Source organism: Bacillus sp. CECT 9360 (assembly GCF_918741275.1).
GTDB lineage: Bacteria > Bacillota > Bacilli > Bacillales > DSM-1321 > Peribacillus.
The window spans coordinates 115,343-173,013 of sequence record NZ_CAKKNA010000009.1; the positions used below are offsets into that span (position 1 = coordinate 115,343).

Annotated in this window: 56 protein-coding genes and 1 other annotated feature (2 of these 57 running past the window's edge); of the genes, 48 read left to right on the plus strand and 8 right to left on the minus strand. The window is 42.8% G+C overall.

Annotated features, from left to right (window positions below; genetic code table 11):
* From LQ216_RS12690 to yihA, 16 genes are all read left to right on the plus strand, one after another.
* Nucleotides 1–337, plus strand: the 3' end of a protein-coding gene (locus LQ216_RS12690) for an FAD-dependent oxidoreductase (RefSeq protein ID WP_230129813.1). It extends 992 nt beyond the left edge of the window; the window shows 337 of its 1,329 coding nt (coding positions 993–1,329); the start codon falls outside the window, past its left edge; its stop codon occupies nt 335–337.
* A gap of 180 nt (nt 338–517) precedes the next feature.
* Nucleotides 518–757 carry a phage holin gene (locus tag LQ216_RS20520; RefSeq protein WP_354958986.1) on the plus strand — a complete coding sequence of 80 codons (240 nt, stop codon included), beginning with the start codon at nt 518–520 and terminating at the stop codon, nt 755–757.
* A gap of 285 nt (nt 758–1,042) precedes the next feature.
* Nucleotides 1,043–1,303: a binding site (T-box leader), on the plus strand.
* 98 nt (nt 1,304–1,401) lie between these two features.
* A complete protein-coding gene (gene ilvB / locus LQ216_RS12695) occupies nt 1,402–3,123 on the plus strand; it encodes an acetolactate synthase large subunit (RefSeq protein ID WP_230129814.1) in 1,722 nt (573 codons plus the stop codon).
* Nucleotides 3,120–3,635, plus strand: coding sequence for an acetolactate synthase small subunit (ilvN, locus tag LQ216_RS12700; RefSeq protein ID WP_230129816.1), 516 nt, complete (start codon nt 3,120–3,122; stop codon nt 3,633–3,635). Before ilvB ends, ilvN begins: the two co-directional genes overlap by 4 nt.
* 35 nt (nt 3,636–3,670) lie before the next feature.
* On the plus strand, nt 3,671–4,699 hold the full coding sequence (gene ilvC / locus LQ216_RS12705; protein ID WP_230129818.1) for a ketol-acid reductoisomerase: 1,029 nt from the start codon (nt 3,671–3,673) through the stop codon (nt 4,697–4,699).
* Complete coding sequence (locus LQ216_RS12710; protein WP_230129819.1) at nt 4,686–6,218, plus strand: 2-isopropylmalate synthase; 1,533 nt, start codon at nt 4,686–4,688, stop codon at nt 6,216–6,218. Before ilvC ends, LQ216_RS12710 begins: the two co-directional genes overlap by 14 nt.
* 24 nt (nt 6,219–6,242) lie before the next feature.
* Nucleotides 6,243–7,355, plus strand: coding sequence for a 3-isopropylmalate dehydrogenase (leuB, locus tag LQ216_RS12715; protein WP_230129821.1), 1,113 nt, complete (start codon nt 6,243–6,245; stop codon nt 7,353–7,355).
* Entirely contained in the window at nt 7,348–7,557 is a 210-nt protein-coding gene (locus tag LQ216_RS12720) for a hypothetical protein (RefSeq protein WP_230129822.1), read from the plus strand. Before leuB ends, LQ216_RS12720 begins: the two co-directional genes overlap by 8 nt.
* A 236-nt stretch (nt 7,558–7,793) precedes the next feature.
* Nucleotides 7,794–9,188, plus strand: a complete 1,395-nt coding sequence (gene leuC, locus LQ216_RS12725) for a 3-isopropylmalate dehydratase large subunit (protein ID WP_230129823.1) — start codon at nt 7,794–7,796, stop codon at nt 9,186–9,188.
* Nucleotides 9,189–9,213: 25 nt separating this feature from the next.
* Nucleotides 9,214–9,813, plus strand: coding sequence for a 3-isopropylmalate dehydratase small subunit (leuD, locus tag LQ216_RS12730; RefSeq protein ID WP_230129824.1), 600 nt, complete (start codon nt 9,214–9,216; stop codon nt 9,811–9,813).
* 123 nt (nt 9,814–9,936) lie between these two features.
* The gene (locus LQ216_RS12735) at nt 9,937–10,953 is read left to right on the plus strand and encodes a tetratricopeptide repeat protein (RefSeq protein ID WP_230129825.1); all 1,017 of its coding nucleotides are present in this window, start codon (nt 9,937–9,939) and stop codon (nt 10,951–10,953) included.
* A 140-nt stretch (nt 10,954–11,093) separates the two neighbouring features.
* The gene (gene tig, locus LQ216_RS12740; protein WP_230129827.1) at nt 11,094–12,386 is read left to right on the plus strand and encodes a trigger factor; all 1,293 of its coding nucleotides are present in this window, start codon (nt 11,094–11,096) and stop codon (nt 12,384–12,386) included.
* Between the two features lie 466 nt (nt 12,387–12,852).
* A complete protein-coding gene (gene clpX / locus LQ216_RS12745; RefSeq protein WP_230129829.1) occupies nt 12,853–14,121 on the plus strand; it encodes an ATP-dependent protease ATP-binding subunit ClpX in 1,269 nt (422 codons plus the stop codon).
* Between the two features lie 473 nt (nt 14,122–14,594).
* Nucleotides 14,595–16,256: an ATP-dependent protease LonB gene (gene lonB, locus LQ216_RS12750; RefSeq protein WP_230129831.1), complete on the plus strand. Its 1,662-nt coding sequence runs from the start codon at nt 14,595–14,597 to the stop codon at nt 16,254–16,256.
* A 230-nt stretch (nt 16,257–16,486) separates the two neighbouring features.
* Nucleotides 16,487–18,808 (plus strand): endopeptidase La, encoded by a 2,322-nt coding sequence (gene lon / locus LQ216_RS12755; protein WP_230129832.1) that lies wholly within the window; start codon nt 16,487–16,489, stop codon nt 18,806–18,808.
* On the plus strand, nt 18,805–19,386 hold the full coding sequence (gene yihA / locus LQ216_RS12760; protein ID WP_230129833.1) for a ribosome biogenesis GTP-binding protein YihA/YsxC: 582 nt from the start codon (nt 18,805–18,807) through the stop codon (nt 19,384–19,386). Before lon ends, yihA begins: the two co-directional genes overlap by 4 nt.
* A gap of 164 nt (nt 19,387–19,550) precedes the next feature.
* Here yihA and LQ216_RS12765 read toward each other — a convergent pair whose 3' ends face one another.
* From LQ216_RS12765 to LQ216_RS12780, 4 genes are all read right to left on the minus strand, one after another.
* Complete coding sequence (locus LQ216_RS12765; RefSeq protein ID WP_230129834.1) at nt 19,551–20,420, minus strand: permease prefix domain 1-containing protein; 870 nt, start codon at nt 20,418–20,420, stop codon at nt 19,551–19,553.
* Between the two features lie 2 nt (nt 20,421–20,422).
* Nucleotides 20,423–20,758: a PadR family transcriptional regulator gene (locus LQ216_RS12770; RefSeq protein ID WP_230129835.1), complete on the minus strand. Its 336-nt coding sequence runs from the start codon at nt 20,756–20,758 to the stop codon at nt 20,423–20,425.
* A 108-nt stretch (nt 20,759–20,866) separates the two neighbouring features.
* On the minus strand, nt 20,867–21,388 hold the full coding sequence (locus LQ216_RS12775) for a hypothetical protein (protein ID WP_230129836.1): 522 nt from the start codon (nt 21,386–21,388) through the stop codon (nt 20,867–20,869).
* Nucleotides 21,389–21,482: 94 nt separating this feature from the next.
* The gene (locus LQ216_RS12780; protein ID WP_230129837.1) at nt 21,483–21,989 is read right to left on the minus strand and encodes a hypothetical protein; all 507 of its coding nucleotides are present in this window, start codon (nt 21,987–21,989) and stop codon (nt 21,483–21,485) included.
* Between the two features lie 307 nt (nt 21,990–22,296).
* On the opposite strand from LQ216_RS12780, the gene LQ216_RS12785 reads away from it, so the two are divergent.
* Entirely contained in the window at nt 22,297–22,737 is a 441-nt protein-coding gene (locus LQ216_RS12785) for an SRPBCC family protein (protein ID WP_230129838.1), read from the plus strand.
* A gap of 124 nt (nt 22,738–22,861) precedes the next feature.
* Nucleotides 22,862–23,599, plus strand: coding sequence for an NAD-dependent protein deacylase (locus LQ216_RS12790; RefSeq protein ID WP_230129840.1), 738 nt, complete (start codon nt 22,862–22,864; stop codon nt 23,597–23,599).
* 32 nt (nt 23,600–23,631) lie between these two features.
* On the opposite strand, the gene LQ216_RS12795 is transcribed toward LQ216_RS12790, so the two are convergent.
* Nucleotides 23,632–24,105, minus strand: a complete 474-nt coding sequence (locus LQ216_RS12795) for a DUF5668 domain-containing protein (protein WP_230129842.1) — start codon at nt 24,103–24,105, stop codon at nt 23,632–23,634.
* A gap of 209 nt (nt 24,106–24,314) precedes the next feature.
* Here LQ216_RS12795 and hemA point away from each other — a divergent pair, with 209 nt between their 5' ends.
* From hemA to ysxE, 8 genes are all read left to right on the plus strand, one after another.
* Nucleotides 24,315–25,658, plus strand: coding sequence for a glutamyl-tRNA reductase (hemA, locus tag LQ216_RS12800; protein ID WP_230129844.1), 1,344 nt, complete (start codon nt 24,315–24,317; stop codon nt 25,656–25,658).
* 8 nt (nt 25,659–25,666) lie between these two features.
* Complete coding sequence (locus tag LQ216_RS12805; protein ID WP_117307867.1) at nt 25,667–26,500, plus strand: cytochrome c biogenesis protein; 834 nt, start codon at nt 25,667–25,669, stop codon at nt 26,498–26,500.
* Nucleotides 26,501–26,509: 9 nt separating this feature from the next.
* Complete coding sequence (gene hemC / locus LQ216_RS12810) at nt 26,510–27,442, plus strand: hydroxymethylbilane synthase (RefSeq protein ID WP_230129850.1); 933 nt, start codon at nt 26,510–26,512, stop codon at nt 27,440–27,442.
* On the plus strand, nt 27,442–28,236 hold the full coding sequence (locus LQ216_RS12815; RefSeq protein WP_230129851.1) for a uroporphyrinogen-III synthase: 795 nt from the start codon (nt 27,442–27,444) through the stop codon (nt 28,234–28,236). Before hemC ends, LQ216_RS12815 begins: the two co-directional genes overlap by 1 nt.
* Nucleotides 28,233–29,213, plus strand: a complete 981-nt coding sequence (gene hemB / locus LQ216_RS12820) for a porphobilinogen synthase (RefSeq protein ID WP_230129852.1) — start codon at nt 28,233–28,235, stop codon at nt 29,211–29,213. Before LQ216_RS12815 ends, hemB begins: the two co-directional genes overlap by 4 nt.
* 155 nt (nt 29,214–29,368) lie before the next feature.
* Entirely contained in the window at nt 29,369–30,658 is a 1,290-nt protein-coding gene (gene hemL, locus LQ216_RS12825) for a glutamate-1-semialdehyde 2,1-aminomutase (protein ID WP_230129853.1), read from the plus strand.
* A 283-nt stretch (nt 30,659–30,941) separates the two neighbouring features.
* On the plus strand, nt 30,942–32,216 hold the full coding sequence (gene spoVID, locus LQ216_RS12830) for a stage VI sporulation protein D (RefSeq protein ID WP_230129855.1): 1,275 nt from the start codon (nt 30,942–30,944) through the stop codon (nt 32,214–32,216).
* A 72-nt stretch (nt 32,217–32,288) separates the two neighbouring features.
* The gene (gene ysxE / locus LQ216_RS12835; RefSeq protein ID WP_230129857.1) at nt 32,289–33,332 is read left to right on the plus strand and encodes a spore coat protein YsxE; all 1,044 of its coding nucleotides are present in this window, start codon (nt 32,289–32,291) and stop codon (nt 33,330–33,332) included.
* Between the two features lie 4 nt (nt 33,333–33,336).
* Here ysxE and LQ216_RS12840 read toward each other — a convergent pair whose 3' ends face one another.
* A complete protein-coding gene (locus LQ216_RS12840; protein WP_230129859.1) occupies nt 33,337–33,528 on the minus strand; it encodes a hypothetical protein in 192 nt (63 codons plus the stop codon).
* Nucleotides 33,529–33,880: 352 nt separating this feature from the next.
* On the opposite strand from LQ216_RS12840, the gene LQ216_RS12845 reads away from it, so the two are divergent.
* Nucleotides 33,881–34,027, plus strand: a complete 147-nt coding sequence (locus tag LQ216_RS12845; protein WP_230129861.1) for a hypothetical protein — start codon at nt 33,881–33,883, stop codon at nt 34,025–34,027.
* A gap of 200 nt (nt 34,028–34,227) precedes the next feature.
* Complete coding sequence (locus LQ216_RS12850; RefSeq protein ID WP_230129865.1) at nt 34,228–36,876, plus strand: valine--tRNA ligase; 2,649 nt, start codon at nt 34,228–34,230, stop codon at nt 36,874–36,876.
* A 456-nt stretch (nt 36,877–37,332) separates the two neighbouring features.
* Here LQ216_RS12850 and LQ216_RS12855 read toward each other — a convergent pair whose 3' ends face one another.
* A complete protein-coding gene (locus LQ216_RS12855) occupies nt 37,333–38,202 on the minus strand; it encodes an ATP-grasp domain-containing protein (protein WP_230129866.1) in 870 nt (289 codons plus the stop codon).
* The gene (locus LQ216_RS12860; RefSeq protein WP_230129867.1) at nt 38,195–39,097 is read right to left on the minus strand and encodes a RimK family alpha-L-glutamate ligase; all 903 of its coding nucleotides are present in this window, start codon (nt 39,095–39,097) and stop codon (nt 38,195–38,197) included. The genes LQ216_RS12855 and LQ216_RS12860 overlap by 8 nt, the downstream gene beginning before the upstream one ends.
* 97 nt (nt 39,098–39,194) lie before the next feature.
* On the opposite strand from LQ216_RS12860, the gene LQ216_RS12865 reads away from it, so the two are divergent.
* The 20 genes from LQ216_RS12865 to obgE form a co-directional block, all read left to right on the plus strand.
* Nucleotides 39,195–40,496 carry a folylpolyglutamate synthase/dihydrofolate synthase family protein gene (locus tag LQ216_RS12865; RefSeq protein ID WP_230129868.1) on the plus strand — a complete coding sequence of 434 codons (1,302 nt, stop codon included), beginning with the start codon at nt 39,195–39,197 and terminating at the stop codon, nt 40,494–40,496.
* 124 nt (nt 40,497–40,620) lie between these two features.
* Entirely contained in the window at nt 40,621–42,333 is a 1,713-nt protein-coding gene (locus tag LQ216_RS12870) for a sensor domain-containing diguanylate cyclase (RefSeq protein WP_230129869.1), read from the plus strand.
* Nucleotides 42,334–42,453: 120 nt separating this feature from the next.
* Nucleotides 42,454–43,200: an A24 family peptidase gene (locus LQ216_RS12875; protein WP_230129870.1), complete on the plus strand. Its 747-nt coding sequence runs from the start codon at nt 42,454–42,456 to the stop codon at nt 43,198–43,200.
* Nucleotides 43,201–43,343: 143 nt separating this feature from the next.
* Nucleotides 43,344–44,315 carry an SPOR domain-containing protein gene (locus LQ216_RS12880; protein ID WP_230129871.1) on the plus strand — a complete coding sequence of 324 codons (972 nt, stop codon included), beginning with the start codon at nt 43,344–43,346 and terminating at the stop codon, nt 44,313–44,315.
* A 211-nt stretch (nt 44,316–44,526) separates the two neighbouring features.
* Nucleotides 44,527–45,087: a Maf family protein gene (locus LQ216_RS12885; protein WP_230129872.1), complete on the plus strand. Its 561-nt coding sequence runs from the start codon at nt 44,527–44,529 to the stop codon at nt 45,085–45,087.
* A 59-nt stretch (nt 45,088–45,146) separates the two neighbouring features.
* Nucleotides 45,147–45,821 carry a DNA repair protein RadC gene (radC, locus tag LQ216_RS12890; RefSeq protein WP_230129873.1) on the plus strand — a complete coding sequence of 225 codons (675 nt, stop codon included), beginning with the start codon at nt 45,147–45,149 and terminating at the stop codon, nt 45,819–45,821.
* Nucleotides 45,822–45,967: 146 nt separating this feature from the next.
* Nucleotides 45,968–46,981, plus strand: coding sequence for a rod shape-determining protein (locus tag LQ216_RS12895; RefSeq protein ID WP_230129874.1), 1,014 nt, complete (start codon nt 45,968–45,970; stop codon nt 46,979–46,981).
* Between the two features lie 93 nt (nt 46,982–47,074).
* The gene (gene mreC, locus LQ216_RS12900) at nt 47,075–47,977 is read left to right on the plus strand and encodes a rod shape-determining protein MreC (protein ID WP_230129875.1); all 903 of its coding nucleotides are present in this window, start codon (nt 47,075–47,077) and stop codon (nt 47,975–47,977) included.
* A complete protein-coding gene (gene mreD, locus LQ216_RS12905) occupies nt 47,974–48,480 on the plus strand; it encodes a rod shape-determining protein MreD (protein ID WP_230129876.1) in 507 nt (168 codons plus the stop codon). Before mreC ends, mreD begins: the two co-directional genes overlap by 4 nt.
* 96 nt (nt 48,481–48,576) lie before the next feature.
* On the plus strand, nt 48,577–49,260 hold the full coding sequence (gene minC, locus LQ216_RS12910; RefSeq protein WP_230129877.1) for a septum site-determining protein MinC: 684 nt from the start codon (nt 48,577–48,579) through the stop codon (nt 49,258–49,260).
* Between the two features lie 2 nt (nt 49,261–49,262).
* Nucleotides 49,263–50,066, plus strand: coding sequence for a septum site-determining protein MinD (gene minD, locus LQ216_RS12915; RefSeq protein ID WP_230129878.1), 804 nt, complete (start codon nt 49,263–49,265; stop codon nt 50,064–50,066).
* Nucleotides 50,067–50,269: 203 nt separating this feature from the next.
* Complete coding sequence (locus tag LQ216_RS12920; protein ID WP_230129879.1) at nt 50,270–51,238, plus strand: nuclease-related domain-containing protein; 969 nt, start codon at nt 50,270–50,272, stop codon at nt 51,236–51,238.
* A 663-nt stretch (nt 51,239–51,901) separates the two neighbouring features.
* Nucleotides 51,902–52,642, plus strand: coding sequence for a M23 family metallopeptidase (locus LQ216_RS12925; RefSeq protein WP_230129880.1), 741 nt, complete (start codon nt 51,902–51,904; stop codon nt 52,640–52,642).
* Complete coding sequence (locus LQ216_RS12930) at nt 52,635–53,501, plus strand: M50 family metallopeptidase (protein ID WP_230129881.1); 867 nt, start codon at nt 52,635–52,637, stop codon at nt 53,499–53,501. The genes LQ216_RS12925 and LQ216_RS12930 overlap by 8 nt, the downstream gene beginning before the upstream one ends.
* A gap of 41 nt (nt 53,502–53,542) precedes the next feature.
* The gene (locus LQ216_RS12935; RefSeq protein WP_230129882.1) at nt 53,543–54,997 is read left to right on the plus strand and encodes an Rne/Rng family ribonuclease; all 1,455 of its coding nucleotides are present in this window, start codon (nt 53,543–53,545) and stop codon (nt 54,995–54,997) included.
* A 143-nt stretch (nt 54,998–55,140) separates the two neighbouring features.
* Nucleotides 55,141–55,449 carry a 50S ribosomal protein L21 gene (gene rplU / locus LQ216_RS12940; protein ID WP_230129883.1) on the plus strand — a complete coding sequence of 103 codons (309 nt, stop codon included), beginning with the start codon at nt 55,141–55,143 and terminating at the stop codon, nt 55,447–55,449.
* The gene (locus tag LQ216_RS12945; protein ID WP_230129884.1) at nt 55,446–55,781 is read left to right on the plus strand and encodes a ribosomal-processing cysteine protease Prp; all 336 of its coding nucleotides are present in this window, start codon (nt 55,446–55,448) and stop codon (nt 55,779–55,781) included. The genes rplU and LQ216_RS12945 overlap by 4 nt, the downstream gene beginning before the upstream one ends.
* A gap of 12 nt (nt 55,782–55,793) precedes the next feature.
* Nucleotides 55,794–56,084 (plus strand): 50S ribosomal protein L27, encoded by a 291-nt coding sequence (gene rpmA / locus LQ216_RS12950; protein WP_230129886.1) that lies wholly within the window; start codon nt 55,794–55,796, stop codon nt 56,082–56,084.
* Nucleotides 56,085–56,398: 314 nt separating this feature from the next.
* A complete protein-coding gene (locus LQ216_RS12955; protein WP_230129888.1) occupies nt 56,399–56,944 on the plus strand; it encodes a Spo0B C-terminal domain-containing protein in 546 nt (181 codons plus the stop codon).
* A gap of 46 nt (nt 56,945–56,990) precedes the next feature.
* Nucleotides 56,991–57,671 carry the 5' portion of a GTPase ObgE gene (obgE, locus tag LQ216_RS12960; RefSeq protein ID WP_230129889.1) on the plus strand. Its footprint extends 612 nt past the window's final position, so only the first 681 of its 1,293 coding nucleotides appear in the window; it begins with the start codon at nt 56,991–56,993; its stop codon lies off the right edge, out of view.

Here is a 57,671-nt window from a genome sequence, read left to right on the forward strand (position 1 = left end):
TGATAATAATATTGCGACAACGGGGCTTACTGAAGCATCCGCCGAAAGCATGGGTATGAATGTGAAAAGTGTAACAATCACAGACAACTACCGTCCAGAATTTATGCCGGATTTCGAGCAGGTTACCTTAAAGGTAGTGTATGAAGAAGAAACAGACAGAATTCTTGGAGCTCAGATTATGTCAAAAGCTGATCTTACACAATCCATAAATACCTTATCTGTCTGCATCCAGAATAAGATGACCATCGAGCAGCTGGGATTCGTCGACTTCTTCTTCCAGCCGCATTATAACAAACCATGGAATTTCTTGAATCAGGCAGGTTTACAGGCCCTGTGATGGAAAAACAGTAGAACGATAGTAAAAACGCTTGGATGTCAGGCGTTTTTACTATCTTTTTTTGAATAATGATCTCAGCCGAAAAAAGTGGGATCATATCTTGTCCGGCCTGCATACTTTAAAAGAAGGATAATCTTTTAAAAAAGATTAATAGAGACATGCCTATAAAAAGGAGGACACATGAAAAGTGATATTCTAATATTATTGTGCGGGTTTCTAAGCTCATTACTTTTATTTCTCGGAAGTATTGGCATAACTTTTGAATGGTTTGAGAGTTTAAACGCTTTTTTTATTCTTATTTCAGCGGCCTCAGCTTTGATCTTGAATTTGTATGCGGTTTATAAAAATACGTATGTCTTAACCAAGAAGGCTCGGAAGCAAAAAGAATCCTTAAAGAAACAAGGATTGATAAAGAAGTGAAACGCCCGTTTTTTGAAACGTCAAAAAAATTTTGTATTTAAAAAACCTTATAACCATGCACGTGTAAGCGTATACAATTTCTGCGACTAATTTGAATAGTCAAATAATTCTAAAAAAAATGTTGACGTGCAAATGAAATGAGCGTAATATAATCCACAAATAACAGGAAAATATTCAACTTCAGAATTGTTCAACACATTCATAACGCTGAAGTGAGGACTGTATCGCAGACAATTACTTTAGCCTTTTAAAGCTTTTTATCATTAAAGAAAAATAAGTGAATAGGTAATCGCATTGATGAGGATAAGTAGTTTTTTGTAAACCGCATTCACAGAGAGCCGGGTAGCTGAGAACCGGCAGTGCCACAAAAAACGAACTCCCCTCGGAGCTTCAGCTTGAACGTCAACCAGTAAAGCTGAACGGGTGTACCAGTACCCGTTATCAAAAACAGAATGGCGACAGTCATTCAAAAGTGCGCGCAGGATCGGTCCAGCGCGAATAAGGGTGGTACCGTGGATAGGCCGTTAAAACCTTTTCACCCCTTAGCTTGCTAATAGCGGGCTTATTTGGGTGGAGAGGTTTTTTGTTGTTGTTAAAAGAGTCCTTGAGAGTGATTTAGGTTATGAGAGGAGGAATTTTTCATTATGACTGATAAGGCAGTAGTGGCGGAAAGAAAAGGTGAAAAAGTGAAGAAAAGCGGTGCGGAGTTTTTAATTGACGCATTAAAAAGACAAAATGTTGAAGTCATTTTTGGATATCCGGGAGGCGCTGTACTCCCTATTTACGACACGCTGTATGATTCAGGTGTATTTCATGTATTGTCAAGACATGAACAGGGATCCATCCACGCGGCGGAAGGATATGCGAGGATAACAGGAAAACCGGGAGTGGTAATCGCAACTTCGGGGCCTGGGGCAACCAACATCGTAACCGGACTCACGGACGCAATGATTGATTCTATCCCGCTCGTTGTGCTTACTGGCCAGGTTGCTACAAGTGTAATTGGCTCAGACGCTTTTCAGGAAGCCGATATACTTGGGATCACAACCCCGATTACCAAGCATAATTATCAGGTAAGAAAGCCGGAAGATCTTCCAAGAATTATAAAAGAAGCATTCTATATTGCTTCGACTGGACGACCTGGACCGGTTTTGATAGATATTCCGAAGGACGTGGCTGTGCTGTCTGGAGAAGCAGAGGAAGATCCGGCGATGGATTTACCAGGCTACCAGCCTACGATGCAGCCGAATTACCTCCAGATCAGAAAGCTGGTTGAAGCAGTAAGTGGCGCGAAGAAACCGGTGATTTTAGCAGGAGCCGGTGTCCTTCATGCAAAGGCATCTGAAGAGTTAAGGAAATATGCAGAACAGCAGGAAATCCCGGTCGTTCATACCCTTCTCGGTCTTGGCGGTTTTCCGGCTGACCATCCATTGTTTGTTGGGATGGGGGGCATGCATGGGGTATATGCAGCGAATATGGCCTTGCACGAATGTGATTTATTAATCAATGTCGGCGCAAGATTTGACGACCGACTTACAGGGAATCTTGCCTCATTTGCTCCTGATGCTACCGTTGCCCATATCGATATTGACCCTGCTGAAATCGGCAAAAATATACCAACGAAAATTCCGGTAGTAGGAGATGCCAAAGAAGCACTGAATCAATTAATCTCCCAAAATGGGAAGCTTCCTGAAGCAGCCGCTTGGAACCAAAAGGTAAATGACTGGAAGGGAAATTATCCTTTATTTTATGAAGATAACAGCAGTGAGTTGAAGCCACAGAAAGTGGTTGAAATGCTTCATAAAAAAACAAATGGTGACGCGATTGTCGTGACCGATGTCGGACAGCATCAAATGTGGGCAGCGCAATATTACACATTTAACAAACCTCACGCCTGGGTAACGTCGGGCGGACTCGGGACGATGGGCTTTTGCGTTCCGGCGGCAATCGGTGCACAACTCGCTGAACCTGATGCGACAGTGGCAGCGATTGTAGGAGATGGCGGCTTTCAAATGACCAGCCAGGAGCTGGGTGTTATCGCCGAATTGAATCTTCCTATCAAGATCATCATTTTAAATAACCATTCTCTTGGAATGGTTAGACAATGGCAGGAGATTTTTTATAAAGGCCGGTACTCTCACAGCTTACTCCAGAATCAGCCATCATTTGTAAAATTGGCAGAGGCGTATGGCATCCAAGCATACAAAGTCACAACACTCGAGGAAGCCGAAGAGAAAATGAATGAAGCTTTGTCGATGAATGGACCGATTTTACTCGATATGCATGTAACTCCAGGAGAAAACGTCTATCCGATGATTGCTCCGGGCAAAGGGCATCATGAAATGGAAGGGGTAGTAAAGAAATGAAAGGAATCCTTACGCTGACGGTAAACAACAGGCCGGGAGTTCTTAACAGAATCACCAACCTGTTTTCGAAAAGGAATTATAATATCGAAAGCATTACAGTTGGACATTCAGAGCAAGAAGGGGTTTCTAGAATTACTGTAGTCGTTCAGGTGGACGATGAAAAAGTAATCGAACAAATGACGAAACAGCTAAATAAGCAGATCGATGTATTAAAGGTGATGGATATCAGCAATCAATCCATTGTAGCCAGGGAACTTGCCTTAATAAAAGTGTTAACCACATCTCAAAACCGGGCTGAAATCTATGGTTTGATAGAACCTTTCCGGGCTTCTGTCATTGATGTCAGCAAGGATAGTCTAACGATTCAGATCACTGGTGAATCAGATAAAATTGAAGCTTTTATCGAATTATTAAATCCTTACGGAATTAAGGAACTGGCTAGAACAGGTACAACCGCATTCCCGCGCGGAACCCAGCGCAGCGGCGGCAGTAAAAGTCTATTAATCGTGTAAGTAATCTAATTTATATACTAGGGAGATGCAAAACTATGACAAAGGTTTATTACAATGCAGATGGAAACGAAGCTTATTTTGAAAACAAAACGGTAGCAGTAGTCGGGTATGGCTCCCAAGGCCACGCTCATGCACAAAACCTCCGGGACAGCGGCGTTAGAGTGATTGTTGGTTTAAGAAAAGGTAAGTCCTGGGATAATGCTGAGCAAGATGGTTTCGAGGTATATCCAGTACGCGCAGCTGCTGACCAAGCAGACGTCATCATGATTTTATTGCCGGATGAAATGCAGCCGAAAGTATATAAAGAAGAAATCGAGCCTGTCTTAAGATCCGGCCAAGCATTAATGTTTGCCCATGGTTTTAATGTCCATTTCCATCAAATTGTTCCGCCGGCAGATGTGGATGTCCTTCTCGTAGCGCCTAAGGGTCCTGGTCATCTCGTGCGCAGGACATATGAACAAGGTGCGGGTGTACCGGCACTATTTGCCATCCAGCAGGACGTAACCGGTGGAGCTCAGGAACTGGCTTTGTCATATGCAAAAGGAATCGGCGCGTTACGCGCAGGTGCATTGGAAACAACCTTCAAGGAAGAAACTGAAACAGATTTATTCGGAGAGCAGGCTGTTCTATGCGGAGGATTGACTTCCCTTGTGAAAGCCGGTTTTGAAACCTTAACAGAAGCAGGATACAAGCCAGAGGTTGCCTACTTTGAATGCTTGCACGAATTGAAACTAATCGTTGACCTTATGTATGAAGGCGGTCTTGAAGGGATGCGCTATTCAATTTCAGATACAGCGCAATGGGGAGATTTTGTATCGGGCCCGCGTATTGTAAATGAAAATGTAAAAGATGAGATGAAAAAGGTATTAAAAGATATTCAAGATGGTGAATTCGCTAAAGGATGGATTCTTGAAAATCAAGCGAACCGCCCGGTATTTAACGCAATCAACGAAAAAGAAAAAGAACATCCAATCGAAACGGTTGGCCGCGAACTAAGAAAAATGATGCCTTTCGTACAACAACAACAAAAGAAGAAAGAAGTGGTGGCAGTTGCGAAAGATTAATATTTTCGATACTACGCTGAGAGATGGAGAACAATCGGCTGGCATCAATCTTAATTTTTCCGAAAAATTAGAAATCGCGTATCAGCTGGAAAGACTGGGTGTTGATATTATCGAAGCGGGTTTTCCGGCTGCGTCAAAGGGTGATTCAAATTCCGTCCGGGAAATTGCCACTAAGATTCGAAACAGTTCGGTTACAGGGCTGGCGCGTTGTATTCAAAGTGATATGGATGCGGCCTGGGAAGCTTTAAAGGTAGGGGCGGAACCAAGAATTCATATCTTTCTGGCAACATCGCCGATCCATCGGGAATATAAGCTTAAGCTTTCAAAAGAACAAGTGATCGAAAAAGCAGTTGCATCTGTTAAATATGTGGCTGAGCGCTTTCCAATCGTGCAATGGTCAGCGGAAGACGCAAGCCGTACTGAACTGGACTATCTGGCTGAAATTGTAGAAGCAGTGATTCGAGCGGGAGCGAAAGTCATTAATATCCCTGACACGGTAGGTTACGGAACGCCGGTTGAATACGGCAGCATTTTTAAATATTTAAGAGAACATGTTCCTTCTATTGATAAGGTTCATCTTTCCGCTCATTGCCACGATGACCTAGGTATGGCAACGGCCAATTCCCTGGCGGCAATCGAAGCGGGCGCCACGCAAATTGAAGGAACAATCAATGGCATCGGTGAAAGAGCAGGCAATGTCGCTCTTGAAGAGGTGGCCATCGCTCTTCATACACGAGCAGACTTTTATCATGCGGAAACTAGATTGCAGTTAAATGAAATTAAGAGAACGAGTGACTTGATCAGTAAGTTAACCGGTGTTTCCGTACCGCCAAATAAAGCAGTCGTCGGACAAAATGCTTTTGCCCATGAATCAGGGATTCACCAGGATGGCGTGTTAAAGGAAAAAACCACTTATGAAATCATTTCTCCTGAGCTTGTCGGCATTTCGACCAATGCCATGGTTCTGGGAAAACATTCAGGACGCCACGCGTTTAAAAGCAGGCTCGAGGCGCTCAATTTAGATGTGACAGATGAAGAAATGAACCGTTTGTTCGTTCAATTTAAAGAGTTGGCTGATAAGAAAAAAGAAATGACGGATGATGATTTGGCTGCCCTTGTCTTAGAAGAGAAGCTGTCAAAAGACAACCATTTCTTTGAATTGTTATCGATGCAAATTTCCTATGGAACAAACCAGGTCCCAACAGCAACCGTTACATTAAAGGGAAGCGAGAATGAAACGATCCAGGAAGCGGCAACCGGAGCCGGCAGCATTGAAGCCCTCTATAACACTCTTGAAAGATGTGTCGGGGACAAAGTGAATCTCTTGGATTACCGGATTCAATCTGTCGGCGCCGGCAGAGACGCGCTGGCCCAGGTTTTCGTGAAAATGAAGTACCGAGACACGGAAACAAGCGGACGCGGACTTGCGCAGGATGTGCTTGAAGCATCAGCTAAAGCCTATTTAAATGCTGTGAATCGGGTCGTTTATTTGAGTGATAAAACAACCGTTTTACAATAACTAAAATGAAAGGAGAAGATTCATATGAGAAGGACAATTACTGTCTTGCCCGGTGACGGCATTGGAAAAGAAGTAACAAGGGGTGCGGTTGAGATTCTGGAAGCTATCTCGGAAAGATATGGCCATCAATTCCAATTTCAATATGGAGAAATTGGCGGTGGAGCCATTGACAATACAGGTTCACCGCTTCCGGATCAAACGGTAGAAATTTGCAAGAGCGGTGATGCGGTCCTCCTTGGTGCTGTTGGAGGTCCAAAATGGGATAACCAGCCTTCTCATTTAAGGCCGGAAAGAGGTCTGCTTAAGATTCGCAAGGAATTGAACCTTTACGCTAATCTGCGGCCTATCAGTTATTATTCCAGTCTTTCCGAGTCTTCTCCGTTAAGAAAAGAAATCATTGAAGAAGTAGATTTTGTGATTGTAAGGGAACTGACTGGCGGCTTGTATTTTGGCAAGCCAAGCGAAAGAACGACGCACGAAGGAAAAGAAGCGGTAGTCGATACGTTGTTTTATCAAAAAGATGAAATGAAAAGAATTATCGAATGTGCTTTTGAGCTAGCTAGTAAACGAAGAAAGAAAGTAACATCGGTTGATAAAGCCAATGTGCTGGAATCAAGCAGGCTATGGCGCGAGACAGCGGAAGAAATAGCGAAACAGTATCCTGATATTGAGCTTGAGCATATGCTTGTAGACAATGCAGCGATGCAGCTGATCCGCAATCCTAAACAGTTCGATGTAATGGTCACTGAAAATATGTTCGGCGACATCCTAAGCGATGAAGCATCAGTTCTAACCGGGTCTCTGGGAATGTTACCTTCAGCCTCCCTTTCGATTGAAGGCCCGAATCTTTATGAACCAATTCATGGATCAGCTCCTGATATTGCGGGCAAAAACATTGCGAACCCTATTGCGATGATTCTATCGGCGGCTTCGATGCTCCGCCTATCCTTTGGATTAGAAGTAGAAGCCGACGCAATTGAAAGAGCGGTAAATGACACATTGGATACCGGTGCCCGAACAAGCGATATCGCGGGGGACCAGACAAGAAATCTTTCAACTAAAGAAATGATTGCCGAGATTAAGGAGGCAATCCTGGATCAGGGTGCTATCTCTCATATTATGGGGGCCTATGCTTAATCACACTTTAAAGCAAGCACGGCCTAATCAGTTAGGCCGTGCTTTTTTACAATTGGCTCTGTTAAACGATAATGTTGTTTTTGGGAAGGGAATCTGCGAGACTCCTGCGGAAAAACGGGCTGGCAAGACCCCGCAGCGAGGTACGAGTGAGGAGGCTTGCCAGTTCGTCCGCGGAAAGCGAGTAGATTCCATGACCATTTGAAAATCAACAATGGAATTTAACAGAGCCTTACAATTAAAGAAAGTATAACTTTTTTAATTTTATAAAATGTCCAGTTGCGTGTGATTTATTATCCAAACTCGAGATTTAATATCCAAATCCAAATTTTATTATCCGAACTCAGAATTACGTTTGCCACAGGACGTGGTCGATTTTAGTCGAAGTTCCTTATTTACAAAGGCATTGCGCTTTTCTTAACTAAAGGGGGCACGAGAACCGTGAAGAAGTCAATCATCGAAAAATTATGGGATCGCCATGTTGTCGTTCAAGAAGAAAATAAACCCGACTTGTTATATATAGATTTACATTATATTCATGAGGTAACCTCACCGCAGGCCTTTGAAGGATTACGCCTAAAGGGGCGAAAAGTAAGAAGGCCCGATAAAACATTTGCGACGATGGATCATAATGTACCGACAATCAACCGCTACTTTATTAGTGACCCGATTGCCAAGAAGCAATTAAACGCACTAGAGCAGAACTGCAAGGAATTCAATATTTCATTGGCTGACCTTGATAGCCCGGATCAAGGAATCGTGCATGTCATCGGTCCTGAGTTAGGCTTGACAAAACCAGGGATGACAATCGTCTGTGGAGACAGCCATACTTCCACTCACGGGGCTTTTGGTACCATAGCTTTTGGGATTGGAACAAGTGAAGTCGAGCATGTTTTTGCGACACAAACACTATGGCAAACAAAACCGAAAACGCTCAAGCTCGAGATAAATGGAGAGCTAGGCACCGGGGTCACTGCCAAAGACGTGATCCTTTATGTGATTTCGAAGTACGGAGTCAACTTCGGGAGTGGCCATATCGTTGAATATTGCGGTGACGTTATCCGGAATATGTCAATGGAGGAAAGAATGACAGTGTGCAATATGTCCATTGAAGGCGGAGCCCGGGCTGGTCTTGTCAGTCCTGATGAAACCACCTATTCCTATTTAAAAGGAAGAAAACATGCGCCTGCACCGGATGAATTCGAGAAATATGTTGAAGATTGGAACAGCCTGGTCAGCGATGAAGGGGCTGTCTATGATAAAGAGATCGTGATTGACGGAAGCGAAATTTCTCCGATGGTCAGCTGGGGGACAAACCCTGGAATGGCGAGCCCGGTCGATGGAAATGTACCGCAGCAAGGTGCAGCAGACAGGTCTTTACAAAGGGCTCTTGAATATATGGGATTGACGGGAGGGATGGCGATTACCAATATCCCCGTGCAACATGTGTTCATCGGTTCTTGTACGAATTCCCGGATAGAAGATCTAAGGCAGGCTGCCGGTATCGTAAAGGGAAAAAAGGTATTTGATGGAGTCAAGGCAATGGTAGTCCCCGGCTCGCAAAACGTTAAAAAGAAAGCCGAGGAAGAAGGGCTGGACAAGGTGTTTATCGAAGCGGGGTTCGAATGGAGGGAATCAGGCTGTAGTGCCTGCCTGGGTATGAATCCTGATATTGTACCGGCGGGTGAGCATTGTGCATCCACATCAAACCGGAATTTCGAAGGCAGACAGGGGAGCGGAGCACGAACACATCTTGTGAGTCCAATGATGGCCGCCGCCGCCGCATTGCACGGCAAATTTGTCGATATTCGTGAAAAGGTCGAACTAGCTTATTAAACGAGATTAGGAGGTGCTGATACACATGAAACCTATTTCAGTGTATAAAGGTAAAGCGGCAGTATTGGACAGAGATAATGTAGATACAGACCAAATTATCCCAAAGCAATTTTTAAAGCGGATTGAACGGACTGGTTTCGGTGAGTTTTTGTTTTATGATTGGCGCTTTGATGAGGCAGGGAATGAACGGAAAGATTTTGAACTGAACCAGCCCCAAAATAAAGGGGCGGGAATAATGCTTGCGGGTGAAAATTTCGGCTGTGGTTCGTCAAGGGAGCATGCCCCATGGTCGCTTCAGGACTATGGATTTGATATTGTCATAGCCCCTTCATTCGCTGACATTTTTCAAAATAATTGCTTGAAGAATGGGATGCTTCCCGTTGCTTTAGAGAAGGATCAAGTTTCTTATTTAATGGAGAAAGCAGCTAATCCGGGATATGAATTAACAATCGACCTGCCTAAACAGACGGTAAGTGACAACGAAGATTTTACAGCTTCCTTCAATATTCACCCTTATTGGAAGGAAATGCTCATCAACGGTTGGGATGAAATCTCGATCACGCTTCAATATGACTCCCAGATCGCTGAGTTTGAAAATAAAGAAAACCCCGTTTCTACTATATAAAAGGTGACAGAATACAGACTGCACAATTATGTGCAGTCTGTTTTAATGTTAATTTTGTATTTCCACCCATTACATGCTAAACTGATTTTCATTAAAAAGGAAAAAAATGAGGCGGAGTTACCGATGAGCGGAAAAGACAAACCAACTAATAAAGATAATATCATCCTTTTTCCGAATCTTGCTGGACGGCTGGTGGATAAAGGATTGGATCAGCTTGCGAAAAAGGATTTTAGACAGGCGGCTGATTTGTTTACCCAAGCAAGAGAGCTTGAGCCGGAAGATCCGGATTTGAACGTCGGGCTGGTCGTTTCTCTTGTGGAATTGGGTTATTATTCAGAAGCAAAGGAGTTGTGCAAGGAGCTGCTGAATAAAGGGATAGGTGATTATTTCCAGGTTGTAAATATATATTTGATGGTACTTCTTCAATTAAATGAGCATGACGAAATGGCTTCAACAATCAAGGTGCTACTTGAAGATAACCACATTCCCTTTGACAAGGTCGAACATTTTGAAAAAATGCTTCAATTCAGCCAGCGTGTTACTGAAGAAAAACAAAACCAAGAAATAATCAGGGAAGAAAAAATCCACCATGATATTGAGAAAGACGGCTTGTTTGAGGACAAAACGGAGAGTGAGATTTTAGTAACGATTACAAGGCTTACTGAAGCTAATATCCGGCCGTATGTACCCGATATCAAGCGATTCCTGCTTGATGAACAAGCGAATCCATTTTACAAGACACTGCTGATTAATATTTTGAAAGAGCAGGAATACGAAAAGGAAATAGATGTCTTCAAGTTTGATGAAACGGTAAAGTTAATCCCTACCGATCTTGGCGATGTGCTTGAAAGCAAATTCATAGTCGGAGTCACGAAACTTGTCGAGGAGCGCCTTGGACAGAAAAACCCAACTCTATTTGAGATGGTTAAAAGCTTGATTGAAAGACATAATTTTATCTTGTATCCGAATGATCCCACAAAAGGTCGTTTTGAAGAATGGGCAGCTGCTTACCAAATGCTTGCGGAAGAATACCAGGGCATCAATCCAGATGAAGAGGATAATCAAGCGGACGCCGATTCAGTCAGGCAGATTGTCGTCTTTTTAAAGCGGATTGATCAAATTTCTTTCCCGATAATTTAAGGTATTGTTATTGAAACGAAGGAAACCTGTGTTATAATGGAATGGCTGTAAAATATACAATTTAATCGGGTATAATTGAAGGATGACTTGTTTTAGATTTTTCATCCTCATGAAGTATATAGATTTTTGGAGGGAAACACATGTCTGTAAAATGGGAAAAGTTAGAAGGGAACCAAGGGGTTCTTACAGTTGAAGTAGAAGCGGCTAAAGTAAGCGAAGGCTTGGACGCTGCATTTAAAAAGGTTGTTAAACAGGTAAATGTACCTGGTTTCCGTAAAGGCAAAATGCCGCGCCAAATGTTCGAGAAACGATTCGGTGTGGAATCTTTATATCAGGACGCTCTTGATATCATGCTTCCAGATGCGTATGCAAATGCTGTAGAAGAAGCAGGAATCAACCCGGTTGATAACCCGGAAATCGATGTTGAGCAAATGGAAAAAGGACAGGACCTAATTTTCAAGGCGACTGTTACGGTGAAGCCGGAAGTTAAATTAGGCGAGTACAAAGGTCTCGAAGTTGAGAAATTCGAGGCTGAAGTTACAGACGAAGATGTAGAAAACGAATTGAAAAGTCAGCAGGAGCGTCATGCTGAGCTTGTAATTAGAGAAGAAGGAACGGCTGAAAATGGCGATACAGTCGTAATTGATTTCGAAGGATCCGTTGATGGGGAACTATTCGAAGGCGGAACGGCTGAAAACCATTCCCTTGATCTTGGTTCAAACTCTTTCATCCCTGGTTTCGAAGAACAATTAGTTGGTCTTGAAACAGGAGCGGAAAAGGATGTTGAAGTAACATTCCCTGAAGAATATCATGCTGCTGAGCTTGCTGGTAAAAACGCGGTATTCAAAGTGAAGATTCACGAAATCAAAACGAAACAGCTTCCTGAATTGGATGATGAGTTCGCGAAAGATGTCGATGAAGAAGTAGAGACACTTGCTGAACTTAGAGAAAAATTAAAGAAAAACCTTGAACACGATAAGAAGCATCAGCAAGAACACCTAATTCAGGATACGGTTGTAGAAAAAGCAGCTGCAAATGCTGAAATCGATCTTCCGGAAATTATGATTTCCAACGAAGTAGGCCGTATGATGGATGAATTCGAACAGCGCCTGCAAGGTCAAGGTATGAACCTCGAATTGTACTATCAGTTCTCTGGACAGGATAAAGAAGCGCTTCAAGGACAAATGAAGGAAGAGGCGGAAGGCCGTGTGCGTACAAGCCTTACTTTAGAAGCGATTGCAGATGCTGAAAACCTCGAAGCTACTGAAGAAGACGTAAATGAAGAAGTAGAAAAAATGGCTGGAATGTACAACATGGATGCTGAAACAATCAAGCAAGCTCTCGGAAGCATGGACGGAGTAAAATCCGACTTGAGAATCCGTAAAGCGATTGAATTCCTTGTTGAAAACAGCAAGACGGTAGAATCAAAATAATCATACGTCATATAATATGGGACAAGGCGCGAGTGATCGTGCCTTGTTTTCATACATAACTGTTTATTGACGGATAGATAGAAAAGTAAAGCCTCTGTCTTCCATCGCCTTGAATCGGTCAATTTTTTTTTAATATAGCGGCAATTGCTGTCGATGATTTCCTAATTGATTTTTTCTGCATTTCAGTGTAGATTTATTTTAATAAAGCATATACATATTTAATACCTCCCTTCCTTTTTTTATTTGAAAGGTTTGGGATTGCCGGTAAAGGGCAAAATACATATTAACGAATTTTTTCTTGTAATTATGGGACAACTTACATGGAGTCAGGCATTTTTGTTACAAAACTGCCAAGAACGTGCTACAATGCAATTCATACCTTCAAAAAATGGAAGGATAAATTTTTCTTTACCGAATTATTACCTTCTTGAAGATAAGTTGGAAGAGTTTAAAAGGGGTGAAGTTCATGTTTAAATTTAATGATGAAAAAGGACAGCTGAAGTGCTCTTTTTGTGGTAAAACCCAGGAACAAGTGCGTAAACTAGTAGCTGGCCCTGGTGTATATATTTGCGATGAGTGTATTGAACTTTGCACGGAAATCGTAGAAGAGGAACTTGGAACGGAAGAAGAAGTTGAATTTAAGGATGTACCGAAGCCAAAAGAAATTCGCGAAATTCTTGATGATTATGTAATCGGTCAGGAACAAGCTAAGAAATCTTTGGCGGTTGCTGTTTATAATCACTATAAGCGTATTAATTCCAACAACAAAGTCGACGATGTCGAGCTTGCCAAGAGTAATATTTGTTTAATCGGACCGACTGGGAGCGGTAAAACCCTTCTTGCTCAGACACTTGCGCGTTTATTGAATGTTCCATTCGCGATTGCGGATGCCACTTCTTTAACAGAGGCGGGATATGTAGGGGAAGATGTGGAGAATATCCTGTTGAAATTGATTCAGGCTGCTGATTACGATGTCGAGAAGGCTGAAAAAGGGATTATTTATATCGATGAAATTGATAAAGTAGCCCGTAAATCAGAAAATCCTTCTATCACGCGTGATGTATCCGGTGAAGGTGTACAACAGGCATTATTGAAAATTCTTGAAGGAACTGTCGCCAGCGTTCCGCCTCAGGGAGGACGCAAGCACCCGCATCAGGAATTTATTCAAATCGATACGACCAATATCTTGTTCATCTGCGGCGGAGCATTCGATGGCATTGAGCCAATCATCAAACGCCGTTTAGGACAAAAGGTTATTGGCTTTGGCTCGGATGCAAAGAAAGATGATGTGAAGGAAAAAGAATTATTATCAAAAATTCTTCCTGAAGACATGTTGCGTTTTGGTTTGATTCCGGAATTCATCGGCCGCCTTCCAGTTATTTCTACACTTGAACAATTGGATGAAGCTGCATTGATTGAAATTCTGACAAAACCAAAAAATGCGCTTGTTAAGCAGTATCAAAAGATGCTCGAGCTTGATAATGTCGAGCTTGAATTTGAAAAAGAAGCACTGGTTGAGATCGCAAAGAAAGCAATCGAACGCAAGACAGGTGCCCGCGGACTTCGTTCCATCATTGAAGGCAATATGCTGGAAGTGATGTTTGATTTGCCTTCACGTGATGATATTGAAAAGTGTGTCATCACAGCTGAAACGATCACCGACAACAAACCACCAAAATTCGTCTTGACTGACGGTACGACTGTAAAAGGCAAGGAAAAGAAAACTTCAGCGTGATAACTAAATAGTGAAAGAAAGCTGCCGATAAATTCGGCAGCTTTTTTTATGGAAGAAAGATGAAATATCGGCTACATAATCATAAATTGTCGCTACAAAAGGAGAAATGTCCGCTACAAAAACGGTCCTCGGCTACAAAATGTAAATTCCCGCTACAAAAGATGAAGTATCGGCTACAAACCAACTGGATTTGGCTACAATATTACAAATTGTCGCTACAAAAAAAGGTCAGGCTACAAAAAGTAAACCTTCCTTTCTTTCTAAATGCAACTCCGCCTTACGGCTCGAGCCAATCGGCGAATTTTCTTAATAAGCGTAAGTCACGACGTAACAGGACGCTTCCGCTTGTCTTACAGAAACGGTAGAAATTAGCATCCACTAATCGTATTACAGAACCCTAAATATTAGAGTAATTCCCTCCTGCCACGGAGATACTAGCAATATTACTACAAGGGTATCCAGGAGGGAATGCGATGAGCTGGACAGGTATAGCATTGTTTATCCAATTGTTTTTTGGGGTTGTAATTGGGTTATATTTTTTAAATCTGCTAAAGGGGCAACGAACCCAGAAAGTGACCATCGATCGAGAATCTAAAAAGGAAATGGAGGTCTTAAGGAAGATGCGTTCGATTTCATTATCGGAACCTCTTTCAGAGAAGGTGAGACCTGCTTTTTTTTCAGACATCGTCGGTCAGGAAGATGGAATCAAAGCGTTAAAAGCAGCCTTGTGTGGGCCGAACCCACAGCATGTGTTGATTTACGGTCCTCCTGGTGTGGGAAAAACAGCGGCAGCCCGGCTCGTGCTCGAGGAAGCCAAAAAGAATTCAAAATCCCCCTTTAAACTTTCATCGGTTTTTGTGGAGATTGATGCAACAACGGCAAGATTCGACGAGAGAGGAATAGCCGACCCGCTGATCGGCTCCGTTCATGACCCGATTTATCAGGGAGCTGGAGCGATGGGACAGGCGGGGATTCCCCAGCCAAAACAGGGAGCCGTTAGCAATGCCCATGGCGGTGTATTATTCATAGATGAGATAGGTGAACTTCACTCGATCCAAATGAACAAACTGTTAAAGGTGCTCGAAGACCGCAAAGTATTCATGGAGAGCGCTTATTATCAAGAAGACAACACAAATATCCCGATGCATATTCATGATATTTTTAAAAATGGATTTCCAGCAGACTTTCGGATGATCGGGGCAACGACAAGAACGCCAAATGAAATTCCTCCGGCGATTAGATCGCGTTGCATGGAAGTATTTTTCCGTGAATTGGACCGGGAGGAAATCATCCAGATTGCCAAAGGGGCAACAGAAAAAGTGAAAGTAGCGATAAGTGACAAAGGGCTGGAAACGATTTCTGAATATGCCCGAAACGGCAGGGAAGCGGTCAATATGGTACAAATATTGGCGGGAATTGCGATAACGGAGGAAAGGCCCTACATCAAGGATGAAGATATTGAATGGATTGCTCATAGCAGTCAATTAACCCCAAGGTTTGACCGGAGAATTGGTTTAAAACCAAAGGTGGGTTTGGTGAATGGATTGGCGGTCCACGGACCGAACAGCGGGTCCTTGCTTGAAATAGAGGTGACCGTCATACCGGCATTAGAGAAAGGCAGCATAAACATTACCGGGATTGTTGAAGAAGAAAGCATCGGCGGAGGCGGAAAATCGATTCGGAGAAAAAGCATGGCTAAAGGATCTATCGAAAATGTCATCACTGTCCTTCGATCAATGGGGGTGCCCGCCGATCAATTCGACATTCATGTTAACTTTCCGGGCGGGGTACCAATTGACGGACCATCAGCCGGGATTGCGATGGCTACGGGTATCTATTCAGCGATATACAAAATCCCCGTTGATCACTTTGTAGCCATGACCGGAGAAATCAGCATACATGGGCATGTTAAACCAATCGGCGGGGTTGTTCCCAAAGTAAGGGCGGCAAAGCTTGCCGGCGCGAAGAAGATCATTATCCCGCAGGAAAACATGCAATCGATTCTCCATGCTATCGAAGGAATCGAAATCATTCAGGTGACGAACATTAAAGAAGTATTTGAAAAGGCTTTGAAAAAAGATGTTATACCTGAGCAAATTATGCCTGAATTAAGTGCGAAGAAAGAAAGTGTATAAAAGATATGCCTCGGTTTCCCCCTGAACCGGGGTTTCTTTTGAAGGATCCTTTTTCTTAAGTAAGTTTTATCACGTGCGTTTCGCCGTTTTATTGTACATAATAGAGGGAAGAAAGGTAGTATATCAAAGATTAGACACTGCATTATAAATAAGATAGAATTGTTAAAAGGCTAAGCAGCATTGGTGAATAAACGCTAAATGATGCAATAAATGAGTGGAGGTGTCATGCTATGGCTGATAATGAAATCATCGTCCCCCTCCTGCCGCTTAGAGGATTGCTTGTATATCCGACTATGGTTTTGCACTTGGATGTCGGACGTGAGAAGTCTGTACAAGCTCTGGAAAAAGCTATGGTAGAAGACCATCTTATCTTTTTAACGACACAAAAAGATATATCACTGGATGAACCTGGTGAAGATGACATATATAGAACGGGTACACTTACGAAGGTTAAGCAGATGCTGAAACTTCCAAATGGAACGATTCGTGTTCTCGTCGAAGGATTAAACCGAGCACAGGTAGTCTCTTTTTATGACAATGATACCCATTTTTCCGCGAAGCTCGAAGTGTATGAAGACAGCCCGGAAAAGGAAATAGAACATCAGGCACTGATGAGAACGCTGCTCGAATATTTTGAACAGTATATTAAAATGTCAAAGAAGATATCCACAGAGACATTTTCCTCGACGTCTGATATTGAAGAACCAGGCAGATTGGCTGATATTATCGCTTCGCATCTTCCGTTAAAGCTGAAGGAGAAGCAGGAAATCCTTGAGACCATCGATGTGAAAAAGCGTTTAAGCCGCATAATCGAAATCATCAATAATGAAAAAGAAGTACTGAACTTAGAGAAGAAAATTGGACAGCGCGTCAAACGTTCGATGGAAAGAACCCAAAAAGAATACTACTTGCGTGAACAAATGAAAGCCATCCAAAAAGAACTAGGCGATAAAGAAGGCAAGACAGGTGAGGTAGCCCAGCTCACTGAAAAGATTGATGAAGCCGGAATGCCTGACCATGTAAAAGAAGCGGCATTCAAGGAATTGGACCGGTATGAAAAGGTCCCAGCAAGCTCGGCTGAGAGCTCTGTCATCCGTAACTATATTGACTGGCTGATCTCCATTCCTTGGTCCGAGGCGACTAAGGATGACTTGAATATCCATAAAGCCGAGAAAATTCTGGACCGTGAACACCATGGTTTAGAGAAAGTAAAAGAACGGGTGCTTGAATATTTAGCGGTTCAGCAGCTAACCAATTCATTAAAGGGACCGATCCTTTGCTTGGCCGGACCTCCCGGTGTCGGTAAAACAAGTCTCGCAAAATCGATCGCGACTTCTTTAAACCGTAACTTCGTAAGAGTTTCTCTTGGCGGTGTCCGGGATGAATCCGAGATTCGCGGGCACAGACGTACATATGTCGGTGCCATGCCGGGCAGAATCATTCAAGGCATGAAGAAAGCAGGCACAGTCAATCCAGTCTTCCTGTTGGATGAAATTGATAAGATGTCCAACGATTTCAGGGGAGATCCTTCATCAGCCATGCTTGAGGTGCTCGATCCGGAACAAAACAACAATTTCAGTGATCATTATATTGAAGAGACGTATGACCTCTCAAAGGTTATGTTCATTGCGACGGCCAATAATCTTGCGACCATCCCGGGACCTCTTCGCGACCGGATGGAAATTATTCAGATTGCCGGCTACACGGAAATTGAGAAGCTACATATTGCCAAAGATCATTTGCTTGCCCGCCAGTTGAAAGAACACGGTCTGCAAAAATCACAGCTGCAAATCCGTGATGACGCATTAATGAGCATTATCCGCTACTACACCAGGGAAGCCGGTGTCAGGAGCCTTGAACGCCAGCTTGCCGGCATCTGCCGCAAAACAGCGAAAATCATGGTTTCAGGTGAGAAAAAGCGTGTCGTCATCAATGAAAACAATATTGTCGATTTTCTTGGCAAACCTATTTTCCGGTACGGCCAGGCCGAGCTCGAGGATCAAGTTGGCGTCGCAACAGGATTGGCTTACACCACTGTCGGCGGAGATACGCTGCAAATCGAGGTTTCCTTATCCCCGGGAAAAGGAAAGCTTGTACTGACTGGAAAACTCGGTGACGTGATGAAGGAATCGGCACAGGCCGCTTTCAGCTATGTACGATCAAAGACTGAAGAATTAAACATCGATCCAAACTTCCATGAAAAACAAGATATCCATATTCATGTTCCAGAGGGCGCTGTACCGAAGGATGGTCCTTCAGCCGGTATAACGATGGCTACCGCCCTCATTTCTGCCCTGACAGGACGTCCAATCCGTAGGGAGGTAGGCATGACCGGGGAAATTACGCTCCGAGGGCGCGTGCTTCCAATCGGTGGGCTGAAGGAAAAGTCGTTAAGTGCGCACCGCGCAGGCTTAACGAAGATTATCCTACCAAAGGACAATGAAAAAGATATTGACGATATTCCGGAAAGTGTTCGGAATGAATTGGAGTTTGTTCTTGTTTCCCATGTTGATGAAGTGCTTGAGCATGCATTGGCAGGTGGCAAAGAATGAAGGTAACTAGTGCGGATATTGTCATCAGTGCCGTAAAACCTGAGCAATATCCTCCTCAGCCGCTGCCGGAATTCGCTCTTGCAGGACGCTCAAACGTCGGGAAATCCAGCTTTATCAACAAAATGATAAACCGGAAAAGCCTGGCGAGAACCTCATCGAAACCGGGCAAGACCCAGACACTAAATTTTTACATCATTAATGAAGAACTGCATTTCGTCGATGTTCCCGGTTACGGGTATGCGAAGGTTTCGAAAACAGAGCGGGCGGCATGGGGACGAATGATTGAAACCTATTTCACGTCCCGTGATCAGCTTCGCGCAGCCCTGTTAATTGTTGATTTACGCCATCCCCCTTCCAAGGACGATGTCATGATGTACGATTTCCTGAAGCATCATGGGCTCCCTTGTATCGTAGTTGCCACTAAAGCGGATAAGATTCCGAAAGGCAAATGGCAAAAGCATTTAAAGGTAGTCAGGGAAACGCTTGATGTGGATCCGGATGATCAATTGATCGTATTTTCCGGCGAAACCGGGCAAGGTAAAGAACAGGCGTGGGGCGCTTTAAAATCGTTTATGTAAGGCAGGGGGAAATTTCTAACGGGTTCGGTTGAAGGGGAGAAAACTTCAATTTACAACCTAATTCGCATTGGTTTTAACAGACATTTTGACATTAAAATAGCATTAAAAATAGCAACTGACTAATTCAGTTGCTATTTTTTAGTCTCAATTTTTTAATTTACACTTTAATTCATTACAGTTTTTAACTGTTTGTTTTGTTTTTTTAAGAAGAGCCAAACAATACCGAGTGCGCTAAATAAAGCAAAAAATAAAATAGGTAACTGATAAAAAGTCCAAGTGTTTGGAGCATAATAATTTAATTGATGATGTTCTTCTATTATATTTTCATATGAAGTTTTATATTCATATTGAACAATCCAATGTCCATTTGCCATTATAACAGTTCCCAAATCATAATCACTTGGCATAATTTGTTCTTTATTTTCAATCACTTGATTGTTCCCAATTACAATCGCTGCATTTTTATATTCTATTGGGAAATGTGTCATAGGTGTTCCAATTGATACCTCATTTTTCTCTAACCATCCTTTTAAATCTTCCATTGGAAAAACGGCTAATAAATTCAATTGATTTGGATATTTTTTAAAAATGTCCATCAATTGTTCTTCTTCTACTTCGTTTATTTTATTGGTGGTGTCAAGAACATCGAAAACTTCATTAAAGATAGTATTTTTTTCTGTTTCTACTGTCCCAAATTGTTCACCCTTTTTGTAAAAGTGTTCGGCTTCTATCCAGGAAGAAACAAGTGTTATTATGCCAAAAACAAAGAAAATCAGTGCAAACGATAATACATAATTAGTAAATTTCTTCTGTACTTTGAAGAATTCAGATAATCCTTTTACAATTTGGTTTTTACCTCCAAAATTTTCGATTGCGATACGGATAGCTTCTTCTTCTGATTTCCCTTTCGCCTTTAACTCTTCAACGGCTTCAAGTAAATGCGACCGCATTTCTTGCCTTAAATCTTCTATTTCTTGTTTGTCTCCCGCAACATCTTTATAAATAGAATTTACATATTTATCAATTTGTTTCAAAGTTATTCTCCCCCTTCGATAAATGTATCAATAATTTTTTTTACAAATTGCCATTCCTTACGCTTTTCTTCAAAACCTTCTTCGCCTAATGGTGTAAGTTTATAATATTTTCTTCTTCCGCCTGGACCTTGTTCGTCTCCCCAATAGGGTTCAATCCATTCATTTTTTTCAAGTCGCTTTAAAGATAGATAAAGCGTACCTTCTTTTAGTTCAAATTGCTCTTCACTTTTTTCACGGACCAATTTCGCTAATTCATATCCGTACATATCCCTGTTATGTAATAACGATAAAATTAATGTATCAATGTGACCTTTTAAAACCTCTTTATTAATTTCCAATTTTTCCACCTCCTTATTTAGTTATAAAATATATTACTTAATAATGCAAGGTATTCATTTAAAAAGACATTTAAAAAATCATCCTATTTTTTCACAGGATGATTTATCTTAGATAATAATATCTTTTAAAGAAAATTGTTTATCTGTTAAACCTATTCGTTGTGCGGGTGTTTCCATTGTTCCGTTAGACTTATAGGTGAAACAAAAGTTGTAATAAGTTCGCAGGATTGTGATAGCCATTTGAGCGTACTTCGGATTAAAATTGGAATAGATATAACTTTCCCCATCTCCTCTTGCCGTAGTCAAAGGTCTTTCTAAAATGGATAACCTTCTTCGAATGTGTTGGATAAAAGTATTGGTTGCATTGTCATTTACATTCATTATTAAGGCAGCCACATCTTTCGGTTCCAATGAAGATAGGTTTGTCGTACAATCTACGGAACGCAATCCTCTATCAACAGTAGCGAGGGGATGTAAGATAGGATTATCCGCATATTCTAAATGCGTACCCGAAGAAGCGGAGAGTTCCTTGTGAAAATGATGATGTTCGAACAACTCTTGTAATTGCAGAAATGCCAACTTTCTTAGAGAGCCTGTTCCAAATCCCCGCATTGTTCCCCAACTAATCAAATCGACCCTTGCCTGAACAAATTCCTCACGAGCCTGTTTTCTTGTTTTAGTCTTATCCGTTTGACACAGGAAATGATGGGCATCAGAAAGCCGTTTACTTTGAAAACACTCGATTAATGGAAGTCATAAGGGAATTGTCCTCATCGGTCACAAAACGCCACTCAGGGGCTTTTACAAGTTGTTTAATGAGCCATAGATGTGCAACTGTTGTATAAGTCGAACCGACGTGCAATCCATCAGTATATTTCATTCTCCGTTCCACCTGTGCCAACTCTTTATAATAATCAGATTTACTTTGTGTATCGTTTGCCGAAGGCGGCATCGGGTAGTGAGAATACTTCGGGTATCTAGCATATTTTTTTGCGAATTCATTCAGATGGTCTTCTTTTTGTAGAACTGTATCTAGAGCAATATCTCCAAGTGTAATGTCCCAATCATATGCTACATCGCTGCGAAATACATATCTTGATAGCACATCTGCCGACACTAAAATGTGAGTAAGAAATTGATTTTCTTCCACATCATCGTAACGACTGCCACCCATCCCTTTTTGACGAACATTATTTAGATAATAGGTCATCTTATCGGTATTGAGCCACATTTCTCTAAAATTAAGGCTCTGTTAAACGATAATGTTGTTTTTGGGAAGGGAATCTGCGAGACTCCTGCGGAAAAACGGGCTGGCAAGACCCCGCAGCGAGGTACGAGTGAGGAGGCTTGCCAGTTCGTCCGCGGAAAGCGAGTAGATTCCATGACCATTTGAAAATCAACAATGGAATTTAACAGAGCCAAAATTAAAAAGCTTGAACATTAATTCAACGTTACATTTCCAATGTGTATAATTTGTTTATTTAATTAATGATAATATGAAAGTATCATTTAATATACAGAAAGAGAGTGGATGTAGTATGGATACTCAAGTAACGGCAACATTTAAAATCCTCAAGCCAGCTAAGGAAGTGTTTGAAGCTATAGTAGACCCTGAAAAAGTCGGGAATTTTTGGTTCTCATCGAGTTCTGAAAGATGGGAACAAGGCAAAACGGTTACATTGAGATATAACGAATACGATGCTCAAGGGGATATAAAAGTATTGGAGATAGAGGACGATAAGAAAATCGTGTTCTCGTGGGGTGAGGATGGTCAAGAAACGGTTGTTACAATTACTCTGAAAGAGTCGGAAAATATGAGCACCATTATTGAAGTAAACGAATCAGGTTTGAAAGAAGATGACCCCGAAATCGTTAATAAAATGCTGGGGCAAAAAGAAGGCTGGGTGTATGTGTTAACTTGTTTAAAGGGGTATTTGGAAAATGGCGTTAATACTTTGAGAGGATCATTAATTCATTAGTTAAATAGCTATCGTAAAACAGGTGACTTTGTAATAGCTACTTTTTTTGCACCCTATGATAAAAAATTCGAGCCTTTTATCCGAATCGCCACAGGAGATTATAGTTTTAGGAGGTGACATGCCTTTGAATAAGCTGGAAAAAATAGACCAACTTAAGAACTGGATCGAGAAGGCTGAACGAATTGCCGTTTTGACAGGAGCCGGAGTCAGTACCGAAAGTGGTTTAAAGGATTTCAGATCCGAAGATGGAATGTTTACCTGTGATGAACCCATTGAATATTATTTATCCCGCGATTATTTTAACCGGAATCCTGAAGAGTTTTGGGAGAACTACAAGAAAATTTTTCAGCTGGAGCATTTACATACGTACGAGCCGAATCTTGCTCATGTTTTTTTTGCAGAGCTTGAGAGAAAAGGAAAAAGCGTCACCATCATTACCCAAAATGTAGACGGTCTGCACCAAAAAGCAGGAAGCACGAATGTGATTGAGGTCCATGGGACAGTTACAAAGGCGACATGTCCCAAGTGCAGCAAGACTTTCGATTTTGGACATATCATGAAGACAAATGTTCCGGTTTGTTCGGATTGTGGGCACGAAATATTAGATCCTGATATCGTGCTGTATGGGGATGCGATACACGGTTGGGATGAGGCGGAAACGAGCGTACGAAACGCTGACCTTTTCCTCGCCATGGGCACCTCCCTCTCGGTTACGCCGGTAAATATGTTCCCGGCCATTGCCGAACAGGCAGGTGTTCCACGTAAGGTATTGCTAAATAATGAACCGACAATCATGAATGCATATTTTGATTTATTCATTGAGGAAAAGCTGGGGGTTATCTTTCAGACAATCTCAAAATGAAAAACAGGACCAGGATAAAAAATCCGTGGTCCTTATTTCTTTTTAATAAAAATCACATAGGCACCGGCCGCTATCAGTACATAGGGCAGGAAGTTAAAGCCGGATTCCAAAAGACCCAGCCAACCAATAAGCTTGTCATAATATAACATGATAATGGCAATAACTAATAATAGAATTCCCTGCAGCATGCCGCCGTTCGTTTTTCTGGCGCGAAGGATCAGGCCGAGGGCGATGATCAATATAAAAATACCAATATGGTCCGGCCAAATTTGAAGCTTGTTCACGACATGAAAGTGAAAGCCGAATCCAAAAAGAATCACACCCGGGACTATCGCTTCATGATCTTTTCCAGCGTATGCCTGCCCTAAAAAAGCGAGGCCGACGATGCAAAGCAGGGTTGGCCATGTATAAAATCCAGGGAAGACTGCGAAATTGGATTGCTGAAGAAAAAAATAAAGCCCAAACCCGATTAAGATGGTTCCGGGAAAAATGCGCTGCGCTTTCATAATGACCTCCTATGTCAGTTTGATTACTTGAAGTTATCTATTATTTTTGATATGGTACTTTTGTATCGTATTGTCGAAATATGTACGGTTCATATACATAGTAGCACATGATTCACGAACTGTTCATAATTTTTTCAGTTTAAACACTATGTGCATGTTATAATAATATAGGTTTATATTTCAATCATTCTTGGGGGTGCAAAAAAGAAATGCATATTGTATCAATCGGACTAAACTATAAGACTGCCCCTGTAGAAATTCGTGAAAAACTTTCATTTGATGAAGCCGAACTTGCAGAGGCAATGAAGGCGTTAAAAAATAAAAAAAGCATTTTGGAGAACGTAATTGTCTCCACATGCAATAGAACGGAAATTTACGCTGTAGCAGATCAGCTGCATACAGCGCGATATTATATTAAAGAATTTCTTGCAGAATGGTTTAACATCGATCAGCAGGAATTTTCGCCATATCTCTTCATTTACGATGGAGACGGTGCGACCCAGCACTTATTCCAGGTCAGCTGCGGTTTAGATTCCATGATTCTTGGTGAAACGCAAATTCTTGGACAAGTCCGTTCGAGTTATTTGATTGCACAACAAGAAGGAACGATCGGAACCGTGTTCAACCATCTGTTCAAGCAGGCCCTGACTCTTGCGAAAAGAGCGCATGCTGAAACAGAGATCAATACGAATGCTGTTTCTGTCAGCTATGCTGCGGTGGAACTTGCTAAGAAGATATTCGGCAGCCTGAACGGCAAGAACGTTTTGATCCTAGGTGCCGGAAAAATGGGCGAACTGGCGATTCAGAATCTTCATAGCAATGGCGCGGACAACATTACGGTCATCAACCGGACGTACGAAAAAGCGGTTGCCCTTGCCGAACGTTTCTCCGGACATGCCAAACAGCTGCAGGAGCTTCAATGTGCCCTGGTTGACGCGGATATCTTAATTACCTCAACAGGCTCAAAGGAACTAGTCATCACCAATGAAATGATGACCTTTGTAAATAGCCTAAGAAAAGGTCGGCCTATTTTCATGGTCGATATCGCAGTGCCACGTGATCTGGATCCACAGCTTGCGGAGCATGAAAATGTGTTCCTTTATGATATCGATGATCTTGAAGGAATCGTAGAGGCCAATATGCAGGAACGGAAGAAAGCGGCTGAAAAGATCCTGCTGATGATCGAAGCGGAAATCGTTGAGTTCAATCAATGGTTAAACCTTCTAGGCGTTGTGCCTGTCATTTCGGCGCTTCGTGAAAAAGCGCTTGCTATTCAGACTGAGACGATGAACAGCATCGAAAGAAAGCTTCCGCATTTAAGCGAACGCGATAAAAAAGTGCTGAACAAGCACACAAAGAGCATCATTAACCAAATGCTTAAGGACCCAATCCTTTATGCAAAGGAATTGGCGGGCGAACAAAACGCTAATGATGCAATGAACCGATTTGTAAAAATCTTTGATTTAGAGGAAATCGCTGAGGCCGGGGCGGAGACTCCTCAAAAAGAGTCAGTTCCTATTGCAAAACTCAGTTCATTTCCCGTCAAGGCATAGGGGTTTATATGCTGGAATTATTGATGACAAGATTACATGAAGCTACCGTTATTTTGTATGCATTCAGTGTGCTCTTATACTTTACTGATTTTCTTCATAATAACCAGAAGGCAAATCGTATTGCCTTCTGGTTGCTTGCGATTGTTTGGGTTTTTCAAACAATTTTTTTATTTCTCTATATGTTTGAAACGGGCCGGTTTCCGGTTCTGACCATATTTGAAGGGCTTTATTTTTATGCCTGGATTCTCATCACCTTGTCATTAGTCATTAACAGGCTGCTGCGGGTGGACTTTATCGTCTTTTTCACGAATGTTCTCGGCTTTATCGTCATGGCGATCCATACGTTTGCTCCGGTCCAGATCGAATCGGCTGTGTTGGCAGAAAGGCTTGTATCGGAGCTCCTGCTTATCCATATAACAATGGCGATCTTTTCGTATGGTGCGTTTTCGCTGTCATTTGTTTTTTCGCTGCTTTATTTAATCCAATACGATCTGCTTAAAAGAAAGAAATGGGGCAAACGGCTTTTACGGCTGGGGGATTTGGCGAAGCTTGAGCAAGCGTCCTATATCCTTGCGGTCATAGGGGTGCCAATGCTTGGTATTGCGCTAATATTGGGTTTGCAATGGGCGTACATAAAAGTTCCCGACATCTTTTGGTATGATCCGAAGATTATCGGTTCGTTCGTTGTTCTGGCCGCCTATAGCGTGTATTTATATGTGAAAGTTCGGAAACAAATGTATGGGAAGACATTGGCTTATTGGAATATTGGTTCTTTTTTAATTGTGATCATCAACTTCTCCCTGTTTGGGAGTCTTTCAACCTTCCACTTTTGGAATACATAGGAGGAAATCATGAGAAAAATTATTGTCGGTTCCAGACGGAGCAAATTAGCAATCACCCAGACGAATTGGGTCATCGATCAATTGAAACAGCTTGGTGTTCCTTTTGAATTCGAAGTGAAAGAGATTGTGACAAAAGGGGATCAGATTCAGGATGTGACGCTTTCTAAAGTGGGCGGCAAGGGCCTTTTTGTAAAAGAAATCGAACAGGCGATGCTGAACAAAGAAATCGATATGGCTGTTCATAGCATGAAGGATATGCCCGCCGTGCTCCCGGACGGATTGACGATCGGCAGTATTCCTCCGAGGGAAGATTATCGAGATGCATTAATTTCAAAGAATCATATTCCATTCGAAGAGCTAAAGGAAGGGGCAGTCATCGGGACAAGCAGCCTGCGCCGCAGTGCACAGCTGCTTCACAGGCGACCGGACCTTGAGATTAAGTGGATTCGCGGCAATGTCGATACCCGCTTGGAAAAGCTGGCTAACGAAGACTATGATGCCATCATTTTAGCGGCGGCTGGCCTGTCCCGTCTCGGCTGGAAACAGGAAGTCGTAACACAGTTTCTGGAAGCCGACCTTTCTTTGCCTGCAGTTGGACAGGGAGCCCTTTCGATCGAGTGCCGAGAAGATGATCTGGAACTCCTTGCCGAGCTAAAAAAGCTGACCTGCGAGGAAACGAGATTGGCTGTCGAGGCGGAAAGAGCGTTTCTGGATAAAATGGAGGGCGGTTGCCAGGTACCGATCGCAGGACTCGGAACGGTTAAAGAAGATGGTGCGGTTTCTTTAGCCGCGCTCGTAGCCTCCCCGGACGGACAAACGATTTACAAAGAAGTCGTGGAAGGAAAGAATCCGATTGAAGTAGGAAAGGAAGCCGCCCGCTTATTAAGCGGAAGAGGCGCGAAAGAATTGATTGACCGGGTGAAACAGGAGTTAGATCAGTAATGCATAAGGGCAAGCCTTTAAAAGGATTGAATGTCCTGGTTACCAGAGGGGAAGAGCAGTCGGCAGAGATGATTGAGACAATTGCTGCAAACGGAGGGATCCCGCACGCGATTCCTCTCATTGACTTTGTTCCAGTGTCCAGGAAGATAGACCAACTCGCTTGTCTGGATGACTATGAGTGGCTCGTCTTCACAAGCCGAAACGGTGTGGAGTTTTTCTTTCGCTTGTTGGAACAAGTGACAAAACCGACCAGGATGCCTAAAATGGCAGTCATAGGGAATAAAACAAAAGAAGCGCTTGAGAGATTCGGATTTCTTCCTGATTTTATACCTGATGAATTTGTGGCTGAGGCGTTTGCCATGCAATTCGTCGAGCATTTAGATCAAAATGAGAAGGTACTGATCGCAAAGGGAAACCTTGCCCGTTCCGTTATTTGCGATGAAATTAACCGTTACGGGGCGGTTTGTGAAGAAATCATCGTCTATGAAACAATATTTCCGGCAGCAAGTGAGCGTTTATTGATTGAATTGCTGCAGATTGGAAAAATTGATATTGTTACGTTTACGAGTTCTTCGACGGTTGATCATTTTATCGAAGTTGTGAAAAAGCATGGAATGCGGAAGGAAGCTGAGAAGCTTATAGTTGCTTGCATCGGACCGATAGCCAAAAAAACCGCAGAAAACCGTGGCCTGGTTGTCGATATTTGTCCTAAACATGAATATACTGGTAACGCAATGATAGAATCGTTGATACAATATTTGCAAGATAAGAATGATAAGGAGGAAAGAAAATGAGTAACCTTCGATTTAACCGCCATCGCCGCTTGCGTTCAAGCGAAAGCATGAGAGCGTTGGTACGTGAAACCTATCTCCATAAGGAAGATTTGATTTATCCGCTTTTTGTCATAGACGGGGAGCAAGTGAGAAATGAAATCTCCTCCATGCCTGGCGTTTTTCAACTATCAATGGATAATTTGCAGGCTGAAATGGAAGAAGTGACAGGCCTTGGGATTAAATCTGTCATTCTGTTCGGTGTACCCCATGAACACGATAAGGATGAACAGGGAACAGGTGCGTTCGACCATAACGGACTCGTTCAGCAGGCGACCCGTCTGATTAAGAAAGAATTCCCGGATGTCATCGTTATTGCTGATACTTGCTTATGCGAATACACAAGCCATGGGCATTGCGGCATCGTCGAAGACGGGAAAATCTTGAATGATGCCTCGCTTGATATGCTCGCGAAAACGGCAGTCAGCCAGGCTGAAGCGGGAGCGGACATCATCGCGCCTTCCAACATGATGGACGGGTTTGTTGCAGCGATTCGCGCCGGATTGGACGAAGCGGGCTATATCGATATTCCAATCATGTCTTATGCCGTGAAATATTCATCTGCCTATTATGGACCATTCCGTGAAGCAGCAAACGGTGCTCCGCAATTCGGGGACCGGAAAACCTATCAAATGGATCCGGCCAACCGCATGGAAGCGTTCCGGGAAGCGGAGTCGGATGTCATGGAAGGCGCCGATTTTCTGATTGTCAAACCGGCTCTATCATATATGGATATCATCCGGGACGTGAAAAATAATTTTACCCTCCCGGTTGTTGCCTATAATGTGAGCGGAGAGTATTCGATGGTGAAAGGCGCGGCCTTGAATGGATGGATTGATGAAAAGGCAATCGTCACGGAAATGTTAACAGGCATGAAACGAGCAGGAGCTGATTTGATCATTACGTATTTCGCCAAAGATGTTGCTCGTTGGATAAAGTGAAACTTCCATCGGTTCATCCCCCACCGATGGTTAGTTGAACCAATCGCACTTTTACGGGCAGTTATTCCCCCACTTATCCTTGTTTTTCCATGTGGGGGGGCTTACTGCCCGTTAAAGCGGGATAAACGAAGAGAAATAGTCGAGGAGATGAATGTATGCGTTCTTATGAAAAATCGAAGCAGGCTTTTGCAGAAGCTGTGAACTTGATGCCTGGGGGTGTAAACAGCCCGGTACGCGCGTTTAAATCAGTCGATATGGACCCCATTTTTATGGAAAGGGGCAAGGGCTCTAAGATATATGACATTGATGGAAACGAATATATTGATTATGTCCTTTCTTGGGGGCCGTTGATTTTAGGGCATACAAATGACAGAGTTGTAGAGGCATTGAAAAAGGTGGCTGAAACGGGGACAAGCTTCGGGGCTTCCACTTTGATTGAAAATAAATTGGCACAGCTGGTCATCGACAGAGTGCCTTCCATTGAAATGATTCGGATGGTATCTTCAGGCACGGAGGCGACAATGAGCGCCCTTCGTTTGGCCCGCGGCTACACAGGACGCAATAAAATCCTTAAATTTGAAGGCTGCTATCACGGCCATGGCGATTCGCTGCTGATCAAAGCTGGTTCCGGTGTCGCTACACTCGGTTTGCCGGACAGCCCCGGTGTACCTGAGGGGACAGCGAAGAACACGATTACGGTTCCGTACAATGACCTGGAAAGCGTGAGAGTTGCTTTCGAACAATACGGTGATGACATCGCCGGTATCATTGTTGAACCAGTTGCAGGCAACATGGGCGTCGTGCCGCCACAGCCGGGATTTTTGGAAGGGCTCCGTGAAATCACGAAAAATAATGGCTCGCTACTTATTTTTGATGAGGTCATGACCGGTTTCCGTGTCGGCTATAACTGCGCGCAAGGCTACTTTGGCGTCGATCCCGATATTACCTGTCTTGGCAAAGTAATCGGCGGCGGTCTCCCAGTAGGGGCTTTCGGCGGCAAGAAAGAAATCATGGAACAAATCGCTCCGAGCGGTTCGATTTACCAAGCGGGAACCTTATCGGGAAATCCCCTAGCGATGACTGCTGGATATGAAACGCTTAGCCAATTAACACCGGAAGTGTATGAGGAATTTAAGCGAAAAGGTGATCTGCTTGAGGAAGGCATCGGCGCCGCAGCGAAGAAATATGATATCCCGCATACGTTTAACCGTGCCGGCTCGATGATTGGTCTGTTCTTTACGAATGAAAATGTCATCAATTACGAAACGGCCAAAACTTCGGACTTGAACTTCTTCGGCACATATTATCGTGAAATGGCGGAACAAGGAGTATATTTGCCTCCGTCCCAATTCGAGGGGCTGTTTCTGTCCACCGCACATTCAGATAAAGATATTGAAAAAACGATTGCTGCAGCTGAAAAGGCATTCTCTAAGCTGAAAAAATAATGGAATGTAAGGGTCTTTCTTTTATCGAGTGGATGATAAAGGAAGGACCTTTTTTTATTTGGTGTTACAGGGAAAATATGGACTCGAACGAAAATTTTTTAATTTAAACGAAAATGCAGTTCATTTAAACGAAACTCCATCCCATTTAAATGAAACTCAAAAATGTCGACTTACTCCTCTGCTTATCCTTATTCTCATAGATGTCATAAATAATTTTATTGCTTCATAGATTGTTAATGGCATAGTCATTGTTTTTCTAAGGATATGAGAGGAGGAGTTCTTTTTGTCGAAAGAAAATCAATCGTATTTACGATTTTCATTAGAAGAAGCCATTTGGTTTCAGAAGGGACAGGAAGTTGCTGAGCTTTATTCGATTTCGCTGGACCCAAACATTACAATCCAGGAAAGAGATCAATATGTCGTGATTAAAGGGACACTTGATTTAAGCGGGGAATACAAAGAGGAACAGCGCACCGGAGAATCAGAACCTATAAATTACATCCAAAACTATCATCCAAAGACAATCCAGGAAGTAAACAGAGGGGAAAATGACGTTAATGTTTTTACCCACTGCTTTCCGGTGGATATCACCATTCCCTATAATAGAATCCATTCGATTGAGGATGTCGATGTAGAGATCCAAACTTTCGATTATACACTGCCAGAAAAGAATTGCCTGAAGCTACAGGCTGATTTGCTAATCACCGGCATCTACAAGGAACAGCAAACTGATACATCAGATGAAGAGGAAGAGATTGACCGGGGAAATGAATTAGAACAATCGGAAGAAAATCCTGAAGAAGTGCACTTTAGTGTATATCCGGACCCTCAGGAAAATGAGGATGAACAAATGGAGCCCCGTATCGTCAACGAAGAAGAGGAAGGAGGACCAATTCCATATATCAATGAAGATGCATTTGAGAAGCAGGTCAGAGACTCGAGTCTGGAGGAAGAAGAAGTATATCCAGCAGAGCCACCAGTTAATGAGGATTTGTACGCTCCGTTTTTTGCAGAAGCAAAGAAACTCCCGGAAGATGAAAGATTGGAAGAGACAGAACCTGTTGCACTAAGCATTCCTGTATTTGAAATTCCGGTAGAACCAATACAGGTAGAAAGTGAAACAATGAATAGAGAACATCCCTTGACCGATATCCAACAAGAAAGCGAAGAAGATATCGAGTTGGAACAGGAACATTATTCTCATACAGAACAAGAACAGAAGCCTGAAGTGCAAGAGCAAAATGATTATGCACCCATTTTAAATCTTGCAAGAAAAAAAGATACATCTGCTGCTTCTGAAAACGAGGAAAAAGAAAGAACGCATGAAAAAGATGCTGAACAGGTTTCACTTATGGATTTCTTTGGCCGAAAACAGGAAGAGGAATTAACAAAGGTGAAAGTGTGCATTGTCCAGGAAGGAGATACACTTTCCACCTTGGCGGATCGTTATGATATCAGCGTCCAATCGATTCAAAGCAGGAATTCCCTTGATCCGGGTCAAGACGTATATGAGGGTCAGGTGCTTTACATCCCAAAGACAGCGAAAGTTAAATTGTAAGCAAAAGAGCAGAGACGGAGCGCTCTGCTCTGCTGTTTTTTTATTTCATTATCATGAAGGCGAGTGGATCTCGTGAATAAAAACGAGAATCAAATCAATGAAACGGAAGCCATTTTACGTCATTATGCGTTAAAGGTAAAGTACGTGGAGAACTTCGGCAAAGTAAAAAAGGTGTATAGTGATAATGGCGTTTTTGCTTTGAAGGAAATTTCTCCACATGCAGGAATCGATTTTATCAAAAGTATTCAGCACTTATATCAACGGGGCTTCAACCGGATTGTCCCGATTTACCCGGCGATGGACGGTAGATACGCGATTCTTGAAAAAGGCAGATTGTATTATTTGATGCCCTGGCTGTTGAATCAAGAAACAGATGAGCGAGACCAACGTCATATGCAATTATTCAGGGAGCTTGCGAGAATGCATACTCTTTCCGTAAAAGAGGTGCCGGTCAGCCAAGAAGAAAGGGAAGAACATTTCGAACGGACGGCTGAGCACTGGAAGAAGCAGCGCGATTTTATTGAAGAATTCGTCCGCAGCAGTGAGAAGAAGTGGTATATGTCCCCATTCGAGCTTTTGTTCTGTATGTACTTCTCAGACATTTTACAGGCTTTGAACTATGCAGAGAAAAAGCTGGGAGAGTGGTTTGAGAGGACAAAGAATGATGAAAAAGTCAGAAGCGTCGTTACCCACGGCAAGCTCGCGATTCAACATTTTATTTATGATGACAGAGGCTATGGGCATTTTATAAATTTTGAAAATTCCAAGATAGCTCCGCCTCATTTTGATTTACTGCCTTTTTTGGTTTCATCGGCAAGGACTTATCCGACCGAGTATGAAGATGGCGTCAATTGGATTTACAATTACCTTAAATATTTCCCGATGAAAGAAGAGGAAATGTTATTGTTCCAAAGCTATTTAGCTTATCCGGGATCATCCATTCAAAGCGTAAGGAATTACTTTGATAAAAAAGGAGATAAAACAGAATTATATTATGTCAGCCAGCTACAGCGGCAATATTGGCTTTTAAAAAATACGGAGTATATGGTTATGAAAATCGAAGAAATCGAACAACAAAAAAAAGCGGCTGCTCAAGCTGAACAGACGCCAGGCTAAAGAACTATATGAGTTGAAGATGAATGGCAACCGCAATAACAATTAATATAGCGAGCAACAGGATATCTATGGCTGTCGGAAGCAATAATGTTCGGATTCCCTGGAATACCGTAATAGGGATGATGAATTGTGCACATACGCGGCGTGTGGTCCTGAGCCACGGGGGCAAAGCATACGGAGAGTATCTTCGTTTCATTTAACATCCATCCTTCTGATCTTAATAAACCATAATAGCATCTTATGTCCGCAGGATGGAAAATGTGACTTTTGTCTATCACAGACCGCCAGGCCTCTGTATAGAATATTAGAAAAATGGAAAAGATTATTGACTAGACAACAAGTTATTCTGTACTATATTAATTGAACTGAAGAAGCATAAATGAATAGATAAAAACTATGAACAGGAATAGTAAGGTGTTTATACCGCTTATCAGAGAGTGAAACCATTAGCTGTGAGGTTTCTAAGCCGTACCATCAGAAGTCGCCTGTGAGTTGTGTCCGTGAAAAATTGCCCAAATTAGAGAGTCTTATTTTCTCTATGAGTACTGGTGTCTAGCTACAGCGCCCAGCCGCTCGGGGTCATAAGCCACCCTGCTTCAGAAATCAGGATTTCCTGCACAGTGCGTCTTATGCCTGTCGCACTTGTCCAGGATGGACTGGCGTCGACGTTTGCCACAGGACGTGGCAGGTATTAGACGACGATCCTTGATTGCAGGGCGCTTACGCATTTCATAGCGGTCACCGGTAAAGAGCCGTTATTTCATTTGAGAGCCGGGCAAGAATCGTGTTTTGATTCTGATTCGGAAAAAAGGTGGCACCGCGAACAACTTCCTTCGTCCTTTTATGGACCAGGAAGTTTTTTTATTTTCGTCAGACTGATATAGGAGGAAATAGTATGGAAGAGAAAGAACAAATGCCGACTAAGTATGACCCGCAAACAATTGAAAAAGGCCGTTATAAATGGTGGCAGGATGGAAAATTTTTTGAAGCGAAAAGCGATAATAATAAGCAGCCGTATACAATCGTGATTCCTCCTCCAAACGTAACGGGGAAGCTGCATCTGGGCCATGCCTGGGATACGACGTTGCAGGATATTTTAACCCGGATGAAACGAATGCAGGGGTACGATGTATTATGGCTTCCAGGAATGGATCATGCCGGGATTGCGACACAGGCCAAGGTGGAAGAAAAGCTGCGCAGCGGGGGAAAAAGCCGTTATGACTTAGGCCGTGAGAAATTTCTTGAAGAAACATGGAAATGGAAAGAAGAATATGCAAACCATATCCGTGAACAATGGTCAAAGCTCGGGTTAGGGCTTGATTATTCAAGAGAACGGTTCACGCTGGATGAAGGACTTTCAAAAGCGGTTCGCGAGGTTTTCGTATCTCTTTATAACAAAGGCTTGATCTACCGTGGCGAATACATCATCAACTGGGATCCGTCCACGAAAACGGCTCTTTCTGATATTGAGGTTATTTACAAGGATGTGCAAGGCGCCTTCTATCATATGAAATATCCGCTTGCAGATGGATCCGGACATATTGAAATCGCGACGACCCGTCCGGAAACGATGCTCGGCGATACAGCCGTTGCTGTACACCCTGAGGATGATCGTTACAAGCATCTGATTGGGAAAAACGTCATCCTGCCGATAACGGGTAGAGAAATTCCAATCGTTGGAGACGATTATGTGGAAATGGATTTCGGTTCCGGAGCGGTAAAAATCACCCCGGCTCATGATCCAAACGATTTTGAAATCGGCAACCGCCATAACCTGGAGAGAATTCTTGTCATGAATGAAGACGGAACAATGAACGGCAGAGCGGGAAAATACGATGGCATGGATCGGTTCGAATGTCGCAAGCAAATCGTCAAAGACCTGCAGGAGGATGGTGTTCTCTTTAAGATTGAGGACCATCTTCACTCCGTTGGCCATTCGGAGCGAAGTGGAGCGGTTGTAGAGCCCTATCTTTCGACGCAATGGTTCGTCAAGATGCAGCCTTTGGCCGATGAAGCTGTCGCGCTTCAACAAAAGTCAGACAGCGAGAAGGTTCATTTCATACCCGATCGTTTCGAGAAAACCTATTTGCACTGGATGGAAAACATCCGTGATTGGTGTATCTCCCGCCAGCTATGGTGGGGCCACCGGATTCCTGCCTGGTACCATAAGGAAACAGGTGAAGTATTTGTGGGGCAAGTTGCGCCTGCGGACATTGAAAACTGGGAACAGGACAACGATGTTTTGGATACATGGTTCAGCTCAGCGTTATGGCCTTTCTCTACAATGGGCTGGCCCGATACGGAATCAGCCGATTACAATCGGTACTATCCGACTGCAGCCCTTGTGACCGGATATGATATCATCTTTTTCTGGGTATCCCGGATGATTTTCCAAGGACTAGAATTCACTGGTGAACGTCCATTCAAAGATGTGCTCATTCACGGGCTTGTCCGTGACGAACAGGGACGTAAGATGAGTAAATCCCTTGGCAACGGCGTCGACCCAATGGAAGTGATCGATCAATATGGTGCCGACTCCCTAAGGTATTTCTTGTCGACCGGAAGCTCACCGGGACAGGATTTGCGCTACAGTACCGATAAAGTGGAAGCTATCTGGAACTTTGCCAACAAGATATGGAATGCCTCCCGTTTCGCTCTAATGAACATGGAAGGACTCAAGTATGAAGAAATTGATTTATCCGGTGAGAAATCGGTTGCAGATAAATGGATTTTGACTCGCTTAAATGAAACCATTGAAACAGTATCAAGACTTGCCGATAAGTATGAATTCGGAGAAGTCGGCCGTGTGCTTTATAACTTTATCTGGGATGACTTCTGTGACTGGTATATTGAAATGGCGAAGCTTCCGCTCTACGGGGAGGATGAGGCCGCCAAGAAAACAACCCGGTCGATTTTGGCTTATGTCTTAGATAACACGATGAGATTGCTTCACCCATTCATGCCGTTTATTACCGAGGAAATTTGGCAGAACCTGCCGCATAAGGGTGAATCAATTACGACAGCTGCTTGGCCGGGGGTGAACAGAGAACTTACAGATACAGAAGCAGCTGAAGAAATGAAGCTGCTTGTGGAGATTATCCGCTCTGTTCGAAATATTCGTGCTGAGGTAAATACGCCGATGAGCAAGAAGATTAAGCTGATTTTGAAAGCGAAGGACGAAGCGACATTAAACAAGTTAAATAAAAACAGCGCCTATATTGAGCGCTTCTGTAATCCTGAAGAATTAACAATCGGTATAGAAGTCGAAGAGCCGGGACAGGCCATGACAGCTGTCGTAACCGGGGTCGAGCTGATTTTACCGCTCCAAGGCTTAATCAATATCGATGAAGAAATCAACCGTCTCGAAAAAGAACTCGATAAACTGAACAAAGAAGTAGACCGCGTTCAGAAAAAACTAGGCAACGAAGGCTTTGTGAAAAAAGCTCCTGCAAACGTGATTGAAGAAGAACGTGCGAAGGAAAAGGATTACAGCGAAAAGCGTGATGCCGTAATCCGCAGAATCAGTGAATTGAAGCAGATGTAATAGAGAAAGGATGAACCGGCTTGCGGTTCATCCTTTTTTAGATGGATTGGAATTGTGAGCAGAGCTCTTTTTTGATTTTACAATGGATTATCAGAATTTACGCAGTGGTAATCGAAATTTACTAGCGGTAATTAGAATTTACGAGCGGTGATCGGAATTTACGAGCGGTAATTGAAATTTACGAGCGGTAATCAGAATTTACGAGCGGTAATTAGAAATTACGAGCGGCAATCAGAAATTACGAGCGGTAATCGAAATTTACGAGCGGTAATCAGAAATTACGAGCGGTAATCGAAATTTACGAGCGGCAATCAGAAATTACGAGCGGTAATCGAAATTTACGAGCGGCAATCAGAAATTACGAGCGGTAATCGAAATTTACGAGCGGCCATCAGAAATTACGAGCGGTAATCGAAATTCACGAGCGCATACCAAAATATGACCAATCTCCAGAATTCACGAGTAATCCGGCTCCATCGTCATTTCTTTTTTGATATGTAACATATATTCCCGGACGATATTTATCTTTGATAGAGCACTCAACGTCCTGCTTCCGACTATATCCTCGATTTCGTTTAACCAAAAGCTGCCTTCCTCTGAAAATACAAAATCAATGCCAACCATGCCAAAATCAATTGTGTTGATAATCTTTTCAATCAGGTCTTTTTCCTGATCGGATAGCTTATATAGCGAAGCGCTGCCGCCGAGGGTGAAGTTTGCTTTGAAATCTGTTTGTGACTGTCTTAAAACCGCAGCGATTATTTTCTTGCCAACAACAAAAACCCGGACATCTTTCCCTAGTACACCAGGTTTTTGAATGATCCATTGACCTGGCATCCCTTTTAGTGCGTCTTCATCCGCTTCGTTTTCAATGAGAAATACCTGTTTTCCGCCACGGGCGGAGACTTCCTTCGCGATGTAAGGATACTGCAATGGAACATCATTACAGGTAAAGGTATTTCCTGGGCAGTAAATGGTATCGGCCATTGGAATGCCAAGCGGCGCCATATATTGATGGGTTTTTGCTTTGTTGTTACATATTTCGGAAACTAGTGACGAATTAAAGCATTTTATCCCGAGCAGCTCCAGTTGCCTGGTGAATAGGGGATCGATCGTCCGGATGATGGCAAAGGAAGGCAAATCCGCCGCTTTTCCTTGATGAAAAATTGCCAGTTTCGAATTACAATGTCCGAGAGCAAAATCTTCACGGTAACATAGTGTCAAGTTCATATCTAACTGCTTTGCCTCCTCAATCATCCATTGGATATAAGATTGATTCCGTTTAGCGTCTTCAAAGGAATAGATCAGCCAGCCGAGTTCATTCATTTCGTTTTTCCGCCTCTTCTTGTAAGATGTAATCGATCATATAATCGGCAACGTTAACTCCTGTACAATCATAAATATTTAACAAATGCGAATTCGAATTAACTTCACAAAGCAATGGACCGCGCTCTCCAAACAATAAATCAATTCCCGCGAAATCGATTCCAAGGATGTCGGCACATGTAACGGCTAGTTCGATTTCTTCAGGAGTCGGGTTATACGCTAGCATTTTTCCTCCATTCGTTACGTTTGCGCGAAAATCAGTTTCAGAAGTTCTGAGCATCGAAGCAACCACCTTGCCCCCGACAACATTGAGACGGATATCCCTGCCCTTGCTGCTTTTTACAAACTCCTGCAGGATAAAAGGTTTATGGGCGATGTTTCTTACCAATTCTAGTAATTCCGTTTCGTTCTGAGCAAGATAAACCTGCTCGCCGAAGGAGCCATACGCTTCTTTAATGACCAACGGATAACCGAGGTCTTGTCCGATATTCTTAAATGCCTGAAAGTCCTCCCGCTGGATGCCTTCATATGTAAAAGGCGGAAATACGGTTCTCGGCATTGGAATCCCGTGGTTAGCGAGAGCTTGATGTGTTTTGGCCTTGCTGTCACAGACTTCGATAGAAGCACTTCCGTTATAGACAGGAATGCCCATCATCTCCAAGTGACGCGCCAATTGTATATCTTTGTCCATGAAAATGATAAAATCAGGAAGCGAATCGGAGAAGCTGCCTTTTAATCTTGGTATTCCATTATCAAGCACAGCAATTAATTCCGTATGGCGGACGATGCTGGTAGAAACCTTTTTTCTCTCTGCGGCGTCTTTCATAAAAATCGCCAGATCAGAGAATTTTTTTTGTTGCAAATAGCCGTTTACGACAATCCAACAACCACTCATACTGGAACACTTCCTTTGTCAGGTAAATAGGCTACATATAGATGATATAATTGTAAAGGATATTTTGAAACAAAGTAAGTGGTTTGGAGGCATTTATATGCAGAAAGAGACAATGGCTGAAATAAATGAGTACTTGCATAACAGGCAGCTTCAACTGGGGATGGATTTCGGCCTTACACGAATGGAAACGCTTCTCACCTGTTTGGACAATCCGCACCACCATATGAAATTCGTACATATTGCAGGCTCGAACGGAAAAGGTTCGACCTTGAATTATCTGAAGGAAATTCTCCAAGCGGAAGGAATACGTACCGGTGCGTTTACTTCCCCGTACTTAGAATCGGTGAATGAACAGCTCTCAATAAATCAATCGATGATCAGTGACCGGGAATTTATTTCACTTTTTAATCAAGTACATAATGCGGTTGAAGCAATGGATCGGTCGGGAAATGGTCCGACTCAGTTCGAAATACTAACGGCCATGGCTTTTTTATATTTTAAACAAAAAGAAGCTGATATTGTTTTGCTTGAAACAGGGCTTGGAGGCAGGCTCGATTCAACCAACGTGGTGACCCCGGTACTGTCGATCATCACTTCGATCTCTTTAGAGCATACGGGCATTCTAGGCCAGTCAATGGAAGAGATAGCGAGAGAAAAGGCAGGCATCATCAAAAAGGAAGTACCGGTGATCAGCGGCGCGGCAGAACAAGCCATACAGGATAAGGCTGTAGCAGAAAATGCCAGACTCTATCAGTTGAATAAGGACTTTTTCATAGAAAACCTAGGCAGTGAAGGAAGCATGCAGAGATTTTCCTATCATTTCGAAAGATACACACTTGATGAAATTGAGCTTGGGATGTTGGGGAAGCACCAGGCTGAGAACGCGTCCCTCGCTCTAACGGCGATCTTGCTGATGAATGAACGACAGCAGTATTCAATCCGTGAAGAAAGCATTCGAAAAGGATTGCGCCATGCAGTGTGGAGTGCCCGTTTTGAGCTGGTATCAAAGCAGCCTTTAATTGTATTGGATGGTGCCCACAATCCCGCAGGCATGTCCGCTTTAATAGAAACATTGCAAAATTATTATCCTGATAAAGGATTCCGATTTGTTTTCGCCGCACTGAAAGACAAGAACTATCAGGAAATGATAGCAGCCCTTGACCAAAAAGCTGAAAATATCATTTTTACCGAGTTTCCGCACGAACGTGCCGCTGCTGCGGAGTTGCTCTATGAATGCAGCAAGACGGAAAATATAAGGGTGATGAAGGATTGGCAAGAGGCGATCGATCATTCTTTGGGAAACGAAATGGATAATGAAGTGCTAATCATAACTGGTTCGCTATATTTTCTATCGCTGGCGAGGCCATATCTGATTGAAAAACTTCATGGGAAATATTGAAAAAAAACTCGAGCTTTCGATGTGACAAATTTGAGAATATTTGCTAAAATTAACTAAAATGCGGACTTTTTTACTAGTTTTATTTAAAATGACCTAGGAAATAAGGTGGAGAGGGGGGGTTGTAATGGAGGTCGAAAAGCATAAACGGATGGGTGTTTGGCTATTATGGCTCTTGATTGTTCCCGGGGGGATCTTGCTGACATTTCATTATGATCCTCCGCACATCAACGGTCATGAATGGGACATTTTCGCCTTCCTTGTTTTAATGTGCATCCTGGCGTTAATCCCGATGATTATTAATAATACGCAAATCTCGGCTTTTCAAGGAGTTTCCCTTGCCGTCTTCCTCATATATGGCTTGGCTGTTGAGATGTTGGTGACACAAATTTCCTTCATCTTTATGCTGTCGATGCTGAGACTTAGACGGAGTGAAATTTATCGACTGCCGCTTAATTCGCTGATTTTTTTCCTAGTTTGTTTAGTAAGCGGTCTTATTTACTACGCAATCGGAGGAACCCATGACTATAGTACTGTAGTTCATCCATCCAATTTATGGATGATATTCGTCTATCTTTTTTCTTATTTTTTCTTGAATACTTTTTTGGTTACAGTAGCCAGGTATTTTTTAATGAATCAGAAACTTGAGCCATTTACCAAAGATACAATATGGGATATGATTTCTTCTTTGGTCGTACTTCCCATCGGTATTATTTTCTATGATTTGTACCAGCAACTGGGGTACCTTGCAATCTTGTTTGGCGGGGTCCCTTTAATAGGGATCGCTTTCGTCATGAGGCTCTATAACTCGTCACAGGGAATTAACAGACGACTAAAAAAAGCCAGTGAAATTGGACATCAGCTTACTCAAAGGCTGCAGGTTGAAGAAGTTCTTCATCTTTTTGTCGAGAAAATTTCAACGATTCTTCCGTCCGAACAGACATACATTTTCGATGTTTTTAATAAGGAAGACAAAATTCGCCTCCTTCGTTATGCTGAGCAAGGGATCGAACAAGAGAAAGAAATACAGCCGTTTGCAATTAATGCAGGAATATGCGGATTTGTACGGATAACCAAACAGGGAATCATCTATAACTCGAAGAAAGAGTGGAAGCATCTTGATAGAGGAGGTTTCCTACCCAAAACAACACAAAGTGTCCTGGCTGTCCCGATTGTCCGCAATTCTCTCGTCGAAGGTATATTAATCCTGGCTTCAGGGAAGAAGCGGGCATATGAGCAAAATCAATTAATGATTATGAATATTTTGTGCTCCTATTTAGGGGTGGCGATAGAAAATGCCCGTCATGTAGAAGAAACAAAAAAACAAAGTGAACGCTGTGCTTTGACCAATCTCTATAATTATCGATATTTCGAAACAGCCATTGAGGAGGAATTTAACAAGGAATATAGCAATCTTTCATTAATTCTTTTAGACATCGATCATTTTAAATCTATCAATGATAACTATGGGCACCAGGCTGGAAATGAAATCTTGATCGAGCTGGCGGGGCGTCTTGAGCTATTGATTGCGAATAAAGGAGTCCTTGCCCGTTATGGAGGGGAAGAGTTTGTGATTCTCTTGCCCAATGTCGATAAGGCGGCGGCGTATGATTTTGCTGAATTTATCAGGGAATCCATTGCGATCCAGCCCTTCTCTGTATACTCAGATTTAGATGAGCTCCGCAGTAAAGTTCTTATTCCAGTTACCGCAAGCATTGGTGTCGCATCAGCGCCCGATGACGCAGAAGATGCGCAAACGTTAATTCGCCACGCAGACCGAGCCATGTACACCGGCGCTAAGAAAGCGGGCAGGAATAAAGTTGCCGAATATGTAGGATGACAAGACAAAAGCGACTGGGCTTTTGTCTTTTTACTTTTTTAAAATTGGTATTTTATAGAAATTAATAGAAAAATATTGTATGATAAATCTATAAAAACGGTAAAGGAACCTACTATTCATATGACTCTTATTTATATGTACTTATTCATACTCGGTCTGGTGTTGGGATCTTTTTATAATGTCGTTGGCCTGCGGGTTCCTGAAAATATTTCAATCGTGAGGCCTGGCTCACATTGTCCGGCATGCCATAGAAATTTAGGAAAATTGGATTTGATACCGGTTTTCTCTTATCTCTTTCTCCGTGGAAAGTGCCGAGGCTGCGGCAAAAAGATTTCCATGATATATCCTGCTGTCGAACTTATGACCGGATTATTATTCATGGTGGCTTGCTATCAGTTCGGGCTGGGCGGTGAATTGCTAGTGGCGCTCACTTTTATTTCGCTTTTGACGATTATTTTTGTGTCGGATGTTTTCTACATGGTTATCCCTGATAAAGTGCTTTTATTTTTTATTCCCCTTATTCTTCTCGAGAGATTATTCGTGCCCCTGGATCCATGGTGGGATATGTTCGTAGGCGCTTTTACGGGTTTTGCGCTTTTATACCTAATCGTGATAATAAGCAAGGGTGGAATGGGTGTGGGAGATGCAAAACTATTTTTTGTTATCGGTCTAGTGCTCGGTCTGAGGTTGACGCTTCTGTCTCTCGTTCTAGCAATATTTATTGGAGCTGTTTATGGCATTTTCGGCATGCTCGTGGGCAAATACAAGAAAAAACAAGCCATTCCGTTTGGGCCTTTCATCGCTGCTGGCGCCTTTGTCTCCTTATTTTATGGAGATGCTTTAATCAATTGGTACCTAAACATTTAAATTTACAGATACAAAACTTCATATCGAACTTCCCGCCAGAAAAATTTGACGAAACCTATTAAGTACAAGGCGACAAAAGTCTTGTTCTTTTTTTTTGTCCCTGTGATAGGATGAGAAAAATGAGGTCGAAGGGAGCCTGTACAATGGACAAGTCCGGGAACAGAAAAAGTATTACAATCAAGATCAATGGACAGGAAAAAACATTCGAGGAAAACAAGAAAGACAGGCTCAATCCGGAGAATCAACTCGCTGCAACAAGGGAGAAGGCGGAGGAAGAAAGTTTTGATTGGATATTGCCTGATCACGATGATGAAGAGAAAAACGAAATAATAAATCCTGTCCCCTTTAAAAAAAGGATATATACTTTCGGAGGCAAAACGACAAACCATGAAAAAAATAGGTTCAGTCTGATTGCTATACTTTGCGCTGTTCTTTTAGGGACATGCTTTGGCCTTATTATCTTAAAAACAATCACAACTGATGACGGAACAACCGCAACTGAAAGAGCTCCGGCGGCCGTTGCTCCTAAGGAAACGCAATCCGCAGAAAGTATAAATACAAACCTAAAAACATATATGGTCCAAGGAGGGGTTTTCAGTACGGAGAACAGCGCCCGCGAGCTTCAGAAAAATATTAAACAAAAAGGCGTGCCAGCAGAAATTTTCGCATTGGACGAGAAGTATTACATATTTGTGGGGACGGCCGGAAGCCTGGAGGACAGTAAGGGGCTTGCTTCTTATCATAAACAAAACCAAGTCGATGCTTTCTGGAAGGAAGTATCATTTTCAGCTGCGATAAAGGGTGGTAAAAAAGAAAAAGAACTTTTGAACGAAATGTCCACGCTCTACGGCACATTATCGCAATTTACCTCGGGTCTTTTGAATGGTACCGTATCGACGGCGGATCAAGAGGTTCTCAGCAAGCAAATAAAGGCCGTTAACAACAGTGCCGAAAACGTATCAGCGGAAGCACTCGTAAATATGAAAAAAAATATCTCTTCATCAGCCGAGCTTCTCAATAAATATCAATCTTCAAAAGATCCTGAGCAATTAATCCTTGCCCAGGAACAGCTTCTGCTCTACTTAAAGGGCTATCAAAGCATCGGAGCAAGCTGATAATCACTAGATGTTTATTTTCTGGGAAATATCTCGCGTATTGTCGAAAAAAGGGATTTGGGTTATACATGATCAGGTACAAAAGTCATGTAATACCACAGATTCTTTTTTTATAAAGAAATATCTTGTCAAAGATTGTTAGTTCTTCTGTAATTTGTTACTATAAGTGTGTATCTCCCAAAACTGCTTTTAGTGAGGTAAGGTGGAATTCATGCATCGGTTGATATTAGCTTCTTCATCACCGCGTCGTAAGGAACTTCTCCAATTTCTCCAAATTCCCTTTCAAACGATTCACGCCAATGTTGATGAAAGCATTGACTCTGGTTTGACTGCCGAAGAGGCTGTCCAAGATCTGGCATTGAGAAAAGCAGCGAATATCGCAACTGAACATAAAGAAAGCTGTGTCATTGGCTCGGACACGATCGTTGTGGTTGACGGCGAAATTTTAGGAAAGCCTATCGATCGTGCAGACGCGAAAAAAACGTTGGAATTGCTTTCAGGAAGAACACACTCTGTGTATACGGGTGTGGCTATCATCAGTGATAAAAACAGGACCGTTTTTGCAGAAAAAACGGAAGTAACCTTTTGGGAGTTGTCTGACGAAGAAATTGAAACCTATCTCGAAACAGGAGAACCATTTGACAAAGCGGGCAGCTACGGTATACAGGGATACGGTTCACTTCTCGTGAAAGGAATCACCGGTGACTATTATACGGTGATGGGCCTTCCGGTAGCCAGATTATCCCGTGAATTAAAGCGTCATGTGTTGTAGGGTTTTTCTTTAGGCGGCATTCGGGTCCCATACAAAAAGTATGAGAGGATGTTGGATCAATGCTAATTCGCGACGTTCCGAAAGAAGAAAGACCCCGGGAACGATTTTTACAGGAGGGAGCCAGGAGCCTTTCTACACAAGAACTTCTTGCGCTCTTGCTTAGAACCGGAACCAAGGATGAATCAGTCATTCAGCTGGCGAACCGGTTAATCAGCACATTTGAAGGATTACGGCTGTTAAAGGATGCTTCCATTGAAGAAATTACGGCGATTAAAGGAATCGGAGAAGCAAAGGCGATTCAGATTCTCGCATCCGTAGAGCTTGGCAGAAGAGTCAGCAATTTAAATTACAATGACCGCTATGTGATTCGTTCTCCCCAAGATTGTGCAAACTATTGCATGGAAGAAATGCGGTTTTTATCTCAGGAGCATTTTGTTTGCTTGTATTTAAACACAAAGAACCAAGTGCTGCATAGGAAAACTATTTTTATCGGCAGCTTAAACGCCTCCATCGTACATCCTCGCGAGGTATTTAAAGAAGCTTTTCGCCGTTCGGCGGCCTCTATCATTTGTCTTCATAACCACCCTTCAGGAGACCCCACTCCAAGCAGAGAAGATATCGAAGTAACGAAAAGGCTAGCTGAATGCGGTAAAATAATTGGCATAGACCTGCTCGACCATGTTATCATCGGTGAGCAAAAGTATGTCAGTCTAAAGGAAAAAGGTTATTTATGACACTACCAAAATCTTTAACGATGCGATATAATAATGTTTATGATTTTTGGGGGAATTTTTTTAAAGTCTTCTGTTCTGGAAAGAATATCTGGAATTAAATTGAATTCTTACTATAAAAGCAATCGTTATGAAAGGGAGATACCAGAATGTTGGGAATTGGCACTAGAGATATTGGAATTGACTTAGGGACGGCAAATACGCTCGTTTATGTAAAAGGAAAAGGCATCGTTGTGAGGGAGCCATCCGTAGTGGCGTTCCAAACGGATACTAAAAGCATTGTAGCGGTCGGGAATGATGCAAAGAATATGATTGGCCGTACACCGGGAAATGTGGTTGCAATGCGCCCAATGAAAGATGGAGTCATTGCTGATTACGAGACAACAGCAACGATGATGAAATATTACATGAAACAAGCCCAGAACAAAGGCGTTTTTGCCCGTAAGCCTTATGTAATGGTCTGCGTGCCATCCGGAATCACGGCTGTAGAAGAAAGAGCTGTCATTGACGCGACAAGACAGGCGGGGGCCCGTGATGCTTACACGATCGAAGAACCGTTTGCTGCTGCAATTGGTGCGGATCTTCCAGTTTGGGAACCTACAGGAAGCATGGTCGTCGATATCGGAGGCGGAACGACTGAAGTGGCAATCATTTCACTTGGCGGTATTGTTACAAGCCAGTCCATCCGCATTGCCGGTGATGAAATGGATGATGCCATCATCAGCTATATCCGCAAAAATTATAACCTGATGATCGGTGACCGTACGTCAGAAAACATCAAGGTTGAAATTGGCTCTGCAGGAGTCAATGAAGGGATCGGCAGTATGGAAATTCGCGGACGCGACTTGCTTACTGGACTTCCAAAAACGATTGAAGTCTCGGCTGAGGAAATTGCAAGAGCGCTTCATGACACAGTATCTGCGATTATCGATTCCGTGAAGAACACTTTGGAAAAAACTCCGCCTGAACTGGCGTCCGATATCATGGACCGTGGCATTGTTTTGACCGGAGGTGGTGCTTTGCTGCGTAATTTGGACAAAGTCATCAGTGAAGAAACGAATATGCCTGTCCTGATTGCGGAAAACCCGCTCGATTGTGTTGCAATCGGAACAGGAAAAGCATTAGATCATATTCATTTGTTTAAGAATAAAGCAACAAGATAATTTTTTAACGGGGGACTCCTTTGGGGTATCCCCGTTTAAAGCTATGTCCAATACATTTAGGAAACAACTCAGGAATAGATAGAGGTGAAAACCATGCCACAGTTTTTCAATAAAAGATTAATATTATTGCTATTAGGTATAATCGTGCTCGTGGCATTGATCGGGTTTTCGTTAAGGGAGAGAGAAGAGTTATCCTGGCCGGAACAATTTATGAAAGATACAACCGGCTGGTTTCAAAATGCTTTTCATAAGCCCGTATCATCAGTGACGGGGTTTGTTGAAAATCTGAGCGATCTTCAAGATACACATGAAGAAAATAAAAAGCTGAAATCCCGATTAGATGAATATGTCAAATTGAAGACAGAGGTTCAGGACCTTAAGAAAGAAAACGAGGATATGCGAAAAATCCTTGATAAGGAAGACGATGACCTGAGGGAAGGTACACATATTCAGGCTACTGTCATCGGACGAAACCCGGCTCGCTGGAATGAAATGATCACAATCAATAAGGGAACTTTGCACGGAGTGGAGCCGAATATGGCGGTCGAAACATCACAAGGCATAATCGGTAAAATAAAAAGCAGTAATAAATTCACGTCTTCCGTTCAGCTCTTAAGTTCGATTGATCCGACCAATCGCGTTTCCGCAGTCATCCAGGGCGACGAGGATGCCTATGGAGTAATCGAAGGCTATGATAAGAAAACACAACGATTGCTCTTAAAACGTATTCCGTATGATAAAAAGATAAAAAAGGGTTCCAACGTCATTACCTCCGGTTATGGCGGCGTGTTCCCGAGGGGCCTTGTTGTCGGAAAAGTTATCGAGGTGAAGCCCGATCAATTTGGTTTAAATCAAACCGCTTATATCGAGCCTGCGACAGATTTCTATGATATTAGAAATGTGATCATTGTAAAAAGTAATATTCCACAGGCAGCAGAAGATCAGCTAGAAGAAGAACTGCCTGATGAAGGGCTGGAGGGGGATGATGGGCAATGAGCCGTTTCGTCCTCCCTCTGATTGCTTTTCTGTTTTTTATTTTTGAAAGCATTTTCGCCAATATATTTTCAGGAAGCGACCGGATTTTCGTTCCCCGTTTTATTATGATGTTCATTGCTTTTTTAACGATTTACGGCTCTAAGAAGTCGGGTGTTTTATACGGGCTTATTCTAGGGATCGGTTATGATGTCGTCTATACGGAAATATTAGGGATTTATACATTTTTATTGCCGACGCTGGCATACTTGATTTCCAAGGCGATGAATGTGCTACAGTCGAATTTATTGATCGCGATTCTCGTTTCGGTCTTTTTCGTTGGTATGCTCGAAGTGGTTGATTATCAAATGAATGTGTTAATTGGTTTTGCACAGATGAGCTATCCGGAGTTTGCTCAAATGAGACTCTTGCCGACATTGTTGCTTAACCTGGGTATCATCATCATTATTTCATATCCTTTAAGATTGTTAATAGAGAAATACGAAATAGAAGTGGACAACGATTAATGGAAAGATTTTTTCTTTCTCTTTTTCCTTACACGAGAAAAAGGAAATTTGTTACGCGATGTCGAATTATATTTTCATTGAGGTGAAACTGGCGCCATGAATAAAAGAAGTCAACAAAATGTAATGATAAAAGGCACAAAAGACGGGCTGACGTTGCATCTCGATGATTCCTGTTCCTTTTCCGAGTTGTTAAAAGAGCTAGAAAAAAAGCTTTCCGCTAACTATCAATTCCAGGAAAGCGACCCGTTAATCGCAGTAAAAGTACATACTGGCAACAGATATTTATCAAAGGATCAAAGAGAAAAGATAAAAGACTTGATCCGCCAAAAAAAGAAACTTGTTGTCGATGACATCCTTTCCAATGTCATGACCTTGGATGCGGCTAAGCAATGGAAGGACGAAAACCAAATTACGACTGCCGTAACAATTGTCCGGTCCGGTCAGGTTTTTAAGGTGGAGGGTGATCTTTTACTAATAGGTGACATTAACCCCGGGGGTACCGTCGTCGCTGGGGGAAATATTTACATCATGGGAGTTTTAAAAGGCATTGCCCATGCCGGAGTAGGTGGAAATAATGGAGCCGTCATTGCAGCTTCTGTCATGAAACCGGCACAGCTGAGAATCAACGATATCGTCAACCGCGCCCCTGATAGCTACACAGAGGACGGACATGACATGGAATGCGCGTTTATTGATGAAAACCATCAGATTATCGTTGAAAAATTGCGAGTTCTGAAGAAACATAGACCTGATTTAAATAGATTAGAAGGGGGACTCTAATTGTGGGAGAGGCAATAGTTATTACTTCCGGCAAAGGTGGAGTGGGCAAGACAACTACTACTGCTAACTTGGGAATATCCTTGGCCATTTTTGGCAAAAAGGTATGCTTAATCGACACGGATATCGGTCTGCGCAATTTAGATGTTGTCATGGGTCTTGAAAATCGGATTATCTACGATTTAGTCGATGTAGTAGAGGAACGATGCAAGATTCATCAGGCTCTTGTCAAAGATAAACGATTCGATGACTTGCTATATTTGCTGCCGGCAGCCCAGACAAGCGACAAATCTGCGGTTAATCCGAACCAGATGAAGAAACTTGTCGAGGAACTAAAGCAGGACTATGATTATATCCTCATTGACTGCCCTGCCGGAATTGAACAAGGCTTCAAGAATGCGATCGCAGGAGCTGACAAAGCGATTGTTGTGACCACTCCTGAAACGTCTGCAGTACGGGACGCAGACCGGATCATCGGCTTGCTCGAAAAAGAGGAAGACATAGAGCAGCCCAAACTAGTCATCAATCGAATCCGCAGCCACATGCTCAAAAATGGAGAAATGCTCGACATTGACGAAATCACCGCCCATCTTTCCATTGATTTAATCGGCGTCGTAGTCGACGATGACCAAGTCATCATGGCATCCAACCAAGGAGAGCCCATCGCACTCGATCCAAATAACCGCGCATCCATCGCCTACCGCGACATTGCCAGAAGGATTCTCGGGGAATCCATCCCGCTCAAGCCACTGGAAGACGAACCCAAAGGATTCGTAGCCAAAATTAAAGCGATGTTTAGCGGACAATAGAATGAAGAGAGTGCATTCCTTTGGGGTGTGCTTTTTTTGCGGGTACTTATAGGAATTTGTTGTTGCATGATGTTGAGTGAAACCGTCCATCTGTAAGAAGTTTGTGAAAAAAGTTCAAACTATCATAGGAATTTGTTTTTACCTGCAGGATTTTCATAGGATGATGGAGAAAAACTAGTTACACGATGAAAAGGAGTGGTATTTTGATTGCCAAAAAAAGAGCGATTCCATTAAGAATCCAAATCGACGAAGCATTGCTGCGTCGCCTGCCTGAGAATCATCCGAAACGTCTCGCGGTGAAAGAAGACTTATCCAAAAGGAAAGTTGGATTTAATGGCGAAGAAAATGTAGACTTTCATTTGAAATTCCTCAACCAGAATGACTACACCACATTCCACGATCTCCGATTACAAAATGGCCAAGGTTATTTTCAAATCGACACTTTGCTTTTATCCCCCAAATTTGCCCTCATAATTGAAGTGAAAAATCTCTATGGCACTTTATTCTTCGACAAACATTTCAATCAAATGATCCGAATCGCGAACAACAAGGAGGAAGGTTTCCCAAACCCAATCATGCAAGTGGCCAGGCAAAAAATGCAACTACAAAAATGGATAGCTGAACATCATTTGCCCAATATACCTATTGAATATTTAGTTGCCATAAACGACTCAAGGACCCTTATCAAAACGGATAAAGAGAATTCAGATATTCTGGAAATCGTTTGCCACGCTGATCATATGATAAATAGGATAGCGAATATCCAAGAAAAGATCCCAAAAGTTAAATATAAACCGAATGAGTTGCAAAAACTCACCCATCTTCTAATCGGGAAACATAGTCCAAAAACAGAAGACATCTCTCAATTATACGGGATTAATAAGGATGAATTAATAACCGGGGTACAATGCCCGGATTGCAAGATAATTCCGATGGAACGCCAATCTGGCAAGTGGTATTGCCGAGCCTGCGAATTCAATTCTAAAGATGCCCATATTCAAGCAGTAGAAGACTATTTTCTTTTGGTCAATTCAACCATAACAAATCCACAACTTCGTTGGTTCCTGCATATCCCTTCGAAACACCTGGCTTCAAAACTGCTTGTCTCACTTAATTTGCCGCATATCGGGGTAGGAAGGGGGAGGATTTACTCGAAGGCTCCGCATAAATGATAAAATTCTGCTACGTTCCCGCTACAAACCTGGAAATTCGGCTACAAAAGTACAAATTTCGGCTACAAACCTGATGAAGTCGGCTACAAAATGAGGGATTTCCGCTACAAAAACGTGTCCCGGCTACAAATCTGGAAATTTGGCTACAAAGTACAAATTTCGGCTACAAACCCGATGAAATCGGCTACAAAATCAGGAATTCCCGCTACAAAAACGTGTCCCGGCTACAAATCTGGAAATTTGGCTACAAAGTACAAATTTCGGCTACAAACCCGATGAAGTCGGTTACAAAATCTGGAATTACCGCTACAAAAACTGGCGCCGGCTACAAATCTGGAAATTCGGCTACAAAAGTACAAATTCCGGCTGCAAACCCGATGAAATCGGCTACAAAATGAGGAATTTCCGCTACAAAAACGGGCCCCGGCTACAAAACGTAAATTCCCGCTACAAAAGTACAAATTTCGGCTACAAACCCGATGAAATCGGCTACAAAATCAGAGATTCCCGCTACAAAAACTGGGACCCCAGTAACAAAACCGAATCCACCTCTTAAAAAAGACACAAAATTTTGAAATCAATATCTCCCAGAAAAATCGTCCCCGTCATAATTCGGACAAGATAATCATAACCTTGTACAAAAGGCAGGGGGTGGATTTTTGTATGAAGGATAGAAGGAGAGAGATACAAAACCGGATTGCGAAGCGGAGAAAAATGAGCGAGAAACGAGTGGATAATTCTTGGACGGATATTAATGATGAGGAACAGTACGGATTTGAGACGACGACATCTTACGAGAAAGAGCATCCTCTTTTTAAAAAGGAATATTTCTATTTTAAAGTTTTGACTGCGCTTTGTTTATTTTTGGTGGTTGGCGTTATGTTTAAGCATCCATCTGATAAGTTGGATGAGCCGAGAGCGTTTGTGAATGAAACGATGGATCAGGAGTTTCAATTTGCGTCCGTAACTACCTGGTATGAGGACAAGTTTGGCAAGCCGATCGCTTTTCTGCCAGCTGAGAAGAGTGGGAAAGAAGAATTAGACAATCAAAATGAAGTGCCGGTATCCGGGAAAATAACCGAGAGTTTTGAAAGCAACGGAGCTGGGATTATGATCGAAACCGGTCCGGACTCAAAAGTGGAATCGATGAACGATGGAGTTGTCATATTTGCCGGGAGCAAGGAGGACACTGGCAAAACTGTCGTGATTCAGCATAGCGATAAGAGCGAGTCATGGTATGGGCACCTTGCGTCAGTGGATGTGAAATTGTATGAAACTGTGAAAAAGAAAAAGGAAATCGGCAAGGTCACAACAAGTGAGGATGGTAAAAAAGGATCGTTTTATCTCGCTATAAAAAAAGATGATGCATTCATCAACCCAAAAAAGGTGATACCATTTGAATGAATATTTTCAGCTCTTCGCCAAACTTCGTATTCATCCTACCCTTTGGATCGTCATCGGAATTTCCGTCCTGACGGCGCATTTCATTCCGATGCTTATGCTGCTTTTTACGGTGTTCATTCATGAAATGGGACACGCAATCGCGGCGCAACACTTCAAATGGAGAATTAAATCGGTTTCACTGCTTCCTTTTGGCGGATCAGTCGAAACAGAGGAGTACGGAAACAAATCGTTGAAAGAAGAGTGCATTGTGATTCTCGCAGGTCCGTTGCAGCATGTATGGTTGATCGGCGCAGCTTTCCTGCTCCACACACTATCGTATATGCCGTTTGAACGATTCGAGCAATTTCTTTATATGAATATAGCGGTGCTGGTATTTAATTTGCTTCCAATCTGGCCATTGGATGGCGGCAAATTATTGTTTCTTGGTCTTTCCTTGTATCGTTCATTTATTGATGCCCACCGTTTTACGATATTATTTTCAACGGCGTTTGCTTTCATTTTTCTGATGTCAGCGACCGTTTTTCAACCGTTCAACCTAAACATTTGGATCATTTCCGGCTTTATTGCCTTATCCCTTTCGATGGAATGGAAACAACGATATTATGCATTCATCCGTTTTTTGCTGGAGCGACACTATGGGCGGTACAGTAATTTAGCGGTGCTTAAACCGATCAGGGTGGAAGAAAGCGAACAAATCCATAAGGTACTGGAGAAGTTCCAGCGCGGCTGCAAGCACCCCGTCATTATTCTTAAAAACGGAAAGGAACGAGGCTCCTTAGACGAGAACGAAATTTTGCATGCTTATTTTTCCGAAAAAATGACAAATATAAAAATAGGCGACCTGTTATATTCCTATTAAATGTGGTATCCTTTCTTCAAAAGTGAGAAGGGATTTTTTTTATGAAGAAAGTGATTGTCAATATGGCGTCGAGAGAGAAAAGGTACGCCGTTATGGAAAATGGGAAATTGGTTAAGTTTGAGACAATTTCGCCAAATCAGCAAAGTCTCGTCGGAAATATATATCTAGGAAAAGTGTCGAAAGTATTGCCGGGCATGGACGCTGTCTTCATCGATTTTGGACAAGAGAAACACGGATTCCTGCACCGCGACCAGCTGCCATCCTTTCAGCTCTCTAAATCCACCACGGATCCAATCGGGAAATTTGTCAGGCAGGGAGAAAAGCTACTTGTCCAAGTGACCCGTGATGAAACCGGTACAAAGGGAGCGAAATTATCCGGTTTAATTGAGCTTTCAACGGATTATCTTGTTTACATACACGGAATTGACTATGTGGGGGTTTCTAAGAAATTCCAAGGGGGCCCAGAGTCGCAGCAAAAATGGCGAAATGCCGCTTTCGAGCACAAGAATGCGAATGAAGGATTGATCATTCGGACGTCGATGGAAAAGCAGAGCCTGGAAACGTTTCATGAGCAGTTAAGCGCATTACGTACAAAATACACCGCGATCCAAAGTAAAGCCACTGCTTTAAAATCCCTAGGCCTGCTTGATTCAACGGATACTTTTCTCGAAATGGTCAAACGTGAAGAAACTGATCAAATAATCATTGATGATTTTGCGGGCTACAAGGAGCTGGAAGAATGTTCAGGGGCATGGGAAGCGATTTATTATAAAGGAAGAAACAATATTTTCTCAGAAGAAAAAGTCGAGCCGCAATTGGAAAGAGCGATGAAGAAAATCGTCTGGTTAGACAGCGGAGGCTCCCTGATTATTGAAGAAACGGAAGCACTCACGGTGATCGATGTGAATACCGGAAAATATACCGGTAAAGCGGAAAAAGAACAGACTGTGTTTCAGACCAATCTTCAGGCTGCCAAGGAAGCTGCGAATCAAATAAGGCTTCGGAACCTCGCGGGGATCATTTTGATTGATTTTATTAACATGAAGGACGAGCAACACAGGCAAAGAATTATTGAGCAATTAAAAGAAGAAAGCCGATCGGATGAGATGAGAATGACGATCGTCGGCTTTACCGAACTCGGCATCCTTCAAATAACCCGTAAGAAAACATCCCCCTCCTTAACTGAGAAAGTCACGGAGCCATGTCCTTGCTGCAGTGGCACAGGAAAAATTGAAAGTGCGGAGACGATTGCTTTCCGACTTGAACGTGAATTAATGGAGCATCGACACCGTGACGAGGAAGCTGTCTGGGTAGAGATGAGCAAAAAGGCGGCAGGAGCGTTGCTTGGTGAGAGGGAAGTGTACCGCCCAACTCTGGAAGCCGCAATCGGGATGAAACTATTCGTGACACACCCGGAGAATGTTCACAACAAATATGCGATAAAAAGATTCGGCAGCAATTCAGAGATTGAAATGGCAGTGCAAGCTACAATATGATAATATATTGACATCGTTTTCGGTTTATGATAGTATTTTACTGTTATGTTTATAGCACACCGCACAGATCAGGTTTTAAAGTTTTTGCCGACTGGCAGGCGCCTGTGATTGGCGAGTCTTAATTATTACGAGGAGGTGCAAGTATGTACGCAATTATCGAAACAGGCGGTAAACAAGTGAAAGTAGCAGCAGGTGATGTGGTTTACGTTGAAAAATTAAACGTAGAAGCAGGCGAAACTGTTACCTTTGACAAGGTTTTATTCGTTGGCGGCGATGACGTGAAAGTAGGTTCTCCATTAGTGGCAGACGTTACTGTAACGGGCAAGGTTGAAAAACAAGGCCGTCAGAAGAAAATCACCGTTTTTAAGTACAAAGCGAAGAAAAACAACCGTAAAAAGCAAGGACATCGTCAGCCATACACAAAAGTGGTTATTGACGCAATCAACGCATGATTAAAGTAACAATCGATTATGCTCCGCAGGAACGAATAACTTCGTTCACCCTAAGCGGACATGCCGATTTTGCCGAAAACGGTTCCGACATCGTTTGTGCTGGTGCATCTGCGGTTTCATTCGGGGCTGTGAATGCGATTTTTGAATTAGTTAAAGTCAAGCCTGAGATTGAGCAGGGCGGCGAGGGCGGCTATCTCCGCTGTGTAATACCAGAAGATATAACTGGTGAAGCACAAGAGAAAATCCAGCTACTGCTGAACGGCATGCTTATCTCGCTTCAAACGATTGAACGTAATTATGGACAATATATTAAGATTATTCTAAATAAATAGGTGGTGGAACATATGTTAAGTTTGGATCTTCAATTCTTCGCTTCCAAAAAGGGAGTAGGTTCTACAAGGAATGGCCGTGACTCTATTTCTAAGCGTCTTGGCGCTAAGCGTGCGGACGGTCAATTAGTATCCGGAGGTTCTATCCTTTATCGTCAGCGCGGTACTAAAATCTACGCTGGTGAAAACGTTGGACGCGGTGGAGATGACACTTTATACGCAAAGGTTGACGGCGTAGTACGTTTCGAACGTTACGGACGTGACCGCAAAAAGGTGAGCGTTTATCCAGTTGCACAAGAAGCATAATAGCATCTTTGAATAGAGGCTGGCTCAAAAGGGTCGACTCCTTCGGTTTTACACAATATATCGCGTCAGCTATATATCGTGATGAAGGCGTCCGGCCCTTTGTTTATGAGCTGGCCCTTTTCTATTTCGCTCTGCCATCGCCCAAAGTATTTGCCTATCTGCCGAATATTTTGGATGGTGGCAAACATGTGCGGTTAATATACACATCGCAAAAACAGAACGGATATATCTTAGACCAGAGTCTACAAAAGGTGCTTGTACCAACATGATAGGGCGAAAACGGATAAGCGCTTTTATTATAAAGGAGCTTTCAAATGGATAAAGAACGGAAAACGGTGGAGGCGATTCTTCGCCATTCAAGACACGATTGGCTGAATAAGCTTCAATTAATCAAGGGCAATATCGAATTGAATAATATAGACCGTGCCAAGGCCGTAATCGAAGAAATCATCATTGAAGCTCATCATGAAGCCATGCTTTCAAACCTAAACATGCCGGAGCTTGCGGAAACGCTGTTGACGGCAAACTGGCGGTCATTACCCTTGCACATTGAATTTGAGGTCGTAGAACTTCAACGAGGCTTGCGCGATATGGACACATTAATCTCAGCATGGGTCGAAGAGCTGTTCCGAATTCTAGCGGATTCGCTGGATGACTACGGCGAGAACGTGCTTGCCATATCAATCGATGAAAATAAAGAATATAATCTTCGTTTGTCCTTTGAGTTGCAGGGTACGATAAAAAATGAATCCGTTTTGCATAATTTTTTAAATAAATCTGTGAGGGATAAGGCTGACGTGAAAGTCCTTGAAATCAACAGCGAGGAAGCTGTATTTTTAGTTGAACTATACGGAAACTAAAGCTATATAAGCACAGCTTAAGAATACATACAGAGGAAGTGATGATATGTTTGTCGATCAGGTCAAAGTATTTGTAAAAGGCGGAGACGGCGGTAATGGAATCGTTTCATACCGCAGGGAAAAGTACGTGCCATTGGGTGGCCCCGCCGGTGGAGACGGAGGGAACGGAGCGAACGTTATCTTCGAAGTGGAAGAAGGATTGCGCACGCTGATGGATTTTCGTTATCAGCGCCACTTTAAAGCGCCGCGCGGAGAGCATGGCATGTCCAAGAACATGCATGGCAAGAATGCGCCTGACATGGTTGTCAAGGTTCCACCGGGTACGGTTGTCATTGATGATGACACGAAAGAAGTAATCGCTGATTTAGTTGAGCATGGTCAACGGGCTGTTATCGCTAAGAGCGGCAGAGGCGGACGAGGGAACTCGCGCTTTGCCACTGCATCTAATCCAGCACCGGAAATCGCCGAGAACGGGGAGCCCGGCCAGGAGCGCAATATTGTACTCGAATTAAAGGTATTGGCTGATGTTGGACTCGTCGGCTTCCCAAGCGTCGGAAAATCCACACTTCTATCGGTTGTATCAGCAGCTAGACCAAAGATTGCGGAATATCATTTTACGACGATCGTTCCGAATTTAGGGGTTGTTGAAACAGAAGACGGGCGGAGCTTTGTTATGGCCGACCTGCCTGGATTAATTGAGGGTGCGTCTGAAGGCATAGGGCTAGGC

Coding starts and splice junctions, on each gene's coding strand:
- LQ216_RS20520 (WP_354958986.1), top strand. CDS start 518: ATGAAAAGTGATATTCTAATATTATTGTGCGGGTTTCTAAGCTCATTA.
- ilvB (WP_230129814.1), top strand. CDS start 1,402: ATGACTGATAAGGCAGTAGTGGCGGAAAGAAAAGGTGAAAAAGTGAAG.
- ilvN (WP_230129816.1), top strand. CDS start 3,120: ATGAAAGGAATCCTTACGCTGACGGTAAACAACAGGCCGGGAGTTCTT.
- ilvC (WP_230129818.1), top strand. CDS start 3,671: ATGACAAAGGTTTATTACAATGCAGATGGAAACGAAGCTTATTTTGAA.
- leuB (WP_230129821.1), top strand. CDS start 6,243: ATGAGAAGGACAATTACTGTCTTGCCCGGTGACGGCATTGGAAAAGAA.
- LQ216_RS12720 (WP_230129822.1), top strand. CDS start 7,348: ATGCTTAATCACACTTTAAAGCAAGCACGGCCTAATCAGTTAGGCCGT.
- leuD (WP_230129824.1), top strand. CDS start 9,214: ATGAAACCTATTTCAGTGTATAAAGGTAAAGCGGCAGTATTGGACAGA.
- LQ216_RS12735 (WP_230129825.1), top strand. CDS start 9,937: ATGAGCGGAAAAGACAAACCAACTAATAAAGATAATATCATCCTTTTT.
- tig (WP_230129827.1), top strand. CDS start 11,094: ATGTCTGTAAAATGGGAAAAGTTAGAAGGGAACCAAGGGGTTCTTACA.
- clpX (WP_230129829.1), top strand. CDS start 12,853: ATGTTTAAATTTAATGATGAAAAAGGACAGCTGAAGTGCTCTTTTTGT.
- lonB (WP_230129831.1), top strand. CDS start 14,595: ATGAGCTGGACAGGTATAGCATTGTTTATCCAATTGTTTTTTGGGGTT.
- lon (WP_230129832.1), top strand. CDS start 16,487: ATGGCTGATAATGAAATCATCGTCCCCCTCCTGCCGCTTAGAGGATTG.
- yihA (WP_230129833.1), top strand. CDS start 18,805: ATGAAGGTAACTAGTGCGGATATTGTCATCAGTGCCGTAAAACCTGAG.
- LQ216_RS12780 (WP_230129837.1), bottom strand. CDS start 21,989: ATGTGGCTCAATACCGATAAGATGACCTATTATCTAAATAATGTTCGT.
- LQ216_RS12785 (WP_230129838.1), top strand. CDS start 22,297: ATGGATACTCAAGTAACGGCAACATTTAAAATCCTCAAGCCAGCTAAG.
- LQ216_RS12795 (WP_230129842.1), bottom strand. CDS start 24,105: ATGAAAGCGCAGCGCATTTTTCCCGGAACCATCTTAATCGGGTTTGGG.
- hemA (WP_230129844.1), top strand. CDS start 24,315: ATGCATATTGTATCAATCGGACTAAACTATAAGACTGCCCCTGTAGAA.
- LQ216_RS12805 (WP_117307867.1), top strand. CDS start 25,667: ATGCTGGAATTATTGATGACAAGATTACATGAAGCTACCGTTATTTTG.
- hemC (WP_230129850.1), top strand. CDS start 26,510: ATGAGAAAAATTATTGTCGGTTCCAGACGGAGCAAATTAGCAATCACC.
- LQ216_RS12815 (WP_230129851.1), top strand. CDS start 27,442: ATGCATAAGGGCAAGCCTTTAAAAGGATTGAATGTCCTGGTTACCAGA.
- hemB (WP_230129852.1), top strand. CDS start 28,233: ATGAGTAACCTTCGATTTAACCGCCATCGCCGCTTGCGTTCAAGCGAA.
- hemL (WP_230129853.1), top strand. CDS start 29,369: ATGCGTTCTTATGAAAAATCGAAGCAGGCTTTTGCAGAAGCTGTGAAC.
- LQ216_RS12840 (WP_230129859.1), bottom strand. CDS start 33,528: ATGAAACGAAGATACTCTCCGTATGCTTTGCCCCCGTGGCTCAGGACC.
- LQ216_RS12850 (WP_230129865.1), top strand. CDS start 34,228: ATGGAAGAGAAAGAACAAATGCCGACTAAGTATGACCCGCAAACAATT.
- LQ216_RS12855 (WP_230129866.1), bottom strand. CDS start 38,202: ATGAATGAACTCGGCTGGCTGATCTATTCCTTTGAAGACGCTAAACGG.
- LQ216_RS12860 (WP_230129867.1), bottom strand. CDS start 39,097: ATGAGTGGTTGTTGGATTGTCGTAAACGGCTATTTGCAACAAAAAAAA.
- LQ216_RS12865 (WP_230129868.1), top strand. CDS start 39,195: ATGCAGAAAGAGACAATGGCTGAAATAAATGAGTACTTGCATAACAGG.
- LQ216_RS12870 (WP_230129869.1), top strand. CDS start 40,621: ATGGAGGTCGAAAAGCATAAACGGATGGGTGTTTGGCTATTATGGCTC.
- LQ216_RS12875 (WP_230129870.1), top strand. CDS start 42,454: ATGACTCTTATTTATATGTACTTATTCATACTCGGTCTGGTGTTGGGA.
- LQ216_RS12880 (WP_230129871.1), top strand. CDS start 43,344: ATGGACAAGTCCGGGAACAGAAAAAGTATTACAATCAAGATCAATGGA.
- LQ216_RS12885 (WP_230129872.1), top strand. CDS start 44,527: ATGCATCGGTTGATATTAGCTTCTTCATCACCGCGTCGTAAGGAACTT.
- radC (WP_230129873.1), top strand. CDS start 45,147: ATGCTAATTCGCGACGTTCCGAAAGAAGAAAGACCCCGGGAACGATTT.
- LQ216_RS12895 (WP_230129874.1), top strand. CDS start 45,968: ATGTTGGGAATTGGCACTAGAGATATTGGAATTGACTTAGGGACGGCA.
- mreC (WP_230129875.1), top strand. CDS start 47,075: ATGCCACAGTTTTTCAATAAAAGATTAATATTATTGCTATTAGGTATA.
- mreD (WP_230129876.1), top strand. CDS start 47,974: ATGAGCCGTTTCGTCCTCCCTCTGATTGCTTTTCTGTTTTTTATTTTT.
- minC (WP_230129877.1), top strand. CDS start 48,577: ATGAATAAAAGAAGTCAACAAAATGTAATGATAAAAGGCACAAAAGAC.
- LQ216_RS12925 (WP_230129880.1), top strand. CDS start 51,902: ATGAAGGATAGAAGGAGAGAGATACAAAACCGGATTGCGAAGCGGAGA.
- LQ216_RS12935 (WP_230129882.1), top strand. CDS start 53,543: ATGAAGAAAGTGATTGTCAATATGGCGTCGAGAGAGAAAAGGTACGCC.
- rplU (WP_230129883.1), top strand. CDS start 55,141: ATGTACGCAATTATCGAAACAGGCGGTAAACAAGTGAAAGTAGCAGCA.
- LQ216_RS12945 (WP_230129884.1), top strand. CDS start 55,446: ATGATTAAAGTAACAATCGATTATGCTCCGCAGGAACGAATAACTTCG.
- rpmA (WP_230129886.1), top strand. CDS start 55,794: ATGTTAAGTTTGGATCTTCAATTCTTCGCTTCCAAAAAGGGAGTAGGT.
- LQ216_RS12955 (WP_230129888.1), top strand. CDS start 56,399: ATGGATAAAGAACGGAAAACGGTGGAGGCGATTCTTCGCCATTCAAGA.